44 protein-coding genes and 3 pseudogenes (2 of these 47 running past the window's edge) are annotated in these 57,671 nt (G+C 59.1%); 20 read left to right on the top strand and 27 right to left on the bottom strand.

All coding sequences use genetic code 11. The features are described 5' to 3' along the window. A protein-coding gene (locus K5K95_RS02865; RefSeq protein WP_222588308.1) for a Pr6Pr family membrane protein crosses the window boundary here: on the top strand, positions 1-86 show its final stretch. 586 nt of this gene lie to the left of the window's left edge; the window shows 86 of its 672 coding nt (coding positions 587-672); the start codon falls outside the window, past its left edge; its stop codon occupies positions 84-86. Positions 87-211: 125 nt separating this feature from the next. Here K5K95_RS02865 and K5K95_RS02860 read toward each other — a convergent pair whose 3' ends face one another. Together K5K95_RS02860 and K5K95_RS02855 are read right to left on the bottom strand one after the other, a co-directional pair. Next, positions 212-997 (bottom strand): siderophore-interacting protein, encoded by a 786-nt coding sequence (locus K5K95_RS02860; RefSeq protein ID WP_222588307.1) that lies wholly within the window; start codon positions 995-997, stop codon positions 212-214. Further along, entirely contained in the window at positions 994-1,572 is a 579-nt protein-coding gene (locus K5K95_RS02855) for a PadR family transcriptional regulator (protein ID WP_222588306.1), read from the bottom strand. Before K5K95_RS02855 ends, K5K95_RS02860 begins: the two co-directional genes overlap by 4 nt. A gap of 511 nt (positions 1,573-2,083) precedes the next feature. Here K5K95_RS02855 and K5K95_RS02850 point away from each other — a divergent pair. From K5K95_RS02850 to K5K95_RS02825, 6 genes are all read left to right on the top strand, one after another. Further along, complete coding sequence (locus K5K95_RS02850; protein ID WP_222588305.1) at positions 2,084-2,569, top strand: CS1 type fimbrial major subunit; 486 nt, start codon at positions 2,084-2,086, stop codon at positions 2,567-2,569. A gap of 108 nt (positions 2,570-2,677) precedes the next feature. Beyond that, on the top strand, positions 2,678-5,200 hold the full coding sequence (locus K5K95_RS02845; protein ID WP_222588304.1) for a CS1-pili formation C-terminal domain-containing protein: 2,523 nt from the start codon (positions 2,678-2,680) through the stop codon (positions 5,198-5,200). Positions 5,201-5,234: 34 nt separating this feature from the next. Continuing rightward, positions 5,235-6,500, top strand: a complete 1,266-nt coding sequence (locus K5K95_RS02840; RefSeq protein WP_222588303.1) for a hypothetical protein — start codon at positions 5,235-5,237, stop codon at positions 6,498-6,500. 43 nt (positions 6,501-6,543) lie between these two features. Beyond that, the gene (locus K5K95_RS02835; protein WP_222588302.1) at positions 6,544-7,284 is read left to right on the top strand and encodes a molecular chaperone; all 741 of its coding nucleotides are present in this window, start codon (positions 6,544-6,546) and stop codon (positions 7,282-7,284) included. Between the two features lie 15 nt (positions 7,285-7,299). Then, positions 7,300-7,800, top strand: coding sequence for a CS1 type fimbrial major subunit (locus K5K95_RS02830; protein WP_222588301.1), 501 nt, complete (start codon positions 7,300-7,302; stop codon positions 7,798-7,800). Positions 7,801-7,850: 50 nt separating this feature from the next. Then, the gene (locus tag K5K95_RS02825) at positions 7,851-9,068 is read left to right on the top strand and encodes a hypothetical protein (protein WP_222588300.1); all 1,218 of its coding nucleotides are present in this window, start codon (positions 7,851-7,853) and stop codon (positions 9,066-9,068) included. Positions 9,069-9,115: 47 nt separating this feature from the next. On the opposite strand, the gene K5K95_RS02820 is transcribed toward K5K95_RS02825, so the two are convergent. Then, complete coding sequence (locus tag K5K95_RS02820) at positions 9,116-14,140, bottom strand: NEL-type E3 ubiquitin ligase domain-containing protein (protein WP_315903123.1); 5,025 nt, start codon at positions 14,138-14,140, stop codon at positions 9,116-9,118. Between the two features lie 183 nt (positions 14,141-14,323). After that, on the bottom strand, positions 14,324-17,440 hold the full coding sequence (locus K5K95_RS02815) for a transglycosylase domain-containing protein (protein WP_222588299.1): 3,117 nt from the start codon (positions 17,438-17,440) through the stop codon (positions 14,324-14,326). A 619-nt stretch (positions 17,441-18,059) separates the two neighbouring features. On the opposite strand from K5K95_RS02815, the gene K5K95_RS02810 reads away from it, so the two are divergent. Beyond that, complete coding sequence (locus K5K95_RS02810) at positions 18,060-19,481, top strand: amino acid permease (RefSeq protein WP_222588298.1); 1,422 nt, start codon at positions 18,060-18,062, stop codon at positions 19,479-19,481. Between the two features lie 1,033 nt (positions 19,482-20,514). On the opposite strand, the gene K5K95_RS02805 is transcribed toward K5K95_RS02810, so the two are convergent. After that, positions 20,515-21,651 carry an OpgC family protein gene (locus tag K5K95_RS02805; RefSeq protein ID WP_222590277.1) on the bottom strand — a complete coding sequence of 379 codons (1,137 nt, stop codon included), beginning with the start codon at positions 21,649-21,651 and terminating at the stop codon, positions 20,515-20,517. Positions 21,652-21,900: 249 nt separating this feature from the next. On the opposite strand from K5K95_RS02805, the gene K5K95_RS02800 reads away from it, so the two are divergent. Next, on the top strand, positions 21,901-23,406 hold the full coding sequence (locus K5K95_RS02800; protein ID WP_222588297.1) for a glucosyltransferase domain-containing protein: 1,506 nt from the start codon (positions 21,901-21,903) through the stop codon (positions 23,404-23,406). Positions 23,407-23,532: 126 nt separating this feature from the next. After that, positions 23,533-23,904 carry a GtrA family protein gene (locus K5K95_RS02795; protein WP_222588296.1) on the top strand — a complete coding sequence of 124 codons (372 nt, stop codon included), beginning with the start codon at positions 23,533-23,535 and terminating at the stop codon, positions 23,902-23,904. 53 nt (positions 23,905-23,957) lie between these two features. On the opposite strand, the gene K5K95_RS02790 is transcribed toward K5K95_RS02795, so the two are convergent. Both K5K95_RS02790 and K5K95_RS02785 read right to left on the bottom strand, forming a co-directional pair. Beyond that, on the bottom strand, positions 23,958-25,577 hold the full coding sequence (locus K5K95_RS02790; RefSeq protein WP_222588295.1) for an FMN-binding glutamate synthase family protein: 1,620 nt from the start codon (positions 25,575-25,577) through the stop codon (positions 23,958-23,960). A 180-nt stretch (positions 25,578-25,757) separates the two neighbouring features. Next, positions 25,758-26,558 carry a helix-turn-helix transcriptional regulator gene (locus K5K95_RS02785; RefSeq protein ID WP_222588294.1) on the bottom strand — a complete coding sequence of 267 codons (801 nt, stop codon included), beginning with the start codon at positions 26,556-26,558 and terminating at the stop codon, positions 25,758-25,760. Positions 26,559-26,682: 124 nt separating this feature from the next. Here K5K95_RS02785 and K5K95_RS02780 point away from each other — a divergent pair, with 124 nt between their 5' ends. Both K5K95_RS02780 and K5K95_RS02775 read left to right on the top strand, forming a co-directional pair. After that, entirely contained in the window at positions 26,683-27,504 is an 822-nt protein-coding gene (locus tag K5K95_RS02780; RefSeq protein WP_222588293.1) for a carbon-nitrogen hydrolase family protein, read from the top strand. Positions 27,505-27,744: 240 nt separating this feature from the next. Next, on the top strand, positions 27,745-29,070 hold the full coding sequence (locus K5K95_RS02775) for an APC family permease (RefSeq protein ID WP_222588292.1): 1,326 nt from the start codon (positions 27,745-27,747) through the stop codon (positions 29,068-29,070). 125 nt (positions 29,071-29,195) lie between these two features. Here the strand turns inward: K5K95_RS02775 and K5K95_RS33485 are convergent. The 7 genes and pseudogenes from K5K95_RS33485 to K5K95_RS02750 form a co-directional block, all read right to left on the bottom strand. Further along, a pseudogene (locus K5K95_RS33485) lies at positions 29,196-29,474 on the bottom strand (sensor histidine kinase); the annotation flags it as partial. Positions 29,475-29,918: 444 nt separating this feature from the next. Further along, positions 29,919-30,005, bottom strand: a pseudogene (locus K5K95_RS33480) (hypothetical protein); the annotation flags it as partial. Positions 30,006-30,209: 204 nt separating this feature from the next. Continuing rightward, positions 30,210-30,485, bottom strand: a pseudogene (locus K5K95_RS33475) (response regulator transcription factor); the annotation flags it as partial. Between the two features lie 110 nt (positions 30,486-30,595). Then, a complete protein-coding gene (locus tag K5K95_RS02765) occupies positions 30,596-32,407 on the bottom strand; it encodes a DAHL domain-containing protein (RefSeq protein ID WP_222588290.1) in 1,812 nt (603 codons plus the stop codon). Next, positions 32,404-33,363 (bottom strand): cytochrome-c peroxidase, encoded by a 960-nt coding sequence (locus K5K95_RS02760; protein WP_222588289.1) that lies wholly within the window; start codon positions 33,361-33,363, stop codon positions 32,404-32,406. The genes K5K95_RS02765 and K5K95_RS02760 overlap by 4 nt, the downstream gene beginning before the upstream one ends. Before the next feature lie 44 nt (positions 33,364-33,407). Then, positions 33,408-35,282 carry an EAL domain-containing protein gene (locus K5K95_RS02755; RefSeq protein ID WP_222588288.1) on the bottom strand — a complete coding sequence of 625 codons (1,875 nt, stop codon included), beginning with the start codon at positions 35,280-35,282 and terminating at the stop codon, positions 33,408-33,410. Then, positions 35,279-37,576, bottom strand: coding sequence for an EAL domain-containing protein (locus K5K95_RS02750; protein WP_222588287.1), 2,298 nt, complete (start codon positions 37,574-37,576; stop codon positions 35,279-35,281). Before K5K95_RS02750 ends, K5K95_RS02755 begins: the two co-directional genes overlap by 4 nt. Before the next feature lie 264 nt (positions 37,577-37,840). Here K5K95_RS02750 and K5K95_RS02745 point away from each other — a divergent pair, with 264 nt between their 5' ends. From K5K95_RS02745 to K5K95_RS02730, 4 genes are all read left to right on the top strand, one after another. Continuing rightward, entirely contained in the window at positions 37,841-39,220 is a 1,380-nt protein-coding gene (locus K5K95_RS02745) for an HD domain-containing phosphohydrolase (RefSeq protein WP_222588286.1), read from the top strand. A gap of 188 nt (positions 39,221-39,408) precedes the next feature. After that, a complete protein-coding gene (locus K5K95_RS02740) occupies positions 39,409-39,843 on the top strand; it encodes an NUDIX hydrolase (protein WP_222588285.1) in 435 nt (144 codons plus the stop codon). A gap of 25 nt (positions 39,844-39,868) precedes the next feature. Next, the gene (locus K5K95_RS02735; protein WP_222588284.1) at positions 39,869-40,507 is read left to right on the top strand and encodes a LysE family translocator; all 639 of its coding nucleotides are present in this window, start codon (positions 39,869-39,871) and stop codon (positions 40,505-40,507) included. Positions 40,508-40,509: 2 nt separating this feature from the next. Continuing rightward, the gene (locus K5K95_RS02730; RefSeq protein WP_222588283.1) at positions 40,510-41,007 is read left to right on the top strand and encodes a GNAT family N-acetyltransferase; all 498 of its coding nucleotides are present in this window, start codon (positions 40,510-40,512) and stop codon (positions 41,005-41,007) included. Between the two features lie 131 nt (positions 41,008-41,138). Here K5K95_RS02730 and metR read toward each other — a convergent pair whose 3' ends face one another. Next, on the bottom strand, positions 41,139-42,056 hold the full coding sequence (gene metR, locus K5K95_RS02725; protein ID WP_008155262.1) for a transcriptional regulator MetR: 918 nt from the start codon (positions 42,054-42,056) through the stop codon (positions 41,139-41,141). 118 nt (positions 42,057-42,174) lie between these two features. On the opposite strand from metR, the gene metE reads away from it, so the two are divergent. Together metE and K5K95_RS02715 are read left to right on the top strand one after the other, a co-directional pair. Beyond that, a complete protein-coding gene (gene metE, locus K5K95_RS02720; protein WP_222588282.1) occupies positions 42,175-44,487 on the top strand; it encodes a 5-methyltetrahydropteroyltriglutamate--homocysteine S-methyltransferase in 2,313 nt (770 codons plus the stop codon). Between the two features lie 231 nt (positions 44,488-44,718). Beyond that, the gene (locus K5K95_RS02715) at positions 44,719-45,738 is read left to right on the top strand and encodes an alpha/beta fold hydrolase (RefSeq protein ID WP_222588281.1); all 1,020 of its coding nucleotides are present in this window, start codon (positions 44,719-44,721) and stop codon (positions 45,736-45,738) included. 132 nt (positions 45,739-45,870) lie between these two features. On the opposite strand, the gene K5K95_RS02710 is transcribed toward K5K95_RS02715, so the two are convergent. From K5K95_RS02710 to K5K95_RS02705, 3 genes are all read right to left on the bottom strand, one after another. Continuing rightward, positions 45,871-46,626 (bottom strand): IS3 family transposase, encoded by a 756-nt coding sequence (locus K5K95_RS02710; RefSeq protein WP_261398127.1) that lies wholly within the window; start codon positions 46,624-46,626, stop codon positions 45,871-45,873. 76 nt (positions 46,627-46,702) lie between these two features. Next, on the bottom strand, positions 46,703-47,008 hold the full coding sequence (locus K5K95_RS32970; protein ID WP_261398055.1) for a transposase: 306 nt from the start codon (positions 47,006-47,008) through the stop codon (positions 46,703-46,705). Positions 47,009-47,116: 108 nt separating this feature from the next. Beyond that, positions 47,117-47,485, bottom strand: coding sequence for a DUF6124 family protein (locus tag K5K95_RS02705; protein WP_222588280.1), 369 nt, complete (start codon positions 47,483-47,485; stop codon positions 47,117-47,119). Between the two features lie 577 nt (positions 47,486-48,062). Here K5K95_RS02705 and K5K95_RS02700 point away from each other — a divergent pair. Then, positions 48,063-48,728, top strand: coding sequence for a DsbA family oxidoreductase (locus tag K5K95_RS02700; protein WP_222590276.1), 666 nt, complete (start codon positions 48,063-48,065; stop codon positions 48,726-48,728). Positions 48,729-48,879: 151 nt separating this feature from the next. Here K5K95_RS02700 and K5K95_RS02695 read toward each other — a convergent pair whose 3' ends face one another. The 5 genes from K5K95_RS02695 to K5K95_RS02675 form a co-directional block, all read right to left on the bottom strand. Beyond that, entirely contained in the window at positions 48,880-50,268 is a 1,389-nt protein-coding gene (locus tag K5K95_RS02695; protein WP_222588279.1) for a sigma-54-dependent transcriptional regulator, read from the bottom strand. Further along, positions 50,258-52,030, bottom strand: a complete 1,773-nt coding sequence (locus K5K95_RS02690) for a sensor histidine kinase (RefSeq protein WP_222590275.1) — start codon at positions 52,028-52,030, stop codon at positions 50,258-50,260. Before K5K95_RS02690 ends, K5K95_RS02695 begins: the two co-directional genes overlap by 11 nt. A gap of 161 nt (positions 52,031-52,191) precedes the next feature. Next, positions 52,192-53,070, bottom strand: coding sequence for an alpha/beta hydrolase (locus tag K5K95_RS02685; RefSeq protein ID WP_222588278.1), 879 nt, complete (start codon positions 53,068-53,070; stop codon positions 52,192-52,194). Next, a complete protein-coding gene (locus tag K5K95_RS02680; RefSeq protein WP_222588277.1) occupies positions 53,067-54,461 on the bottom strand; it encodes an aspartate aminotransferase family protein in 1,395 nt (464 codons plus the stop codon). Before K5K95_RS02680 ends, K5K95_RS02685 begins: the two co-directional genes overlap by 4 nt. Continuing rightward, a complete protein-coding gene (locus K5K95_RS02675) occupies positions 54,454-55,176 on the bottom strand; it encodes an MtnX-like HAD-IB family phosphatase (protein ID WP_090180650.1) in 723 nt (240 codons plus the stop codon). The genes K5K95_RS02680 and K5K95_RS02675 overlap by 8 nt, the downstream gene beginning before the upstream one ends. Positions 55,177-55,393: 217 nt before the next feature. Here K5K95_RS02675 and K5K95_RS02670 point away from each other — a divergent pair, with 217 nt between their 5' ends. Then, positions 55,394-56,146 (top strand): MipA/OmpV family protein, encoded by a 753-nt coding sequence (locus K5K95_RS02670; RefSeq protein ID WP_222588276.1) that lies wholly within the window; start codon positions 55,394-55,396, stop codon positions 56,144-56,146. A 115-nt stretch (positions 56,147-56,261) separates the two neighbouring features. On the opposite strand, the gene K5K95_RS02665 is transcribed toward K5K95_RS02670, so the two are convergent. The 4 genes from K5K95_RS02665 to K5K95_RS02650 all read right to left on the bottom strand — a co-directional run. Then, positions 56,262-56,645: an EamA family transporter gene (locus K5K95_RS02665; protein ID WP_222588275.1), complete on the bottom strand. Its 384-nt coding sequence runs from the start codon at positions 56,643-56,645 to the stop codon at positions 56,262-56,264. Positions 56,646-56,676: 31 nt separating this feature from the next. After that, positions 56,677-57,051 (bottom strand): transporter, encoded by a 375-nt coding sequence (locus K5K95_RS02660; protein ID WP_090188490.1) that lies wholly within the window; start codon positions 57,049-57,051, stop codon positions 56,677-56,679. 248 nt (positions 57,052-57,299) lie between these two features. Continuing rightward, positions 57,300-57,638 carry a GlpM family protein gene (locus tag K5K95_RS02655; protein WP_222588274.1) on the bottom strand — a complete coding sequence of 113 codons (339 nt, stop codon included), beginning with the start codon at positions 57,636-57,638 and terminating at the stop codon, positions 57,300-57,302. After that, positions 57,638-57,671 carry the end of a sigma-54-dependent transcriptional regulator gene (locus tag K5K95_RS02650; protein WP_261398168.1) on the bottom strand. It continues 1,247 nt past the right edge of the window, so 34 of the gene's 1,281 nt are visible here — the last part of the coding sequence; its start codon lies off the right edge, out of view — the gene reads right to left on this strand; it ends in the stop codon at positions 57,638-57,640. Before K5K95_RS02650 ends, K5K95_RS02655 begins: the two co-directional genes overlap by 1 nt.

Raw genomic sequence — 57,671 nt, 5'->3', positions numbered from 1 at the left:
TGCTGGCGGGGTTTGTGCTGATTGCGCTTGGGTTGATCGGGTTGGATCGGTGGCTTGGGCATCGCGCTAAGGAGCAGGATTTTTAGTGGTTGAGCCATCGCCATCGCGAGCAGGCTCGCTCCCACAGGGGGGCTCGGTTGTTCACAAATCATTTGCTCACAATCGATCCAATGTGGGAGCGAGCTTGCTCGCGATGGCGCCCTGGAGTCGATCACTCCTCGTCGCTGTCATCCGCGCGCCAGTAGCCGACCGCCTTGACGAATTGCTCGTTCAGGCCGTGCTCATCGAGCAGCACCCGACGGATCTGCCGCGACACTTTGGTCTCGGTGGCCACCCACGCATACAGGTTGCCACCGGGGATTTGCAGTTGCTTCACGGTGGTCAACAGGTTGTTCCGACCGCCCTCGCGCAGGACCCAGATCACGTTGACCTGAGCCGGGCTCTCGAGTTTTTGCTGTTCGGCGCCGTTTTCCACTTCAATGACCACCAACGCCCGCCGATTGGCCGCCAGGCCTTCGAGACGCCGGGCGATAGCGGGCAGGGCGGTTTCATCGCCGATCAACAAGTAGCTGTCGAACATGTCCGGCACGATCATCGAGCCGCGCGGCCCGCCGATGTGCAGAAACTGGCCGGGCTCAGCTTGCTCGGCCCAGGTCGAGGCAGGGCCGTCACCGTGCAACACAAAGTCGATGTCCAGTTCCAGTGTGTCGAGGTCGTAACGACGCGGCGTGTAATCGCGCATCGCCGGCAGGGGGCCGTTGTCTTTGCCAGCACCGAGCACCAGGGTTTCCAGCGCCGCTTGTTCCGCCGCGTTTTGCGGGAACAGCAGTTTGACGTGGTCATCCGTGCCGAGGCTGACGAAGCCGGCCAGCTCCGGCCCGCCCAAGGTAATCCGGCGCATCCGCGGCGTCAGGTCCACCACCCGCAACACTTGCAGGCGACGGCGTTTGATTTCATGCATGACACGGTGAATGGATTGCACGATCACTTCAGTCATTCGGCTTTCTCCTGAACGGGTTGAACGGCAGGGCCGTCGACGATGGCTTTGGCAGTGTTGTTGAGCAGGTCGCGTACCCGCAGGATTTCTTCCGGGCTCCAGCGGCCGTGATGCATCTGCAAGGCGTGACGCAAGTTATGCACAGCTTCGTGGATCTCGGGGGGACGATCCTGGCCGCGCAGTGAGCGCTTGCTGACCTCGATGCGCATCCGCACGCCGTCCAGCGCAATGGCCTGGTCCGTCAACGACAGACGTCCGGCGTCGGTGATGCTGTAGCGCTTTTTGCCGCCCTCGGCATCGCCCAGGATCATTTCGCTCTCTTCAAGGAAGGTCAGGGTCGGGTAGATCACGCCGGGGCTGGGGCTGTAGGCGCCGTCGAACATGCTTTCGATCTGGCGGATCAGGTCATAGCCGTGGCAAGGCTGCTCGGCGATCAACGCCAGCAGCAGCAGTTTCAGGTCGCCGGGAGCAAATACGCGCGGGCCACGACCGCCGCGTTCGCGGCCGGGGCCAGGACGTTTTTCGAAGCCGTCGCGGCCGTCGCCGTGGTCTCGATGGGAATGATGGTCTCTCATTTTTGCGTCTTCTCTCGTTGTGTTTAGATACAACGTAAGATATATCTTATGGCTTGCGCAAGCGTTCAGGACCAACGGTCGCCCTTGGGCGGCGCGCAAAGATCCTGGGCAATGAATGATGAGCCGATTGCTTTTTTAGAGTAATTGAACTAATTGTAAGTGGATCTGCTTATCATTAATTGCGTAGCAGTAGTTAAGTAGTACCGGTCTTACAGAGGCGGGGTTAGTTTGTATCTGTGTGCTTTTTTAGTTGGAACTGTGTGTAGTATTTCTCTGAGGGTAAAGAAGTGCTGTTAGTGTTTTCTTGACTTTTTTCCTGCTACTTGAAAGTCGTTGTTACTACATGTTCTTAGGAAGTTACGTACTTACTTTCTCAACGGATTTGACGATCATTCTCCAGCGTCGAAAGTTAAGCGAAATCGCCATCTTCGTGTTGAGTGGTATTCGCGTTTAAAGACTTTTTTCGGCCCTTTGAAATAGCCAATCCTTTGAAATAGACAGGTACTTAATAATGTTCAAGAAGCTTGCAATCGCCGTTCCGATGACCCTTCTGGCACTGAGCTCTTCGATGGCATTCGCTGCGGGAGAAGCGCGCTCGTCCATCAACATCAGCGCTTATATCCCTACCGATGCATTCTATGCCCAACCGGTGAATCCTGACTTCGGTAAAGATGAAAAAATGGCCTGGAACGTGATAACCGAGAGCTTGGCCCCGCTGCGTGCGGCTTACGATATCCGCCACACTAACGGTTCGGTCCATGCGTATGTGGAAGGTGGTCCGCAACCCCTGTACAACGGAAACAGCACTATCGCGCTGACCTATGCCTTCAACGGCGTAACCTTGACCGGTATGCCTAAAGAAGTGGTCGGCGATACCGAATCCAACGGGGGTATGCGGGCTGATCTGGTGATCACCGCCGCCCTGCCAGGGAACAATCAGACAGGTCTTTACACGGCCAACCCAGTCGTGATCTTCGATGCCGTTCCGCGCATCTAAGTCAGCCATGACTTAAGGCTCAGCCTATTCGTTAGCACTTACCGGTCGATGGGTATTCACTGCCTGTCGATCGGGTTTCAACGCACTTATCTTCAGAGTATTTCGTTCATGTTCCCGATGACTCCCATCGCGACGGCGCTTGCCCTATGTTTTTGTGCAACCGCCCTGGCCGCGCCAGCGGATAACGGCCACACACCTCGAAGTTTGCTTGCGCAAGCCAAGGGTTTACCGAGCGACTTCGAAGAACACTTCTTTGATGTACCACTGGCAGTGCGCGTGGAACTTGATCAACAGTTTCTCGGTGAGGCGATGGTCGTGTTGACCCGCGATGATCGAATCACTTTAGTTGACTTCAATGATGTCAGCGACAGCACCATCAAGCCCAGCGAACGCGACATCTGGGCCAACTATCTGAAACAAGGCGTGGCGCTGGGTGCCTGCCAGGCAAACTGCCCCGAACAACTGTTGGCCGTGCACTACAGCCTCGAAAACTCGCTGGTGTCGATTCTCACGGAAAACGCCGAACGGGACGATCAGGTGCAGCAGTATTACAACCTGCCCGAAGGCGGCAGCACTGGCCTGATCGTGCGCAACCAATTGAACCTTAATGGCGGCCAGAACCAGGACCTCGGTGGTCGTTACGGTCTGGAAGCCAGCAGCAGCCTGGGCAACTGGACCCAAGCGGTCAATATGCAGCTGTCGCGCCTGGGCGGTGTCGACAACCAGACCTTTCACGCCGTGCATGAGCTGTTTACCCAGCGTGAATTGCACGGCAACTTTGTGCGCCTGGGCTATTTCACGCCCAACTCCGAAGGCCTGACCCGTCAGCCGCGTTCGTTTGGGGCGAGCCCCGATACCGCGTTGGGTGTCATGTATGGCAGTTCCGACAGCCTGGCCATCAACAATCCGAAACCGGCGGTTTATCCGATCTATGTCACGGCCAATCGACAGGGTTCTGTGGAGATATATCGCGACGGATTGCTGATCAACACTCAGGCCGTCCCGGCAGGGTTGCAGACCCTCGATACGCGTCCGCTGCCCGGCGGTATTTATGAAGTGGAAGTACGCCTGATCGAAGACGGCAAAATCACTTCCAGCACCCTGGAGCTGGTCTACAAACCGAACAATTGGCGCAATCATGACGAGCGCTGGCGCTACAACCTGTTCGCCGGTCGCGAATCCAAATTGCTCAGCAACTGGGAAGAGCAGGCCGACGGCGACATGACCGCCGGTGCCGCCTTCAACTTCCTGTGGCACCCGCGTGTGATCCTCGGCCTGACAGCGCGGCAGGTGCGCGAGTCGCTGCAATACGGCACGTCGGTTGACTGGGCAATCGTCAACAACGCCAGCCTTTTCGCCAACGTCTACAAAACCGAAGACTACGGCACCGGCCTCGATGTGCAGGGGCTTTATTCCTATGGAGGCGGCAGCCTCGTCGCCAGCCATAACCGCAGCTGGCTCGACACCACTCGGCTTTACGAAACCTTGCCCGACGGCACGCGGGTGCAGCAGCGCAACGTATTCATCGGGCAAACCAGTAACTCGTCGTTATCGGTAAACCACAGGCTTACCAGCAAAAGTTCGGCTAATGTCCGGGTGTCGCACAGCGAAGGCAACACCAACGGGACGGGTGTGGATCTGGGATGGACCCAACGTTCTCGATTGTTCGGCAGCGATGCCAATTGGCGCCTGTCGCTGTTCGATCGTCCGGGCAGCGTGAGCTCGGGAGACGACCGTAATCGGGGCATCGACTTAAGTGTGAACATTGCGTTGGGCGGCCCCGGTGAGCAGATCTCCGGCAGCATCGGCACGCGCACCGCCCGTGACGGTGGCCGCGATAACAATGCCTCGCTCACCTACCGCAAAGACTTGCAGGATCATCTGCTGCAAAACGTCTCGGCCACGGTCATCAGCGACACCTACGGCATCGGTTTGAACGCGATGGGGTCGATGCAATCGGACCTGGCGAACGGTGACGGGTTTATCCAGCGCTCGTCGTTCAACAACGACCTCACCGGCGGTTTGAATCTGGACAGCACCGTGGCCGTCGGTGGACAAAAAATGGTCGTGACCAGCCAATACCACCGCAATGGTGCCGGGATGATCATCGATGTTGAATCGGACATCGACGGTATCGCCTTGCGCGCCGACGATCTGAGCGGTGGCAGCGCGGTACTCAAACCCGGGCGCAACTTTGTGCCGATCACGGCTTACAAAAGCAGCTCGGTCAGTTTCGATTTCGAGGGCACCGACGTCCCCGCCGCGACCATTCAACCGTCCCGATCCAGCTATCACCTGAACAAGGGCGGCGTGGGTTATCGGCAGATTCGCGTGATGCAAACCCTCACCGTGCTCGGTCGCCTGATCGACCCTCAGGGCAATCCACTCAAGGGCCACCACATCATCAACCACGCCAGCCGTGGGGTGAGTGAGGTGGACGGGTTCTTCTCGATGGAAATGAACGCCGGTTCACCGACCCTGGAAGTGCGCCACGGCAATCAGTTGCTGTGTCAGTTCCGGCTGGACCCGAGCCGTGGGCGTACTGAAAACAATGTGTTGATGATCGGGGATTTGCGCTGCACGCCAGACACGTTGGCGGATGTTGGCGATGCCGCGCAGAGCGCCGGTTGATGTGTGTTGCTCATTCTCTGGAGACCATGACTCGATGAATGTTTCGACTGCTTTCCCATGGCGCACGGTAGTGGCTTTTTTCATAGGGGCCTGTCTGATTGCGTCAAGCTCCCAGGCCGTCGCAGTCGTGCTTCCGATTACGGCCACTTTCAACCCTGACCCGAGCAACCCGCAGAAAAACGAATTCAAGAACACCACGCCCAATGTTGGGTTTTGTTGGTCTTACCCCGCCATCTGCAAAAGTTACGGCATATTCAGTTTGCGCTCTCACGCGAATGTTGGAATCCAAGGCGCTATCCAGCCCAACCACGAAGACGTACGAAAAGGCGCGATGATCAAGACGCCCGCCGCCTGGCGAGCGTTGACGGTGTTGAACCGCGAGACGGGTGAACCCGCCACAGTCGAGGTGCGCATTGCCGGGATGGGCGGTGTTTACACGCTCAGCCACTCCGCGTTGGAGCTGACAGGGGAAACGTATCTGGTCAGTGCGCATACGGCATTGTGGGGAAGCGACTGGCGAACAGCGCCGGGGCCGTGCGTGGCCATAGGCCCTCCAAGTTATTACGGTTCGACCGGTTTTCAATTCTTCTGGCTGACCCCTGCAGAAGCGGTGTGTGGCAAGCAGGCCAAATTCCTCATTCCCGGGTTCGGTTACCGCTCTTTGGACTTTACCTACGAACTGCGCACGCCGGATCCGTTGAAGATGTCCACGGGTGTCTATCAGGGCACGCAGGTTTATTCGATCGGCCCGGGCGGCGACTTCGATCTGGGCGATGTTGTCGCGCCCTCGGACAACATCATTCAGCTCGACTTCACCCTGACCGTCGAACACACCCTCAAAGTCGAGATTCCCCCCGGTGGCAATCGGGTCGAGCTGGTGCCGCAAGGCGGCTGGCAAGCCTGGTTGCAGCACGGGCGCAAACCCACGCGCCTGTTCCGCGACCAGACCTTCAACATCTCGGCCAGTTCGCGCTTCAAGATGAATATGGAGTGTGAATACACCCAGGACGGCAAGACCTGCTCGTTACGCGAGCCGGTGTCCGGCCATTTCGTGCCCCTGAACGTCAGCGTCAGCCTGCCTCGTGGTTTGAGTGACGCCAATGGCCTCGCTGTCGAACGGCGCCCCCTGCTGCGTGACGGCAGCGGCACCGGATTATTTCAACCGGCTTTCTATGTGGAGCGAAAACCGGGAACGCTGCACTTCGAGATTCCTCCCGACGAAGTCGCGCAAATGATAAGGCCCGAGCGACAACGGCAGTACTCCGGGAATGTGACGGTGATCTGGGATTCAGACATCTAGCGGGCCGCCCTTTGCAGCATTCAATTCAACGAGGTTCAGTACGATGAAACACCTGTTGGCACTGTTTGGTTTTTATCTTTTCGCGCAACTGGCTCACGCGGCACCGAGCATCAATATCGGGACCGTTTACGACTATCTGGACGGCGACAAAAGCACCTATCTGAAACGTGTTTTCAATGGCGGCGACAGCACGGCCTTCGTCAAGGTCAACATCCTTGAAATCCTTTATGAAGCCGATGGCACCTCGCGCGAAGTGCCGCTCAAGACCCAGGCCGACGGCAATGCCCGGGATGGCTTGATGGCCAGTCCGGCGCGGCTGATCGTGCCGGCCAACGGCATGCAGGGCACACGGTTGCTGTACATGGGGGAGCGCGACCGAGAGCGGTATTTCCGGGTGCGTTTCGTGCCGGTCGTACCGGAGAAGGAAGACGAATTCGCCGTTTCCAGCGAAGAACGCGAAGACTACAAAAAGTCCTTGTCCGCCGGGGTCACTGTGCTGGCAGGTTACGGCGCGGTGTTTTTCGTGCGGCCCAAGGACATGCGTTTCGACAGCGCAATCGAGAACGAGTCGGGCAACTACCGGATCCGCAACAACGGCAACACGGTGGTGGTGATCGACGAGTTCAAGGATTGCTCGATCAAGAACGAGCAGGAGTGCCAGCCAACGACCAAGCATCACATTCTGGCCGGTCGCACGTTTCAGTTCGAGAAGCAGGCCGGCCGCGAGTACCGCTTCACCTTGGTCGAAGGTGAGAGCAGCAAAAAAATCGACGTGAAGGGCTGACCCCGGGTGGTGACCATGTTCAAGAAACTGACTGTCATGCCCGTGTTGGCTGCCGCCCTGCTGGCAAGCTCGTGGGCCTATGCGGCCAGAGAAGTGCGCACGTTCGATGTGTTCGTGACGATTCCGACCCTGGCGTTCTACGTGATCCCCTCAGACCCCGGGTGGATTCATCGTGAACAACGCCTGCCATGGAACCTCACGGCGTCGACACTGGGCAGTCTGCGCAAGTACTTCGATGTGAAAAACGAGGCCGGCTCGATTGAAGCAAGGCTTGATAGCCGGCCTTATCTGTCGAACGGCACTGATGCCCATGACATTGGCTTGCGAGTGCTGTTCAACGGCGTTCTGTTGAGTGAACTGGGTAACCGCGAAGTGTTGCCGATGAGCGAAGCGGCGTTGGGTAAACGGGTCCTGCTGGAGGTCTTGCCATTTCCACCGGTCGACGGCGTTTACAAGCCTGGAAATTACTTTGGCAGCGTCAATCTGATTTTCAATGCGGTGTTGCCGGGGGCGTGATGCGCACTCACCGGCTTTGCATGGAAACACCCAAAAGGACTGTATGAATCATGGACAAAATCAGAATAACGAGCCAGTTGAGTGCGCTGTTATTGACCGGGGGATTTACTGTGTCGGCGGGCGCGGTATCTGTGGATTTGACGGCAGTGTTTCGGCCGGATCCGGCAAAGCCCATGCACAACGAATTCAAGAACACGACCCCGCAAGGGGGGTATTGCAAGGATCATCCGGCTTATTGCGCCGATGGTATCTTCAGCATCGCGCTACCGATTCGATTCAGATCCATCGCGCCGATCCTGCCTGAGCATGCCGAACGTCAAGGCGCGATGTTCCGCACGCCCTCCTACTGGAAGGAAGTCACGGTCATCCATGACGGCACCGGAAAAGCCGAGACGTTAAAAATGCGCGTCAACGGCATCGGGGCGGCTTACACAATCAAGGATGCGCTTCCTGTAGGTGTTTGGGACGCCTCCTGGGTCAATGCGCCTGCACCGTGCAATTATGGCGGCGTGGGTTACGGGACCACCTATTACTACGCGTTTTTCTGGCGAGTGCCGGCCAATGCGGGGAGCTGTGCGAAACGGGCTTACCAACCGATTCCCGAGACGCTTGGGTTCGCCTATCAGGATGTCGGTTTTTCATATGAGCTGGTCACGCCCGATCCGCTGAAAATGTCGACAGGCACTTACCGGGGCGTCATGAACTACACCGTAGGGCCGCAGCAGGATTTTGATATGGGTGATGTCATGTTGCCCGACGACGATTTGATCAACCTCAACTTCACCCTGACGGTTGAACACACCTTGAAAGTGGATATACCTCCTGGCGGTGATCGTGTGGAGCTGGTCCCGGAAGGTGGCTGGCAGTCCTGGCTGGCTCAGGGGCGTAAACCGACCCGGTTGTTTCGCGATCAGACGTTCAACATCTCTTCATCGACCCGCTTCAAAATGCATCTGGAGTGCAACATTCCGGGATTGTTCGATTGCATGATTCGCGACCCCGTTTCGCAACGTGCTGCCGTGGTGCAACTCAGCGTCAGCTTGCCGAGCGGTTTGACGGATACCAACGGGCAACCGGTCAATCGTCGTCCGTTGCATGTCGGGCAAGTGAACGCGCAAACATTCAACCCGGGGTTTTACGTGGAGCGCGCGCCGGGCACCCTGCATTTCGAGATTGCACCTTATTACGTGAACTACATGTTGAAGCCGGGCGAGGCCTCCAAATATTCCGGAAACTTCACCGTGGTTTGGGATTCGGATATCGGATAAGCGCAGCATGCCCTGAAGGCGTTTGTTTGCCTTCAGGGCACTGGCGGTTACCCGGCGTTGAGCAGCGCCTGTCGGGTCAACCGTCTGCTCAGCTGTTTTTCCTCGTAGCCGATGTCATTCAGCAATGCGCCGTAGACCTCGTCGGTCATTTCTTCATCGGTGAGCACACGGTTTTCCTGAACGTTCAGTTGATGGGCAAGCTCCAGCAATCGCTTCTTGAGTGCCTGTCTTTGCGCGATCACCCGTCCTTTGGAATTCGCCCAGGAACGCTGGGCCTCACGCAATTCATCCAATTGATCGGTTCTGATTTCATACGTCCGGGCATTGCGCCTGAACTCCGCGGGATACGTGTCATGCAGGTATTTTTCCCAGAACGACTGCTCGATCATGTGATTGATCAAACCGTCACCGTCCTCCATCGACATCACGGTATCGAAGGCCGTATCGAGCGTTTTGGCACTCACGCCGGCTACGGGTCGATAGAGCATGCTCTGCGATTGCCAGGGTAAACCGAGACGCTGGGCAAGGCCGGTCTCGTAAGCGAGGAACACTTCGACTTCATCGGGATTGCCTTTTCGGCTGGCGAAATCCGCCCGGGCGATGTCATCCACCCGTTCGAGACGCGCAGCGCCTTTGGCCAGGGCTACCAGCTTGCCTTCCAGGATCGCGGCCGATGTCGACTGGGCATAGGCCTCGCTGACCAGGACTTTGATGCCCATGTTGTTGAATACCTGGGCACCCGCGTCAGCGCAGGTGGTCGGTGCGGTCGCCATCTCGAACAACTCTTTGCGCAAGGTCGTGTCGAGGTCGATGGCCTCGATCATTCGCCATACGCGATCACTCAATTGTTTGCGCCGCTCGCCACCGGCGCGGTAGTCCGCCGACTCGGTCTGCTTCTGGATCAAGTTGAAGAACCCCTGGGAGTCTGGCTCGGTCATCAGGTCGTGCCAGGCTTCCACCCTGAAGACTCCCAGGCCCGCAGACTTGTAGCTCCACCATTGGGAATCGTCGGACATAGGCCACTGATCGATCGCACGATCGGCGACTGCCGAGTACAGATGATCCGAGCTGATGCCGACTGACTTCCGGTAGTCCATATAGACAATCTGGTTGGTGTCCGAAAGATCGGTCGGAAACAGTCGCGTGCGTGCCACGAGGCGCGCGGCGTCCGAGCCGGGAACGACCGAGGGGATGTCGCGCAACGGGTTTTGCATCAGGTCCAGATAAAACCCTCGCGGGCGATGCCTTGCGAACAGGCCGTCAGGCCAGGCAGTTGCGCCGGTGTTGCTCAAACTCAGAATCCTCAGTTTCGGCATGCGCTCGACGTTCGGCAACAGACCCAACTGTGGGTTGTCATCGAGCCTGAGCGTTTCCATGTGCGTCAAATGGCGCAGTTGCTCGACGGCCGAGCGGGTTAGCCGGATCCGGTTGTTCATCAAGCGCAGCGTGCGAAGGAAATGCATTTTGCCAATCGTTACCGGGAGCTTTTCCAATCCAGAGCCTCGGGCACTCAGTTGCCGAAGATTAGGAAAATCCTTCAACAGCCCCGTGGCGCTGGTGGAAAAGTCGGTGCGGTCCAGATTCAGCGTACTGACCTGGTCGAGGTAATACTTGAGATCAGGCAGTTCGCGCCACCACAGTTCAAGATCAAGGGTGTTGAACTCCGTTGAAAGGTCCAGCACATAGCCGCCTTCGAGTGTGGCGCTGCGCTCGCCGAAAGCCGTCGATTTTCTTTGGAAACAGGCGATGAGCCGCTCGCAAATGTGCAACCCGCCACCGTTCATGAACCCGCTATGATTCGGGCCCCAGGCTTCTGGTTGGCGATACCGCCATTTGTTGAGTGTGACTTGAAGATCGTACAGTTCGCGGTCAAGTCGATCGAGGGTCTGGCGCGCCTGAGGCTCTTCACCCAGTGAGCGGATAAAGGTGCTGAGCTCGCGCTCGTTCAAGTGCGGATAAATGCCTTGCGCCCGTTCCGTCAGGGTGGCCCTTTGTATGGAAAAGCCCGGGCCACGCAACAGCAGCAAGGTGTCCGGGTCTCCGACCGGGCGAATCGGCGGCTCAGCCAGCGCGATCCGGCGCTCGGCGGGGGCTTCGGTTTTGACCAGCACCCATTGTCTGAACAAGGCGCCCTGGCCGGGTCGATACCCCAGTTGCCGGCGTTTGCCATCCGGCAGGGCGTTGAGTACCGATTCGTAAAAGTCGTCGGCGTCATGCAATTTGTGGTCGTCGGCGTCCCAGACTTCGTAGCGTGCCCCGGCGTCCTTGATCAATACCCGGATGACCGACGCGTCTTCTGCTCCGACGCTGCATCGCAGCGGCCCGATGTCGGTGCCCTGGCGAACGTCGATACGCAAATCGCCGAATGCATCGGTGTGAATCCTGAGTGCGTTGAGCACCAGTCGCTCGGTATCCGGCACCCAGCGCGCCTCATCGGTGAAACCTTCATAGGCGTGGTTGGCCCGGGTTTCGAAGGCCGCTTCACGCGCCTGGTTTTTCAGGTCCAGTGGCAGGCGTTTGTCCTGTGTCATGCGTTTGAGCTCGGTGCCGCTGGCATTGTTGAGCAGTACCGTTGCCGCTCGGGTCGGCAGCTCTGGAGCCACCTCGCGCAGCCGTTGGACCTGTGCATTGGCGCTCGCTTGTGCGGCTTGATAGCGCTGATTGAAGATGTCGGTTTGCAGGCGGTCTGCCTCGTCAGCCAGTTGATTGCGCAGTGCCTGGAGTTGTTCTTCCCTGGCGACACCCGGGCCGAGCACCGCTTGAAGATCTTCTTCGCTCAGGAACTCGACGAGCTGCTGTGGCAGGTCACCCTGCATGAGACGCGACAGACTGATGGCGAGCGTCTGTTCGTCGCTTGCCGAGTCATTACCATAGGTGCGAAAGCGGCCCCTCAGTTCAGCGTTTTCGTAGACCCTCAGGGCCTTGTCCGAGGGCCAGCCATCGAGGTAAGTCGCCAGCGGTTCGAACCAGTAAGAAGCGGGATCGATTGGCCTTCCGTAGCGAATGTCATCAATTGCCTGCACGGTTTGCTGCTGGATGTCTGCGCGATCAAGACCGTCGGTGAGCAACGGCGGCGGTGCGCTGTTGTCGACGTACATTTGGCGCAATGCCGCCGCCTCGGTGCCGCTGGCAATGCGAATCTGCTCCAGTTGCGCATCGTTGAAAGCGTCGACTCGATTACCGAGACGCCGCATCAGTGTCGGGTGGTCCCAGTCTCGCGGGTTTTCCGCTTCATGTGTCCAGGCACCCAGACCGTTGTGTTTCAGCTCGGGTAAATAGGCCTCGCCGCGATGGGGATGTCGGACACGGTAGGTGCCCGTTTTCGGGTCTTTTTGCACGGCGTAATGTTTGTTGTCCAGCGGCAGAATTTTCTGACTTCCATGGGTATGCAAACCCAATGCGTCAGGCACGGAGTCGGCTGGCAACTCGACGTTCGGCTGCTCGTAGGGCTTGAGGTCTGGATGCCACAGACGTTGCTGGCCACTGGGCAGTTCCACCGGTTTCATGCCTTCGATCAGCGGCGAGAGTTTGAGGCGGGCAATCTGACCGATCTGCGCTCCAGCGGCGAAGGCGGCCAACTGAATGACATCCGTCACAACCCCGACGATATGTTCGGTGGCTTCGATCCACAGGCCGAGCGTCAGGTCCACGACGGCTTCGATCACGTCGGTGGTGATCTGGTAGGCGGTGTACGCCATCATCAATTCACCCAGCCCCGGAACGAATGGCGTGAGGACCAGCAGCGCGACGTTGAAAATGTCCGAAACGACTTTCTTGAAGTTTTCCCACCAGGCCCATCGGGCATTGCGATCGGTATCGGCGGTGGACACGGCAATATTCCGCGCATCATTGAGGACCTTGTTCAGCTTCTGCTGATAGAGGTGCTCCCAGACGTCACCGCTGATCGGTTCGGCGCTGAACTGCAGATTGGGGCTGCTGACCGGCTCTTCACGCCAGCTTGGACGTGGGTCCAGCGGTTCTTTGGGATGCCATTTGACCTCGAACAGACGTTGCTGCAACCCGCCGAAAAAATGCCCGCGCGCGGATTGGTCGACGAACCGGCTGAAGTACTGTCGATAAGTCATGGCGGTCGACGAGATGACCTTGTTGTCACGCAGCTGGCGCGTCAGCTCATTCATGAACGCGACGGTTGACGGATATTCTTTGAGGGGGTGTTCGGGGTCTTGCGGGACGTAGGCAAAAATCGGCACGGCGTCGCGGGTTCGTTCCAGGTCCGGGGTGATCAACACGATCCCGGTCAGCAGGCTGTCCTGCATGAACAGTTGAGTGAATTGCATCACCCGGCCCTTGCGGGTGAGGTTGCGCTGACCCTCGAGCATTTTCAGGATCAGGTCGCAAGCGTCGGCGTCGATGTCATGGGTCATCACGGCCTGTTGCGCTGCCGCCTTGAACGCGGCTTTCTCGTGCTCGACGACGTTACGTTTTAAAAAAATCCGCGCCAGCCCGTCACTGGGCAGCAGCTGTTCATTGAGGTATCGGGAGTAGCGCGCGCCGATGTCCAGTTCGCGGCATAACGCCTGGAACTGTGCGATGGACATTTTCTGTTTGATGGGCTGAATGTCGAAGTGCCCGCGTGCATCGGGCTGGCTGATGAAGTCCGAATCGGCTTCGCAGGTTTCGTTCAGCGCGAAGTTGTGCAGCGCCGCGTCCAGCAGTGAAACCGTGCGGGTTACCGCACCGCCAGAAAGGTCAACCACATACCAAGGGCGCTCCTTGGGCAAGTAAAGGTGTAGATATGTGGTCTTGACGTCCACCTCGACGCCGTACTGTTTACTTAATGCGTCGGAGAGTAACGGCTCGGCGAACTTATAGATGTTTTGTAACTTATCGATAAAACGATCCACCCTGTTTTGAGTGGACCAGAGTTTGAGATTGGCTTCTTGTAACCGGTCATGATCAAAGTCGCTGGCGCTCTTTATCCATTGCCCGTTCGCCTTCTGAGTGAGGCTCAGCTCTCGGGCCCTTTGCAATGAAGCGCTGGTGAAAGTGGGGTGGATCAGGTTTTTTATGAAGGGGTAATGGCGGCCTTTGGTATCGTCGGCCCCCTGCATGGGGCCGTTGAATATACTTCCTTGTATTTCAGGCATCTTTTTAAACCTTGAGCATTGAAGAGAGGCATCAGCCTAACGTCCGAGGCTCAAAGTAAAAGTCTGAATTCCTGCTGTTGAATAAAGCTGGATACGTGTCGACGCATTGAGATTATCAATGCCGAAAATATTTAATTACCGCCCGTATTACCGCCGGGCAACTTCAACCGGCAGGCATCCTGTGTGACTCCCTGGCTGCAGATACGGCGTCAGGATCGGCGCCATGCCCTTGAGCACTTGCACCGGCAATGCCGAGGTGAATTTAAAGGCTTCGGCGGTACGCCCGGGAACAAAGGCTGTCAGGGTGCCGAAATGGTTGTCGCCGATGTAGAACACGAAGGTCGCCGTGCGGTTGATCGACTTCGAACTGAGAATTCGTCCGCCCGAACCAATGGCCTCAATGCGGTTGTCGCCGGTCCCGGTCTTGCCGCCCATGGCCAGTGGTTTGCCATCGGGGGTCACGAAACTGCCGGAAACACGCTTGGCGGTACCAGCGTCCACCACTTGCGACAAGGCTTCGCGCATCGCAGTCGCCACTTCGGAAGGCATCACCCGTTTGCCGACATCCGGGTCATTGATCAGCTTGGTTTCATACGGTGTGTTGGCGGCGAAGTGCAGGGTGTCGATACGCAGCGTCGGCATGCGCACGCCGTCGTTGAGGATGGTGCCGATCAACTCGCCCAGGGCTGCGGGACGGTCGCCGGAGCTGCCGATTGCGGTGGCCAGCGATGGCACCAGGTGATCGAACGGATAACCGACTTTCTGCCAGCGTTGATGAATATCGAGAAACGCCTCGATCTCCAGCATGGTGCGGATGCGGCTGTCGCGAGCGCCTTTGTGACGGCTCTTGAACAGCCAGCTATACACTTCCTGGCGTTCGAACTGGCTGGCTTTGACGATCTGGCTCCACTTGGCATCCGGGTTGTTCAACAGATAGCCCATCAGCCACAGGTCCAGCGGGTGGACCTTGGCGATAAAGCCCTGATCCGGCAGGTCATAGGCGCCGGGGCTGTAATTTTCGTAGAGGCGTTGCAGGCGCTCGTCGGTGAGTTTTTCAGTGAGCTTGGCGCCTTTGAGGTGCGAGCGCACGAAGGTGTTGAAGCTTTCCTGACTGGCCTGCGGCAGCAGATAACGGTGCACCGCCGCCATCCGAATCGGGGTCGGGCGCATGCTGTCGAGGAAGGTGTCGAGTCGTGCCTGGGTGTCCTTGTTTTTGTACTTCTTCCAGAACTTCAGCAGGAACGATGTGCCTTCGCGGTCGGCGAAATCGGCCAGGTATTCCTGACGCCGAGGGTCGCGGTCGTCCCCGAGCAATTCGGCGCTGTTGTTGGGCCCCGAGTAGGTGGCGTAGCGCACCAGGTCACGCATCAACCGAATGAACGGCAGGTTGATCGATTCGCGCAGGGCATCGCGCAGGGTCGGCATGCGGCCGTTGTCTTCCTTGCGGAAGTTATGGAACACGTGCAGCCCGCCACCGGTGAAAAACGCTTCGCCGGGGCTGGCCGAATATTTTCGATCCAGTGCGGCGCCGAGCATGGCCGGCAGGTTGCGATCCTTGTTCTGGATCAGGTAATCGACGGCCCAGCGGCTCAGGCGGTCCTGTTCCGGGACGTTGACTTTCTTCAATTCCGGAACCGTCATGCCGGCGTATTTGTCGTGCAGCTCGGCCATGATTTGCAGGTAGGTGGTGAGCACGCGCATTTTCGCGGTGGACCCCAGCTCCAGCTTGCTGCCTTCGTTGATATCGAACGGCTGATCGGTACTGTCGGTTTGCACCCGCACCCGGGCGCCGTCCGGTGTCAATTCGAACAGCGTGAAGCTGTAGCGCACCTGGGTGGTGCTGGTGGGGGTGAGCAAGCGTTCACCCATCAAGCCGATCTGCGTTGCAAACGCCGGGTCCGCCAGGTGCTTGAGGTATTCGGTGGCCTTCGATTGCAGGTCACCTTGCAGGGTGCTGGTGGCGGACAAGTCGAGGCGGTCGAGGTCGTACAGCGGACGGTTGAGCAACCCGCCCAGGCGGCTGCGTGCCACGCTGATGCCTTTGTTGGTTTCGATGGGCTGGATGGTGGGCTGGGTTTGCCAGTCCCGATACGTCACTTTACTGGCCAGCGCGGCGGCGGCGAACTGCGCATCGATCACGCCGTTCTGTGCCAGCAGACGAATGTGGCTGTCAGTGAGGTCAGCCAGTTCATCACGACCCTTGGTCAGGTAATGGGAAGGGCGACGCTGAGCGATCATCAACGACAGCATCTCGCGCAGTGCCAGGCCTTTTTCGGCCATGCTCTTGGGATCGGTGGCGGTGCTGTTCAGTCGTTCGTTGGCCGCGTTGAAATCGGCGCCGTACCAGACGCGCAAGCCTTCGGCCATGCCGTGCACTTCACCGTGGCCCGGTACCGCCGACAGCGGCACGCTGTTGAGGTAGTCGCGAACCACATTTTGCCGGGCTTGCAGGGTTTCCGGGCCAGCCTGATAAGCCCGCACGGTGGCGGAAATCATCTGCCGGATCTTTTCCGCGCCCGATACCGTCAGGCCATCGGGCGAGTGCCGGTATTTCTCAAGTTGCGTCGCCAGCGTACTGCCGCCCGCCGATTGCCCGGGCAGGTGGATCAGCTTGGCGATCTGCGACCAGATCGCCATGCCGAATCGCGGCCAGTCCACCGCCGGGTTGGCCAATGGCTGACGAGGGTCGAGCAAAAAGCGGTTTTCAATAAACAACAGGCTGCTGACCACCACGGGCGGGATGGCCTCAAAGCTCGAATACAGCTGTTGTGGGTATTTGTACTGGTAGAGCGGTTCCGCACGGCAATCGGTAATCGACAGACCTGCCTGTATTTTCTCCGCGTAGGGGACGAAAAAACCCCTGTCGGTGTAGTCCATCAGTTTTTGCGAGAAGCGGGTTTGTGACGCCACGACGTAGTTGCGTTTGATCAAGCGTGGCAGGAATTCACCCAGAGAGCTGTAGCCCAGACGCAGGTCGAAAGGACCCGCGCCGGGATAGTGAATGGCATTGCTCGGACCGGGTTGCAAGTCGTAGCTCAGGGACGCGGCAAATTTGCTGACCTCCCGGGATTGAAAACTGGACGTGCGCATTTCCTTGGCGGCGGCGAGGCCCAGCACCAACAGGATAATCAACAGCAGCAACCAGAACGCACCCCAGCCGTGTTTGATGCGACTGCGAGGCGGTTTTTCAGGTATAGGCGCTTCATCCACACGCTCAGTCGGGACCACAGTTTCACTCGTATCGGTTTGCCACAAAGCGCCCATAGTCGATTGATCCATTCACGCAGATTGATCGGACTTGTCTGAAGCTTAGACGGTGGTTGGCGATGGTGAAAAAATTGTGGGCCGCGATGGCGTGATTTTTTCTGGATCCAGCATGCATCCCGGTAGGTGCTGTCGAGTGAAACGAGGGCTGCGATCTTTTGACTTTGAATTTTACAAAACAAGATCAAAAGATCGCAGCCTCGTTTCACTCGACAGCTCCTACATGGCTCCTGCAGGTAAGGCGGGAGGAGTGTTCTTGCTCGAAAGGCTTGAGATAGAGCCATCCGGTAGCAAACATTGCTTGGGCGTTGGCATGACGATGCACCATTGTTGTGCAATACTCGACGCCGTTTCAGTCGCGAGCAAACGCGGAAAATCCAGGTAATGCCCCTCCGCAAACCACGCTTTTGCCGAGAGTTCTGGCTGAATGTTGTGGTTTATAGAGTGAAAACTCCTGCCTTAAGCTTTTTATACTGCACGCCCCGCTGATCCTGGAGGTTTTGTCCTACAGGACGGTTCTGCCCACGAAGCAGGCCCGGTTTTTCACAAGCACTGGCTTACCGGTCAGCGCTTCGACACTCGGTGGTCATATCCAATAACAAGACGAGGTTGTTCCCCTATGCCAGTTGGCAATCATCTGCCCCACGGCGAGACCGCTCAGGGCGGCCCGCTTAAACGCGAACTCGGTGAACGGCATATTCGCTTGATGGCGCTGGGCGCCTGTATCGGCGTCGGCCTGTTCCTCGGTTCGGCCAAGGCCATCGAAATGGCCGGTCCGGCCATCATGTTGTCCTACATCATTGGCGGTCTGGCGATCCTGGTGATCATGCGCGCCCTCGGCGAAATGGCTGTGCACAATCCGGTGGCGGGCTCCTTCAGCCGTTACGCTCAAGACTACCTCGGGCCGTTGGCCGGCTTTCTGACGGGCTGGAATTACTGGTTCCTGTGGCTGGTGACCTGCGTCGCGGAAATCACCGCGGTGGCGGTGTACATGGGCGTCTGGTTCCCCGATGTGCCGCGCTGGATCTGGGCACTGTCGGCGTTGGTCAGCATGGGCACCATCAACCTGATCGCGGTCAAGGCCTTCGGTGAGTTCGAGTTCTGGTTCGCCTTGATCAAGATCGTCACCATCATTGCGATGGTGATCGGCGGCATCGGCGTGATTGCTTTCGGCTTCGGTAACGATGGCGTGGCCTTGGGGATTTCCAATCTCTGGGCCCATGGCGGCTTCATGCCCAACGGCGTGCAAGGCGTGTTGATGTCCTTGCAAATGGTGATGTTCGCCTACCTCGGCGTCGAGATGATCGGCCTGACCGCCGGTGAAGCGAAGAACCCGCAGAAGACCATTCCCAATGCGATCGGCTCAGTGTTCTGGCGGATTCTGTTGTTCTACGTCGGCGCGTTGTTCGTGATTCTGTCGATCTATCCGTGGAACGAGATCGGCACTCAGGGCAGTCCGTTCGTGATGACTTTCGAACGTCTGGGCATCAAGACGGCCGCCGGTATCATCAACTTCGTGGTGATCACTGCGGCGCTGTCGTCTTGCAACGGTGGCATCTTCAGTACCGGGCGCATGCTCTACAGCCTGGCGCAGAACGGCCAGGCCCCGGCCGGTTTCGCCAAGACCTCGAGCAACGGCGTGCCGCGTCGTGCATTGCTGCTGTCGATGGGGGCGTTGTTGCTGGGTGTGCTGCTCAACTATCTGGTGCCTGAGAAGGTGTTTGTCTGGGTGACCGCGATTGCCACTTTCGGTGCGATCTGGACCTGGGTGATGATTTTGCTGGCCCAACTGAAGTTCCGCAAAGGGCTGAGTGCCAGTGAGCGTGCCGGTTTGAAATACCGTATGTGGTTGTACCCGGTCAGTTCGTATCTGGCGCTGGCATTTTTGGTGTTGGTGGTGGGGTTGATGGCGTACTTTCCGGATACCCGTGTGGCGTTGTATGTCGGGCCGGCGTTTTTGGTGCTGCTGACGGTGTTGTTCTATGTGTTCAAGTTGCAGCCTACGGGTGTTTCTCAAGAGGTGGTGGGGTCGGCTTCTTAATTTGTGGTGTTTGGTTTGCTTGCTTGCTTGCTTGCTGGTTGGGCGGGGGGGCATATCCGTTTCTTCGGTAACGGCTTCTATTGGTTCCGCCTTTACGGCGGGTTACTTGGAAAAGCGCCAAGTAACCAAGCGCTAGCGCCCCTGACGTACGGTGCCTCGCTGTGGCTCGGCATTCCCTCACTCCGGTCCTGCTCCGTGGGCCCGCCGCCATCGGCCATCCATGGCCGGGGGCGGCTAACCCGGCATCCATGCCGGGTTGCCCACTACGCAGAACCTGCGTTCGGCCTCCCGACGGGGCAGATCAAGATCAAGATCAAAGGCGCAAGGCGAGCTAACGCTCGGCCTGAAGAGTGGTGAGGAGCCACGGGTGTACGCCGTCAAATGTGGGAGCGAGCTTGCTCGCGATGAGGCCCTGTCAGTCGGCGGTGATGTTGCCTGTAATGCCGCCATCGCGAGCAAGCTCGCTCCCACAGGTATTGAGTACATCTGCCAAAGCCAGGCTGGCCGGAAGGTCACCTCGCGGTTTGATGCTGATCGTTCCCACGCTCCGCGTGGGAATGCCGCCGGGGACGCTCTGCGTTCCGCTGTCGACACCAAGCTTGAGTCTTGCGCAAGGGTGACGCGGAGCGTCACGGGATGCATTCCCACGCGGAGCGTGGGAACGATCAGGATCACGATCAGCACGCGCAAGCGTTGAAGAATCAGGTCGGCCCGTAGGCCGCCTCGCTTTGCTTTGGCACTGCACGCCCCCTCGTGAGGCCGAGCGCAGGTTCTGCGCAGTGGGCAACCCGGCATGGATGCCGGGTTAGCCGCCCCCGGCCATGGATGGCCGATGGCGGCGGGCCCACGGAGCAGGACCGGAGCGAGGGCATGCCGAGCCTTAGCGAGGCACCGAACGTCAGGGGCAAGAGCCCTTTGGTTACTTTGGGGCTTTTCCAAAGTGACCCGCCGTCAGGGCGGAACCAATAGCCGCCGTTACCGCAAAAACGGATATGCCCCCAATCCCAATCCCAATCCCCAAAGCCTTTCAGCTTCAAACCGCAACAACATACGGCACCCGATTCAACCGCTTATTGAACTCCAGCCAAACCCCCAACAACCCCATCAACCCCGCCCCCACCAACGCAGTGAAAACCTGTATGGCAAAGGCATCATCAGCCATGGCATTGACCATATCCGCCAATGGCGCCAGCAACACACCAAGGCAAAACACCTCCAGCGAATAACGCCCCATCCGACAACATTGCTGCGCCAGCCAGTTTCGCGTCCAGCCCCTGTCCGGCAACAGCTTCGCCGCCACATACGCCAACGCCAGAAAGTGCAAAAGCCGCACAGGCGACAGATCCGTCTTGCTGATCGGGTACAACAGATTACTCAGACTGGCCGGCATCAGCGCATCGTGAATGTGCGGCCAACGCCACAAGACAGTAATCACCCCCGTCACCACCACATACACCGCCGCGCTGACAAACAACGGCCGGCGCAGCAACGGACGAGTCTCGACCTGCCGTTGCCGTTGCCGTTGCCGCTGCCCGTGAATCGCCGCGGCACCGCCGAGCACAAACAGCAACTGCCACGTGACCGGATTGAAATACCACACACCATCCTTGATCGCCGCCAGGTTCCAGCCAAACGACGGCGCCAGCAGGTACACCGTCAATGACACCGCGACTACCGCCCAAGCCTTGCGCACCAGCATCGGCAGCACCAGCGGCAACCCGGCCAGCAGCACGATGTACAGCGGCAACGGGTCCATCAGGTTGGGTTTGAAGCGCAGCAGCAACTCATCCGTCAACGCTTGCTGCGGGTTGGTGATGAAGTGATGCAGCCCCATTTCCTCGACCAGATCACGGGTTTCCACATGGCTGTTGGCGAAGAACACAATGCCCATCAGCATCGCCAGCAGGAAAATATGCACCACATACAACACCCAGGCGCGGCGCAGGATTTTCACGCAGGCAATCAGAAAACCGTCACGCGCAAGGATCTTGCCGTAAGCCAGGACGGCCGCATAACCGGCGAGAAACACGAAGATTTCCGCGGCATCGCTGAAGCCGAAATTGCGCAGGGTGATTTGACCCAGCGGGTTGTGGGGCACGTGATCCCAGAAAATGAAGATCAGCGCCAGGCCCCGGAAAAAGTCGATTCGGTGATCGCGTTCAGTCGTCATGGCGGCGGGCTCTTGAACGGGTTTGAAGTAGAAACGCTCGGCGCTGAAAAAGGTGGCGCGCCGCACGTTGGCGGCGCGCAGGGTGCAGGGATTCGCCGGCAATTGCAAAGCGTGGATATTACGGGATGTCTCTGAATATCGGCGGGCAACAACCGCTTGTCTAAAAGACGTGCAAGCCTGCGATCTCTGACTAACGTCGGGGTTCAAAGCATTATCGATTGAAGGCGGAATTCCTCCAGAGGCGCCGGCATGAAGATCAGCGAATGGCTCGACAAAGAGCTCACCGGCCGTCAGGTCTGGCTGTTGTTTCTTTTTGCGACGCTGATTTACATCCTGCCGTTGATCCTCGCGGACTTTCCCTATATCGATGACAACTGGCGCGCCCTGGCGGCGGGCACAGGCTGGGCGGGCGAGGGACGTCTGTTCGCGCAATGGTTCTACAACTTCCTGACGTTCAGCAGTGCTGCGCCGAATATCTTCCCGCTGCCCCTGTTGATCGTCACGCTGGCCATGAGTGCGGCATTGACCCGCCTCACGTTCCACTACTTCCCCGAACCGACGTTTGCCCATTGCCTGGTGGTGTTGCCTCTTTGGTACAACCCGTTTTTTCTGCAGAACCTGTCGTATCAATACGACGGGCCGACGATGGCGCTGAGCGTTGTCGCGGTGATTTACGCGATCACCTATCGAAGCCCTTCCCCCGTCCGGCGTTGGGTCGTGCCGGCTGTGCTGATTGCGTTGGCCGCCGGTTTGTATCAGGTCAGTATCAATGTGTTTCTCGGGCTCTGTTGCCTGGAGTTGCTGCGCGGTGCCAACGACAAATTACCCTGGCCCGCGTGGCGCGCAATGATCGGCTGGAAAGTGGCGCAGACGGTGCTGGCCTGGTTGATCTACTACGCCACGGCCTATTCCTACATGACTCAGAACCGAACCGGTTTTTTGAACGGGGCGGCGGCACCGCTGCTGCAAATTGAAGAGAATGTGGGGCGGGTGCTGGAAAAAATCGTGCTGCTGTTTCATGGCGGGTTGGCCTGGGTGTTCGCTGGATTGTTGTTGTGCGCCTTTGCGGGTGCCGTGCGTGTGGGGCAGCACGTGATGGAACGCCCCGAGACTGGCCTGAAGAAAACCATGATCGGCCTGCTGTGTCTTTTGCTTCTGCCCATGCTGATGTTGCTGGTGCCGGGCGCAACCTTGTTCTTCCGCGACTTCAACGAAGGCGCCCGAACGTTGATGGGCTTTGCTGTGGTGCTGGTGCTGCTGTTTTACCTCAGTCATCTGGCGCTTGCGCCGGCACACGGAAAACTGCCGCTGTTGTTGCTGGTGCCCTTGCTGGCAATTCTGTCGCTGTCCTTCGCATACGGACGGGTACTGACGCAGCAAAAAACCTTCGCGACTCAGGCGCTGTTTGCCCTGAGTGCCGACATCGCCTCCCGCCCGGCATTGCGCCAAGCCAAGCGTATCTACCTGTCGGTGACGTACTCCGACCACTGGCTGGTGTCAGCCGCCGGGGCGTTCAAGCAGATGCCGGTGTTGCACTATTTGTTGAACAACGACTTCTACATGCTCGCCGAAAACCTGCCGAAAACCGGCATCACAAACGTGGTCCGGGAAAACGAACGACGCAATGCCACGCGGGTTGGCTACCTGGGTTATCCACCGCTGGTGGACACTCTGTTCTATCGCATTTATCTGCAGGGGGATTACGGCTTCATCGTCATGAAAGAACCGGTTCCGGTCAAAGCGCTCGTGTGGTGAATGAAAACTTCGGCATGACCGTTGGTCGGGAGGGGAGCGCTATCTGTTATTTCTGACAGTAGACGCGCACCGGCCCTGTCTTTAGGTTGAAACACCCCTGAGACAGAGACAGGCCAAGGAGTTGAAATGAAAGCGTTATGGAAAGCGTTTTCCACTGTTGCGGTAGTTGGCGTCGCCAATACGCTGATTCATTGGCAACTATTTTACGTGCTCGTCACCGCGGCCCAACTCAGTCAGGCGGCCAGTAACCTGGCGGCGTTTTGCGTGGCGGCGTTGTTCTCTTTTTACGTGCATGCGCTGTACACGTTTGAAGACGGGGCGTCGGTGCGTTGTTATCTGGTGTATGTGTGCTTTATGGGCGCCATGAGTTTCGTTGTTGGACATTTTGCCGATGTCTGGAAACTCCATGGGTGGGTAACTGTTGGATCGTTCTCGTTGTTGAGCCTGATCTGCGGGATGTTCTTTTCGAGGTTGATCCTGTTCAAGGAACAAGAATGAAGGGGTGTCGCTGATGCCAGCCCCACCCTTGAGGCTGGCATGCAGAACAAACGTTACGCAGCAACCAGCTCATTCGGCTCAAAACTATCCGCCCGCGCCATCTGCCACATCCGCGAGTAGAACTCGCCGTTCACTTCTCCGGTGAGCAATTCCCCCGGCTTCAAGAACACATGCAACTGCGAGAACAACTTGATCTCGGTCGCCGACATGCGGCGCACCAGATGCTTGGCCGACAACTGCGACGGGTGATCGAGCCCGGCCGCCGCGAGCATTTCCGCCAGGGCCTTGAGCGTGTTGCGGTGGAAGTTGAACACCCGCTGAGCCTTGTCCGGAACCACCAAAGCGCGCTGACGCAGGGTGTCCTGAGTGGCGACACCGGTCGGGCATTTGTTGGTGTGGCAGCTTTGTGACTGGATGCAGCCGATAGCGAACATGAAGCCGCGTGCCGAGTTGGCCCAGTCGGCGCCGATGGCCAGCACGCTGGCGATGTCGAAGGCGCTGACGATCTTGCCGCTGGCGCCGAGTTTGATTTTGTCCCGCAGGTTCAGGCCGACCAGGGTGTTGTGCACGAACAACAAGCCCTCGCGCATCGGTACGCCGATGTGGTCGGTAAATTCCACCGGGGCGGCGCCGGTGCCGCCTTCCTTGCCGTCGACCACGATGAAGTCCGGGAGGATGCCGGTTTCCAGCATGGCCTTGGCGATGCCCATGAATTCCCATGGGTGGCCGAGGCAGAACTTGAAGCCCACCGGTTTACCGCCGGACAGTTCACGCAATTGCTGGATGAAATGCATCAGTTCGATCGGCGTGGAAAACGCGCTGTGGCGCGACGGTGAGATGCAGTCTTCGCCCATCATGATGCCGCGGGTTTCGGCGATTTCCTTGGTGACCTTGTGCTTGGGCAAGATGCCGCCGTGACCGGGTTTGGCCCCTTGCGACATCTTGATTTCGATCATCCGCACTTGCGTCGTCTGCGCCTGGGCGGCGAAGCGCTCCGGGTCGAAGCGTCCGTCTGCGGTGCGGCAGCCGAAATAGCCGCTGCCCAATTCCCAGGTCAGGTCGCCACCGTTTTCCCGGTGATAGGCGCTGATGCTGCCTTCACCCGTGTCGTGGGCGAAGTTGCCGAGTTTGGCGCCCTGGTTCAACGCGCGAATGGCGTTGGCGCTGAGCGAGCCGAAGCTCATCGCCGAGATGTTGAACACCGACGCCGAGTACGGCTGCGTGCACTGCGGGCCGCCGACGATGACCCGGAAGCTGCTCGGGTCGCTCAACGGTGCCGGGCGCATGGAGTGGCCGATGAATTCGAAACCCGATTGATAGACATCGATCAGCGTGCCGAAAGGTTTGTCGGCGGTTTCATTTTTGGCTCGCGAATAGACCAACGAACGCTGGGACCGGGAGAAGGGCAGGGCGTCGCTGTCGGATTCGAGCAGGTACTGGCGGATTTCCGGGCGAATGCCCTCCACCAGATAGCGAATGTTGCCCAGGATCGGGTAGTTGCGGCGCACCGCGTGCGGGCTTTGCAGCAGGTCGAAAATGCCGATCAGGCTGAGCACGCCGGTGACGGCGGTGATCGGCCAGAGCCAGTCGTGTTGCAGAAAAGGCAGACTGGCGAGGGTAAAGATCACGCAAGCGGCAAAGAAGGCGTAGCGGCTCAGGAGTGACAGGCTCATACGGTTTCCTTGGGTTCGGACTCGGTCGTGTGCAGTGCAAGGTGTAGCGGATTCGAAGATCCCTGTGGGAGCGGGCTTGCCCGCGATTGCGCCGTGTCAGACAACAGATTTTTTTCTGAAAGGTCGCTATCGCGGGCAAGCCCGCTCCCACAGTAAAAGCGAAAGCACACCACTGCGCAGTCAGGCATTCTGCGCCTGGAGAAAAATCGAAAACAGCTCGGACTGGGATTTGATCCCCAGCTTGCTGTACATGTGTTTTTTATGGACTTTCACGGTTTCTACAGAGATTTCCAGCTTACGGGCGATTTCTTTACTGGAGCAACCGCTGAGCATCAAACGGCCGACATCCAGCTCCCGCGCCGTCAATTGCGCGCCTTTGAGTTGCTGCACCGAAGCCTCCAGTTGCACCCGCCAGTCACCCTGGACCGGTGCTGGCGCAAGCGCTACAACCTCGTTGATTTCGTACGGCAGGCGTTGGCGCAACAGGCCGAGCACCCAAGGCTGGATCAGCGACAACAAGGCAATCTGCTGACCACTGAAACGCTGCTGGCTGCCCAATGACAGGCACAGCGTGCGGTCGCCTTCGAGTTGGCAATTGAACTGGATTTCATCGGCCACCACATTCAGACGAAAGTAGCGCTGGTAATACTCGGTCAGCTCGAAGTGCTCTGGCGCCACTTCCGACAAACGATAGAGGCCGGTGCGCGATTGCTCGCGGCAGGCGATGTAGAACGGATCCAGCAAATACAGGCCGCGCAGGTAATCCTGGAAGAGCTGATCCGGGCTGCCGTCCAGACCGGGGCATTCGGCGAACACTTGCGGGTGCTGATCGGCGCTGAAAAGCAGGGCCACCCAGCTGTCGAAGGTCACGTACTGACCCAGCAGGCGCACCAGTTGCGTCCAGAAATTGGGCTTGTCCAGCGCGTCGATCAGTTGTCCGACCGAGCGGTGCCAAGCGATGTCGTCTAACGAAAGTGTCATGCCTCTACCCCTATCGGGTTACCCCAGCGGCGTGATTCCCCGGCCCGCTGCTTGCTGCGCATACTGGCGCACAGACACAGACCGGGCAATCTTTCTGCCGCCCGGCCCATTACAAGGACTCCCCATGAAAGTCGAACTCGCCCAGTTGGCGGGCCGTGACAACGGCACTGCGTACAACCTCGAACGCGCTTTGGCGGCGATTGCAGCCTGCGCTGGCGACACACAACTGATCGTCTTCCCGGAAACCCACCTGATGGGCTTTCCTACTGCCGCAACCGTGGCGCAGACCGCCGAACCGCTCGACGGGCCGACCGTCAGCGCCATTGTGGCGGCTGCCCGTGAGCGCAACATCGCGGTGGTGATCGGTATGGCCGAGAACGACAACGGCCGTTTCTACAACACCACGCTGCTGATTACCCCCGAAGGCATCGCGCTGAAATACCGCAAGACGCACCTGTGGGCTTCAGATCGCGGCGTGTTCGAGGCCGGTGACCGTTACGCCACCTGCCAGTGGAACGGCGTGCGGGTCGGCCTGCTGATTTGCTACGACATTGAATTCCCGGAAACCGCCCGCGCCCTGGCGCAGCTGGGCGCCGAACTGCTGATCGTCACCAACGGCAACATGGACCCTTACGGCCCGACTCACCGCACCGCGATCATGGCCCGGGCCCAGGAAAACCAGGCGTTCGCGCTGATGGTCAACCGTGTGAAAGACAGCGACGACGGACTGGTATTTGCTGGTGGTAGCGCGCTGGTGGATCCGCTGGGCACGTTGCTGTTCGAAGCCGGACGGGAAGAGGGGCAGTTTGCGGTTGAACTGGATTTCAGCCAGTTGGAAGCGGCACGCAAGGACTATCGGTACCTGGATGATCAACGGCTGAAGTTGCCGGGGGACGTTGTTGAGCAGGCTTCTGGTGTTCGGGAGTTGCTGATTCCTTCGCGCTGATCCGGATTCCGTGTCGTCAGGGCTGACGCTTTCGCGGGCAAGCCCGCTCCCACAGGATCTTCGGCAGACACAGGATGAGTGAACGACAGCAATCAAATGTGGGAGCGGGCTTGCCCGCGAAGAGGCCAGCCCAAACAACACACCTGTTTGACTTTGCACCCAATTACAACAACGAAACACCCGAAATTTAGCGCCGAACTCGGCTCTGCCATAAATCTAATAAATTCGGAGTAGTCGCTCATGGCTCGTTTGCAACGCACCCTGTCATTGGGTTCGGTGGTGCTGTTCGGCATTGCCTACATGACGCCGATCATTGTGCTCGGCACTTTTGGCATCCTCGCTCAATCCACCGCCGGCATGGTGCCGGCCGCTTACCTGGCGGCGCTGGTGGCGATGTTTTTCACGGCCATGAGCTATGGCCGAATGGCGTCGGCGTTCCCCGTCGCCGGTTCCGCCTACAGTTATGTGCGCAAAGCGATCAGCCCCAAACTCGGTTTTATCGCCGGGTGGGCGGTGCTGCTCGATTACCTGTTCCTGCCGATGGCGATCTGGCTGATCGGTGCGGCCTACCTCAACTCCGCGTTCCCGGCCGTGCCGCAATGGATCTGGGTGCTGGCGTTCATCGGCATCACCAGTGCGATCAATATCGTCGGCCTGAAACTGGCCAACGGCATCAACGCCTTGCTGATGCTGGTGCAGTTCCTGGTGCTGATCGCCTTCGTCGCGCTGTGCATCCACTACGTCGGTGGCGATGCGAGCACGCCGTTGTGGTCGATCAAGCCGTTCTTCAACGGCGACATGCAAATGCCGCTGATCATGAGCGGTGCGGCCATCGCCTGTTATTCATTCCTTGGATTTGACGCGGTCAGCACCCTGACCGAAGAGACCCGTGATCCGCGCCGCACCATCCCGCGGGCGATCATGCTGATTACCCTGATCGGCGGGCTGATCTTCGTCAGCGTCTCGTACTTCGTGCAGATCGCGCATCCCTCGTTCCAGTTCGACAACGTCGACTCGGCGGCTTATGAAATCGCCCGCAACATCGGTGGCGATCTGTTCGTGACAATCTTCCTGATTGGCCTGATCGTCGGCCAGTTCGCGTCGGGCCTGTCGGCTCAGGCCAGTGGTTCGCGTCTGTTGTTCGCCATGGGCCGTGACGGCGTGCTGCCCAAGTCGTTCTTCGGCACGTTGCACGAACGCTTCGGCACACCGGTCAACAGCATCCTGTTGTGCGCCGTGGTTGCATTGCTGGCATTGAAACTGGACGTCACCACCTCGACCTCGTTCATCAACTTTGGCGCGTTCCTGGCGTTCAGCCTGGTGAACCTGTCGGTGATCTTTCATTACTGGATCGGCGGTGAAAAGAAGGGGCTGCGTGAATTCGTGCTGTTCCTGTTGTTCCCGTTCATTGGCCTGGCCGCCGATTTGTGGCTGATGGTCAGCCTCGATCACCTGGCGATTTACCTGGGCTTGAGCTGGCTGGCGATTGGCGTGGTGTACCTGGCGGTGTTGACCAGCGGTTTCCGCCGCCAGCCTCCGGAGATGGATTTCCAGGAAGCCACCTGACCCCCGGACCCTGCATAACCCTGTGGGAGCGGGCTTGCTCGCGAAGAGGCCGTGTCATTCACTATCAATAGCGATTGACACACCGCATTCGCGAGCAAGCCCGCTCCCACATTTTAGAATTGTGTTCAGGCGGGTTTTGTCTGGTGCACGGGCAACTCGACCCGGAACGTGCTCCCTTCGCCCACCTCGCTACGCACCGTGATATCGCCCCGGTGTTTTTTGACGATGCCATAGGACAGGGACAAACCCAGCCCCGTCCCCTGGCCCACCGGTTTGGTGGTGAAGAAGGGGTCGAATATTTTTTGCAGGGTCTCCGGGGCAATACCCGCGCCGGTATCTGCCACCTCGATCCAGACCTTTTGCCCCTCAGCCCCGGTGCGCAGCGTAATGGTGCCCCGTTGCGGTCCCATTGCCTGAGACGCGTTGACGATCAGGTTCATGATCACCTGATTGATTTGCGACGGCAGGCACTCGATGTCGGGCAACACCTGATATTCCTTCAGCACATCGGCCTTGTACTTGAGTTCATTGGCGACGATGTTCAGGGTCGATTCGATGCCCTGTTGCAGATTGGTCCACTGCCATTCCTGGTTCGAGTCCACGCGGGAGAAGTCCTTCAGGTCCTTGACGATCTGCCCGACGCGGTTGATGCCGTCCTTGGATTCCTTGATCAGTAACGGAATGTCCTCGCGCAGGAACTCCAGCTCGACCTGTTCGCGTAACTGCCCAAGCCGTTCGAGCACTTCGCTTGAGGCAATCGCCTCTTCGGCATCGCGATAGGCATCGAGCATGGCCTGCAGTTGCTTGAAGTAACCCTCGAGGCTGCCGAGGTTGGAAGAAATAAAGCCGATGGGGTTGTTGATTTCATGGGCGACGCCGGCCGCCAACTGACCCAGGGAGGCGAGTTTTTCCGACTGCACCAATTGCGATTCAAGCTGTTTGCGCTCGTCGATTTCTCGCTGCAACGCCACGCTGGCCTCTTTGAACTCGGCCGTGCGCAGGTTAACCAGGTGCTCCAGGTGGCTCATCTGCACAGAGGCCCGTTCGGTCATTTCCCACTTGGTCAGCAGGGTGTTGGCCATCTGCTGGACTTCGATGTTGTCGAAGGGTTTTTTCAGGATCAGCAAGCGGTCATGTGCGTGTAGACGCTCCAGCAGTTCATCCCAGGAATAGTCGGAATAGGCGGTACACACCACCACTTGCAGGTGCGGGTCTTGCCGCCACAAATGTTCGATGGTCTGCGCGCCGTCCCAGCCTTCGGGCATGCGCATGTCGACGAAGGCGAGGGCGTATGGGCGATTTTGCTGCAAGGCCAGGTTGAGAAGTTCCAGGCCTTCCTGGCCGCCGTAAGCCGAGTCCAGTTCGAACAGGGTACCCGCGGCTTTGACTTCGATGCCAAACAGCGCGGCTTCCATTTCGTCCAGTTCGACTTGCTGCACCGCCACCGGCGTGAGGATCTTGCGAAAGTCCTCGTGAATGGACGGCGTGTCGTCGATCAGCAGAATGCGTCGGTTCGAAGGTTCGTTCATGCCTGCTCCGTAACGGTTTTCAGCGGGATCTGCAGGGTAAACAGTGCACCTTTTCCAGGCCCGTCGCTGTGCGCGCTGAGGTGGCCGTTCATCTCGATAGCCGCCAGGGCGCAACTGTGCAGACCGAAGCCGTGACCTTCCTTGCGGGTGGTAAAACCGTGAGCAAAGATTCGCGTCATGTTTTCCGGCGCGATGCCTTCGCCATCATCCTTGACGCTGATCTGCAGGGTGGCGTCTTCAACGATTTTCACCCCCAGGGTCATTTTTCGCGGGCGATTGCTGAGGTCCGACATGGCGTATTTTGCATTGCTGATCAGGTTGATCAGGATCAGCAGCAAACGGTGTTTATCCCCCATGACCTGCGGCACGTCGTTGTACTCCTTGATCACCGTCACGTGGTGCCGGGTCAGGGCGCCGGAATTCATGCGCAGGGCATCTTCGAGCAACTCGCTGATGTGCAGCGGTTCCGTCAGGTTGTTGGCTCCGGCGTAGGACTGCTGGGTCGCGACTATGTCCTTGATGTGATCGACGCTCTTGGTCAGTTGGGCGAGTTCGTCGGTCATGCTGTGTTGTTCGAGCGCAATGGCTTCGACCAGTTGGTTCAGGTAGCCGGGCAGTAATTTGCCTTTCTCGTCCTGGGTCAGGAACGCGCCAAGGTCGCCAGGATGGGCGTTGATCATCTGCATGGCCTTGCCCAGCCCTTGAGCCTTGCTGCTGCGCAGTTTGCGCGAGACCAGGTCAGCCGAAATGTTCACGCTGTTGAGCACGTTGCCGACGTTGTGCAACACATTGGTGGCGATTTCGGCCATGCCGGCCAGGCGTGCGGTATCGAGCAGCTCGCTCTGGGTATCCTTGAGCTCGCGGGTGCGTTCTTCAACCCGTTGTTCGAGGTCGTCATTGGCGGTTTGCAGGGCTTTGTTGACGCGGTTGATCACCGTGAAACTGCGCATCAAGTGAATCGCCAGGTACACCAGCAACAACACCAGCAGCACGGAAAACACCAGCATGTAGAAGTGGTAGCGCTGATCGATCGCATCGGCCTGCTGCTGATCCTTGTTCAGCAAGTCGGTGATATCGTCCAGCCGTTCGGCCACGGGAATGGCTTCGATGTTTTCCAGCAAGCGGTTGACCACTGGCTGTTCACGCAGGATCAACGCGATGTGATTGCTGAGGATATCGATCGGACGGTGGAACGCCTCCGGCAGGCGCAACTTGTTCACGCTCAGTTTGTTCAGGCCCACCAGAATGTCGGCGGCTTTGTCATCGGAAGTGACCTGGGCAAATTCAAGGCTGCTGAGCAGCAGGTCATAGGTGTCTGTGGCAATGTTTTGCAGCTGCAGTTTGTCGCCATCCAGCAACTGGGCAAGGGGTTGCTGAATGTCATCTTCGGCGGTCGGCAGGAACGCCAGGGAGTTGCGCAAGACGGCATTGTGCGATTTGAACTGTTCCACCAGCCGGGATTTTTCCTCGAAGGCGCCCAGATAGGCATCATGGCTGGCACGCCAGACGGGCGAATCATTACGGCCGTGACTGGATTCCATCGTGTCGAACCGTGCCCACAACTGAGTCATCTCGGTCAGCGGCGTGACCAGCGGATCGTAGTTGTGGTTGGTGTCTATCCGGGCCTTGAGGATTTCCGTTTCCCATTGCGCGTTCAGCTGTTTCATCCGGGAAATCAGATACCGGGATTCGGTGTAGGTCGACGTCTGGTTCGAGCTGGACTTGAGGTACAGAAACAAAAGCGTCGAGGCCAGTAACAGCGCCGCGATGCCGAGGAGTGCCAGGCTGCTGCGATGGGACATTTTCATAAGGGTTTGCCTTCCCATTCACCGGTCAAGGTCTTGAGAAACTGGATGATCAGGCCCTTGTCGTCTGCGGACGGGACGCGTCCCAGCTGAAAGGTGAACATCACGTCCACGGCGTCCTCGAGGGTTTTGGCCGAGCCGTCGTGAAAGTACGGCGCAGTGACGGCGACGTTACGCAGGCTTGGGACCTTGAACACGTTGCGGTCCTCTTCGTCCTTGGTCACCAGATAGCGCCCCAGGTCGGTTTCGGTCGGGTTGCCGCGCGTCTTGAAGTAATCACCCATCACGCCGAACTTCTGGAACATGTTGCCGCCGATGTTGACGCCTTGATGGCAGGTGATGCAGCCGTAATCCTTGAAGCGTTGGTAACCGTATTTTTCTTCGGTGGTGAGAATGTCGGTATTGCCTTTCAGGTATTGGTCGAAACGCGAGTTGGCGCTGAGCAGCGTGCGCTCGTAGGTGGCCAGGGCATTTTGCACATTGAGCTCGGTCACTCCGTCCGGGTAGGCGTTGGCGAATGCACGGTGATACGCCGGATCGGCCGACAGGGTCTGCACCACGTGCTCCCAGTTGCTGCCCATCTCACTGGAACTTTGCACCACGGTGTGGACCTGGGTTTCGAGGGTGTCGGCGCGACCGTTCCAGAACTGGCGGAAGTTCAGGCTGGCGTTGAATACGCTGGGGGTGTTGATGGTCACTGGCTGGCCGTTGAAGCCAATCGAAAATGCCTTGTCATCGGCGCCACCGATTTTCAGTTGATGACAGCTGGCGCAGGACAGGCTGTTGTTGACCGACAAGCGGGGCTCGTTGAACAACTGGCGACCCAGTTCGACACGCAGCGGGTTTTGTTCCGGAGCGGCCGGCAATGGTTTAAGCGGCTCATGCAGCGGTTCGCCGACCGCGCCCGCACTGAGCCCGAGCAAAGGCACCAGCAACAAACAGTAGAAGAATGGCGACATCTTTTGATTCCTTGGCAGATGGCCGAAGCGTCGCTTCATATCGGTCAGGTGGTTGCGAACGGGGGAGACTTCACCGATGTCATGTACTTCACAAAGGCCTCTGGCTCGACGGCTTTGCTGAAGTAATAACCCTGGCCTTCCTCGCACTGATGGGCCTTTAGAAAATCCAGCTGTTCGAGGGTTTCCACCCCTTCGGCGATGACGCTCAGCTTGAGGCTCTTGCCCAGGCTGATGATGGCGCTGACCAACGCCGCATCGCTGCTGTCGCGGGTCAGGCCGCGAATGAACGACTGGTCGATTTTCAGCACGTTGATAGGGAATCGTCGCAGGTAACTCAGGCTGGAATAACCGGTGCCGAAGTCGTCGATGGCCAGTCGCACACCCAATTCTTTTATGCGGTTCAGGGCAGAGACGGTGGCATCGACGTTCTGCATCAACACCCCTTCGGTGATTTCCAGTTCCAGCAATGACGGGTCCAGGCCTGTTTGTTCAAGGACCTGTTCAATGCCTTCGACGAAACCGCGCTGGCGAAAGTCGATGGGCGATACGTTCACCGACATGCACAGTTTGGGCAGACCGGCGGCCTGCCAGGCGCAGGCTTGCCGACAGGCCTGGGCCAGTACCCATTTGCTCAACGGCACGATCAGCCCGCTGTCTTCGGCGACACCGATGAAGTCGGACGGATAAACCAGGCCATGCCCGGGTTTGAGCCAGCGGATCAAGGCCTCCGCACCCACCACCTGACCTGTGCCCAGGTCGAGCTTGGGCTGGTAATGCAGGACAAATTCGTCGCGCTCCAGTGCCAGGCGAATCCCCGTTTCGATGCTTTGCTGATCCCGCGCGCGCTGATTCATTTCGTCGAGGAAGAAGCTGAAGTCGTTCGGGCCGATTTCCTTGATGTTGCGCATCGCGGTTTCGGCTTTCTTGATCAGCGCGATGGCATCGAAGCCGTCATCGGGATAAATGCTGATGCCCAGGCTGGCGGTCACGCTCAAGTCATGGCCGGCAATGTGCTGGGGAGCGCGAATGGCGCTCAGGACTTTTTCGGCGATGCCTTTGGTTTGTTGCGGATGGCGGATATCGGCCAGGATCACCACGAACTCGTCAGAGCCGTAACGAAACACCGAATCGGACTCGCGCACCGTGGACACCAGGTTCTGCCCGACCCGTTTGAGCATTTCGTCACCGGCCGGGTGCCCCAGTGCATTGTTGATGCGCTTGAAGCGGTCAAGACCCACAAACATCACCGCCAGTTGTTTGTCATGGCGGCGGGACAATGCCAGGGACTGGTTCAGCCGATCACCGAGCAGCGTGCTGTTGGGCAGCTCGGTCAACACGTCGTATTGCAGCAGGTGAGACACCTTGAGCAGTTCGTGGACGCGTGCCTCGATGGTTTGCTCCAGGCTTTGCACTTTCGTCTCGGCGTCCTGGGTCATCTGCCATTTCCAGGTCATGGCGCTGGCCATCTGGCGGATTTCCACACTGTCGAAGGGTTTTTTCAACACCAGCAACTGGTCGCCGTACTCGAGCCGCTCGGCCATTTCTTCCCAGCTGTAATCCGAAAAGGCCGTACACAAGGCGATTTGCAGATGCGGGTCGACCTTCCAGAGTTGTTCGACGGTTTCCAGGCCGTCCCAACCTGGCGGCATGCGCATGTCGGTGAAGGCCATTGCGTAGGGGCGACCTTCGGCCTGGGCGCGCTTGACCAGTTCGAGCGCTTCCTGGCCCTGATAGGCCGAGTCGAGCTGGAACGTCAGCCGGTCAGACTTGGGCGTACCGAACAGCGCTTCTTCAGTGCCGGCCAGGGACTGTTCGTCTTCGGTGTCGGGGCCGAGGATCTTGCGAAAGTCCTGATGGATCGAGGGCGTGTCATCAATGATCAGGATGCGCCGGTTGGTCTGCACGGACGACGTTTTCATCCCTTGTCCTCCGTGGAGGGCGGATTGTCCCGGATCGGTCCGGTTTGAAAGCTGGCGGGCATGATACTGCCGGCTTTGAGCAAGTGAGCGGCCTGTTGGCTGCTGACCGCTCTGCTGAAGAAGAAACCCTGTGCATTCATTGGCGAGCCTGTGGCCATTAGCGAACTACGCTGTTCCTGGGTTTCGACACCTTCGGCGATGATTCCGATCCCTACCTCACGTGCGAAATTGATGATGGCGCGCAATGTGTTGGCGCAAGCCGGGTCCCGGGCCGCGGTGTCGATGAACGCCTGGGCGAGTTTCAGGTGATTGACCTGGTAAGTCTTGAGGTAATCGAAGGAGGAATATTCGGTGCCGAAGTCATCGATGGCGATCTTCACCCCCAGCTCGCGCAGGCGCGGCAGTACATCGTTGTGGGTCCACTTGGTCTGGGCCAGGGTCGCTTCGGTGACATCGAAACGCAGGTCCCAGGGGCACAGTTCATAGCGCGCGGTGGTGCGTAGCACGTCATAGATCAGTTCGGGACCACTCTTGAGCTGGGCCAGTGACAGCTTTATGGCAATGACCGGCGGCGCCATGCCTTCATCGCGCCACTGGCGCATCTGTTGGCAGGCGTGATCCAGTACCCAATGACCGAGGGCGATAATGGCGCCGGTTTTTTCCGCCGCCGGCAAGAACGCCGGCCCTTCCAGCAAGCCACGTTCGGGGTGATTCCAGACGACCTGGGCTTCCATGCCGAGGATCTTGCCGCTGCTCAGTTCCACTTCGGGCCAGTATTTGAGATCGAGCTCTCCATGCTTGATGGCGTCTTTCAAGTCATTGGCGATGGTCATGCGTTCGACCACTTCCTGATTGATCTCCTCGGAATAGAAATGGTACTGGTTGCGGCCCTTCTCCTTGGAGCGATAGAGCGCCATGTCGGCCTGGCCTAGCAGACCGTCGGCACTGGTGATGAGCGGCGAGTAGCTGCTGATGCCTATGCTCACTGAAACGCGCACGTCATTGCTGGCGAGCAGGTAGGGCTGCACCAGCGCATCGCGGACCTTGGCGGCCAGCGCCGCGGAATGAGTCGGGTCGCTGACGTCCAGTTGCAGGATGGCGAACTCATCGCCGCCGAGGCGCGCGACCACATCGTTTTCCCGCACGCAGGCCTTGATCCGCCGGGACACCTCTTGCAGCAACAGGTCGCCCACCGGATGACCGAGGGTGTCGTTGATCCGTTTGAAGTGGTCCAGGTCCAGGTAGAACATCGCGAACGGTGTGGCCCCCCGACGCGCGGCGGCGAACGCCTGGTGCAGGCGCTCGATCAGGGTGGCCCGGTTGGCCAGCCCGGTCAGTCCGTCAGTGCGGGCCAGCAGGGCGATTTTCTCTTCAGCGACTTTGCGCTCGGTGACGTCGATGATGATGCCTTCGACTTCCAGCAAGCGTCCTTCATCGTCGCGCACCGGGATATAGCGGTTCTCCACCCAACGCCAGGCACCGTCGCTGGTGCGCATGCGGAACTCGATGGAGGCTCCCGCCGCGTGACGGTCCAGCACCCGGGCCATCGCCGTATCGACTTTCGGTTGATCGTCAGGATGAATCAGCTCCCGGGCCCAGTTGGCCGAGGCGACCAGGTTCGCCGCGACGTGACCATACTTGGTAATGTTGTGGGAGATGTACATCAGTGGAAACGACGGTTCGCCGCGCAGGCGATACAAAATGGTCGGGCTGTTCTGCACGATGATGTTGGCATCGGACAGCTCCCGGGTGCGCTCCTCGACGGCCTGCTCCAGCAGCGACATCTTCAGCGCCGCGTCTTCGGTCATCTGCCATTTGGCGGTCAGGGCGCTGGCCATCTGACGGATCTCTATGGCATCGAAGGGTTTTTTCAGAATCAGCAGGCGATCGCCCAGCTCCAGCCGTTCATCGATGTCTTCCCAGGAATAGTCGGAATAGGCGGTGCACAGGGCCACTTGCAGCTTGGGATCGACCTGCCACAGCCGTTCGATGGTTTCCAGACCGTCCCAGCCCGGCGGCATGCGCATGTCGATGAACGCCATCGCGTAGGGCAGGTCATTGGCCAGTGCGTGCTCGACCTTGCTCAGGGCTTCAAGGCCCTGAAACGCCGAATCGAGCACGAAGCTTTGCAGTACTGCCGTCGCTTGCGTCCCGAACAGGGCTTTTTCGGCGTTGGTCAGGTCTTCGTCATCGATTGAAGGCGGACTGAGGATCTTGATGAAGTCCGCATGGATCGAAGCGGTGTCGTCGACGATGAGAATCCGACGATTGGTTCGCGCCAGCAGCGTACTCATAAGCGTACGGCCGGAACGGATGCAGTGCGGTGTAATGTGCTCATAGGGGCATCCTTTCCCTGATCACGTGGCCATGCGTTACAGATAATGGATCCGAGTGAATGCAGCATAGTCCCCTGTGCGGCACTTCGCCTACCCGACTGAAACGAATCATTTCCAGAACAAGTGTGCAAAATCATCTAGCCTGTAGGTCAGGCTTGGCCAAAGGGGACTGTTTGGCTGCGACCTGACGCACGATGTACCCGTTTCGCTTGAGGTTATGCCATGGAAGAGCAACTCCCCCCCACGATCACCTATAGACCCAGGGTGTTACTGGTCGACGATGAGGAATCGATCCTCAACAGTCTGCGTCGACTTCTGCGCGGCCAGCCCTACGAGGTGTTATTGGCCACCAGCGGCGCCCAGGCGCTGGAAATCATGGCGCTGGAGCCCGTCGACCTGGTGATGAGTGATGCGCGCATGCCCAATATGGACGGTGCGACGCTGCTGGCGCACATTCACCAGCACTATCCCGATACGCTGCGCATTTTGCTGACCGGGTACGCCGATCTGACAACGATCGTCAAAGCGATCAACGAAGGCCAGATTGACCGTTACATCAGCAAACCCTGGCACGATGAGGAATTACTGCTGACGTTGCGACAGTCGCTGGCCTACCAGCACTCCGAGCGTGAACGGCTGCGTCTGGTGCGCGAGACGTGGCATCGCAACGAAGAATTGAAGGTCCTGAACGCGACCCTGGAAAAACACGTCGCCGCCCGCACTTCTGAACTGCAACAGACCGCCGACATGCTCGACCTGGCGTACGAAGAGCTCAAACACAGCTATGTCACCGGCACCGAGGTGTTCTCGTTGCTGGCCAACCTGCGCTTGCCGCCTGCCAAGCAGACGAACCGGCAGATCATTGAACTGGTGCGGGTGTACTGCAAACTCCATGGCGTGGACGAGGGCAGCACCCGCGACCTGACCATGGCTGCGGCGCTCTACAACATCGGCAAGCTGAGCTGGACCGACAGCATGATCAGTGCGCCTTCGGACCTGCTGCACCACACCGATCGCGAGCGCTATCGCGGTTACCCGAAGCAAAGCGAATCGTTGCTGATGACCCTCGATCCGATGAAGGATGCGGCGCGCCTGATCCTTCACCATCAGGAGCGCTGGGATGGCAGCGGGTTCCCCGACCGGCTCAAGGGCGAGGCGATTCCGCTCGGATCGCGCTGGCTGAAACTGGCGGTGGATTTCATCGAGTTGCAGCGCGGGCTGATCCTTGAGCGCCAGATGAACAGCGATGAAGCGCTGGTCTATATCCGCCAGTACGCCGGGCGGCTGTATGACCCGGATCTGGTCGAGGACTTCATTCAGGTCTGTGCTGCCTACCTGAGCGACGTCTCGCTGGCCGATCCGACGGTCAAAGTGCTGACCACCCGGGACCTGGCCGCCGGCATGCTGCTGGCACGCAACCTCAATGCCGATAACGGCATGTTGCTGCTCAACGCGGGCAAAGTGCTGAGTGGGCCGCTGATCGAGAAGCTGATCGCTTTCGAGGCGATGGAAGGGGCGAAATACAGCATTTTCGTGAAAGTGCCGGAAGAAGTGGAGGGCGCGATCCTCGGGGCGCTGGAGGTTGCTCAGCCGCAGCACTGATCCACTGTGGGAGCGAGCCTGCTCGCGATTCGGACGACGCATTTTTTCCGGTAGACCGCGTCATCGTTGATCGCAAGCAGGCTCGCTCCCACACAGTTTCCGGCAGTGCCTGGCGGCAGTTTTCCCCGTGACGACGTCCCGGCACTCATGTGATCCTTGCGGTTTTTACCTAAGGCCTGACCTCATCCATGACGCTTTCATCCGCCGCTTCCCCCCGCATCATCCGCATTGCCGCCGCCCTGTTGATCGGTCCCGACGGTCGCACCTTGCTCGTGCGCAAGCGCGGCACCGCAGCGTTCATGCAACCCGGCGGCAAGATCGAACCCCATGAACAACCGGTCCAGGCCCTGGCCCGTGAACTGGAAGAAGAGCTGGGCCTGCTCATCGACCCTGCACGCGCGCGGTATCTGGGACCTTTTTCGGCACCGGCCGCCAACGAGCCGGGCCATGTGGTCCAGGCCGAACTCTTTCAGCTGACCATCGACGCAGACGTCTCGCCTGCCGCGGAGATCGAAGAGGTGTGCTGGATTGACCCGGCCACCGATGGCAATCTCACGTTGGCGCCATTGACACGGGACCTGATCCTGCCGTTTTATCGAGCTTCGCTGACCGCGACCACCTGATCATTCACGGACTAGGATTGCCCCCATGATCCCGCTACAAGACTTGCTGATTTTCGCTGCCGCCGCGCTGTTGATGGTACTGACGCCGGGGCCGAACATGATCTACCTGATTTCCCGTTCGATCTGTCAGGGGCGCAAGGCCGGCGTCACCTCATTGCTTGGCGTGGTCGCGGGCTTTTTCGTGCATTTGTTCGCCGCCGCTGCCGGCTTGACCGCGGTGTTTCTGGCCGTGCCGATGGCTTATGAAGTGCTCAAGTGGGCGGGCGCGCTGTACTTGCTGTGGCTGGCCTGGCAGGCCATCAAACCCGGCGCGCGTTCGCCGTTCGAAGCGCAACAATTGCCGCCGGACTCATCGCGCAAACTGATCACCATGGGCTTTCTCACCAGTGCCTTGAACCCGAAGATCGCGGTGTTTTACCTGTCGGTGTTTCCGCAATTCATCACCCCTGAACACGGTTCGGTGTTCACCCAGAGCATCGTGCTGGGCCTGACCCAGATCAGCGTCAGTTTTAGCGTCAATCTGCTGATCGCAATCTTCGCGGCGGGCATCGCCTCCTGGTTCGTCAACAACCCGTCGTGGCTGGCGGTGCAGCGCTATTTCATGGGTTTTGTCCTGTCAGCGCTGGCGGTGCGCTTGATGCTTGAGCAGCGGCGGATGGCTTGACCATGTGGATCGAGCGCCTGGATGCCAGCCATGCCCTGGACTATCGCGCACTGATGCTTGAAGCCTACGACCTGCATCCGCAGGCGTTTACCTCAAGCGTGCGCGAGCGCGCCACGATGCCGCTGAGTTGGTGGGAGTCGCGGCTGACCAGCAAGCTGGAAGTGGTGTTCGGCGCGCTCGAAGAGGGCGCGCTGGTGGGCATCGTCGGCGTCGCCTTCGAACCGCGGCAAAAGGCCTGGCACAAGGCAACACTGTTTGGCATGTACGTGTCCGGGAAAGTCCGGCAGCGCGGGGTGGGTTATCGCCTGGTGCAGACGGCACTGGCCGAGGCACAGAACCATGAACGCCTGAGGCTGATCCAGCTGACCGTCACCGCCGGCAACGAAGCGGCCTTCAACCTGTACCAGCGCTGCGGCTTCATCCAGTTCGGCCTCGAACCGATGGCCGTGCGCGTCGGCGAAGACTACTTCGACAAAATCCATATGTGGCGTGAGCTCTGAACCCACCACAATGATCGTTCCCACGCTCCGCGTGGGAATGCATCCTCTGACGCTCTGCGTCAGTTCGTGAAGCGGAACGCGGAGCGTCCCTGGCGGTATTCCCACGCAGAGCGTGGGAACGATCGGTAGCGCTAGCGAACGGCGCTGACCCCGTCCAGGGTCGAGAACGACGTGTCCTTGGCCGTCAGCAAGAAATCGCGCATGTACGGCGCATCCAGCATGTCCGCGCGAATCCCGGCATACAGCGTCGCAAACAATCCCTTCTCGCCCAGCCGCTTGGCCTTCACATAGCCGCGTGAGCTGTATTCATGCAGCGCCCAATGCGGCATTCCGCACACGCCGCGCCCGCTGGCCACCAATTGCATCATCATCACCGTCAGTTCCGAGGTGCGGACCTGCGCCGGTTCGATGTCGGCGGGTTCCAGGAAGCGGGTGAAGATGTCCAGCCGATCGCGTTCCACCGGGTAGGTGATCAGCGTTTCCGTGAGCAGGTCTTCCGGAACGATGTAGGCCTTGCTCGCCAAGCGGTGCTGGTTGGCCACCGCAAGCATCGCTTCATAAGTGAACAACGGCACATAGGTGATCCCGGCCAGTTCCAGCGGATCGGAGGTCACCACCAGGTCCAGATCGCCCCGGGCCAGGGCCGGCAGCGGGGCAAAGGAGAAGCCCGAGGCCAGGTCCAGCTCGACTTCCGGCCAGGCATCGCGAAACTGGTCGATGGTCGGCATCAGCCACTGGAAGCAACTGTGGCACTCGATCGCCATGTGCAACCGGCCCGCCGTACCGCCCGCCAGCCGTGCGATATCACGTTCGGCGCCACGCAGCAGCGGCAAGGTCGCGTCGGCCAGTTGCAGCAGGCGCAAACCGGCACTGGTGAAACGCACCGGTTTGGTCTTGCGCACGAACAACGGCATGCCCATGCGCTCTTCCAGTTCCTTGAACTGGTGGGACAGGGCTGACTGCGTCAGGTGCAGCCGGTCGGCGGCGTCGACCAGGCTGTCGGCTTCGCGCAGGGCGTGCAAGGTCTTCAGGTGACGGATTTCAAGCACCGGATGGCTCCATGAGGAAAACTTGTGATCAACACGAAAAGGTTGAGTTTGTCTCATGTTGGGTTGGCTGTCGACAATAGCGCCATGTTTTACAGCCTCTTTATCGGAAGAACTCACCATGGCTCTGGCGCACACACTTGGTTTCCCCCGCATCGGCGCGGACCGCGAATTGAAAAAAGCCCTCGAATCCTACTGGAAGGGCGATCTGGATCAGGACGCACTGAACAGCGTCGGCCGCCAATTGCGCGCCAGCCACTGGCAATTGCAGAAAGACGCCGGCATCAACCTGCTGCCCGTCGGCGACTTCGCCTGGTACGACCAGGTCCTGACCCATTCCCTGACCTTCGGTGTAATTCCCGAGCGCTTCGACAGCAGCAGGGATGCCCAAGGGCTGCCGACCCTCGACACCCTGTTCGCCATGGCCCGTGGCGCCACGGCAGCCTGCTGCGGCAGCGAACACGGCACCGCGCAATACGCCCAGGAACTGACCAAGTGGTTCGACACCAACTACCACTACCTGGTCCCGGAATTCAGCGCTGACCAACAATTCAAGCTGAGCTGGGAACAGCTGTTCGACGAAGTCGACGAAGCCAAGGCGCTGGGCCATGAGGTCAAACCGGTGATCATCGGCCCGCTGACCTACCTGTGGCTGGGCAAAGCCAAAGGCAACGACTTCGACAAGCTTGAATTGCTCGAACGCCTGCTGCCGGTCTACAACGAAATCCTCGGTCGCCTCGCCGCGCAAGGCGTGGAATGGGTGCAGATCGACGAACCGATCCTGACCCTCGACCTGCCGCAAGCCTGGAAAAACGCCTTCGAACGCGCCTATCACATCCTCCAGTACTCGCCGCTGAAGAAACTCGTGGCGACCTACTTCAGTGGCCTGGAAGACAACCTCGGCCTGGCCGTCGGCCTGCCGGTGCAAGGCCTGCACATCGACGCCGTGCGTGCGCCGGATCAACTCGGCCAGGTGCTGGATCGTCTGCCGACCTACAAGATTCTTTCGGTCGGGCTGGTCAACGGGCGCAACGTCTGGCGCTGCGAACTGGAGCAAGCTCTCGCACAATTGCAGCCGGCCCAGGAGCGCTTTGGCGAGAACCTGTGGGTCAGCAGTTCCTGCTCGCTGCTGCACAGCCCGGTTGATCTGGAGCGCGAAGACAAACTCGACCCTGAACTGAAATCCTGGCTGGCCTTTGCCGTGCAAAAGTGCGGTGAAATCGCCGTGCTGCGCGATGCCCTCAACGACCCGCAATCGCCCAAGGTGCAAGCCGCACTTGCGCAAAGCCGTGCCATTGCGACCAGCCGCGTCGAGTCGCCGCGCATCCACAAAGCCGAAGTCCAGGCACGCCTCAATGCCATTGGCGCAGCGGACAGTCAGCGCCGGTCACCGTTTGCCAAACGCATCGCGCAGCAACAGGCGCGCTTGCAACTGCCGGCGTTCCCGACCACCACCATCGGCTCGTTCCCGCAAACCGGTTCGATTCGCCTGGCGCGTCAGGCCTTTAAGCAAGGCAAGCTCTCGGCCAACGATTACACCGACACCATGCACAGCGAAATCCGCCACGCCGTGCAAATCCAGGAGCGCCTGGGCCTGGACGTGCTGGTGCACGGTGAAGCCGAACGCAACGACATGGTCGAATACTTCGCCGAGCAACTGGACGGCTACCTGTTCACCCGTTTCGGCTGGGTCCAGAGCTACGGTTCGCGCTGCGTCAAACCGGCGATCATCTACGGCGACCTGAGTCGTCCGCACGCCATGACCGTCGACTGGATCACCTACGCGCAAAGCCTCACCGACAAGGTCATGAAAGGCATGCTCACCGGTCCTGTGACCATGCTGATGTGGTCGTTCCCGCGCGAAGACGTCTCGCGCAAGATCCAGGCGCAGCAGCTGGCGTTGGCCCTGCGTGACGAAGTGGTCGACCTGGAAGCCGCCGGCATCAAGATCGTGCAGATCGACGAAGCCGCCTTCCGCGAAGGCCTGCCGCTGCGCCGGGCACAATGGCAGGAATACCTCGATTGGGCCGTGGAAGCGTTCCGCCTGAGCGCCTCCGGTGTGCGCGATGAAACCCAGATCCACACCCACATGTGCTACAGCGAATTCAACGACGTGATCGAATCCATCGCGGCCATGGACGCCGACGTGATCACCATCGAAACGTCACGCTCGGACATGGAATTGCTGGAAGCCTTCGAAGCCTTCGACTACCCGAACGACATCGGCCCGGGCGTCTACGACATCCACTCGCCACGGGTGCCGGACACGGCCGAGATGGTCAAGTTGATGAGCAAAGCGGTGAAGCGGATTCCGGCAGAGCGGTTGTGGGTGAATCCGGATTGTGGACTCAAGACCCGAGCGTGGCCGGAAACTGAAGCGGCGTTGGTGAACATGGTGGCGGCGGCGCGGCAGTTGCGTAGTCGGTTGGCTTAAGGACGCCATCGCGAGCAAGCCCGCTCCCACATTGGATTTTCAGTGAATACAAATCATGTGTGCGCAGGAGATCAACTGTGGGAGCGAGCCTGCTCGCGATGAACGATAACGCGGTCCTGAAAACGACCGCTCGGCAATCTTCATCAAACTGTCACGTAACTGTGGCAGCGCGCTTGATCAAACTTCATCAGACTCGCGCTCTACTGGGGTTCTGCGTTTTGGTGTTTTTTCATGCGTGTATTTATTTTTCTGGCCGCTCTGTTGTTTGGCCTGCCGTCTTTGGCGGCGTCTCGTTGCGACGTCAATGTTCCAACCGAACATGCCGATCTGGCGCAGGTGAGCCTGGCGTACCAGAGCATCGGCCGTGCTTCCGACCCTGCGTTATTGCTGGTGATGGGTCTGGGCGGGCAGTTGATTCACTGGCCGGACGAGGTGGTGGTCGCGCTGTGTCAGCAGGGTTTCCGGGTGATTCGTTATGACAATCGCGATGTCGGCCTCTCCACGTGGCGGCAAACGCCTGCCGATGCCAACCTGACCTTCGAAGTGCTGCGCTACAAACTCGGGTTGCCGGTGTCGGCGCCGTACACCCTGACCGACATGGCGGACGACGCCTTTGGCCTGATGGACGCGTTGCACGTCGAGCAATTCCACGTGTTGGGCGCGAGCATGGGCGGGATGATTGCCCAGCACATGGCGGCGATGGCGCCGCAACGGGTCGAGAGTCTGACCCTGATCATGACCAGTTCCGGAGCCGAAGGCTTGCCGGCGCCGAGTGCGGCGCTGTTGCAATTGCTCGCCCGTCGTAGCGCGCCAAGTCGTGAAGTGGCGCTGGAGCAGCAGGCCGATTTGTTGGCGGCGCTGGGCAGCCCGTCAGTGAGTGATGATCGTCAGGTGTTGCTGCATCAGGCGGCGCTGTCTTATGACCGGGCGTTCAACCCCGAAGGCGTGAAGCGCCAGATCATGGCAATCCTCGCCGAGCGCAGCCGCGTGGCGCTGCTCAACCAACTGCGAGTGCCGACACTGGTGGTTCACGGCACGGCCGATCCGTTGTTGCCGGTGATGCATGGCGTGCACCTGGCGGCGCATATCCGTGGCAGTCAGTTGAAGCTGATTCCGGGGTTGGCGCATCGTTTCCAGGAAGCGTTCAAGGCGCCATTGCTGGCGGCGGTGTTGCCGTATTTGCAGGCGCACCGTGAAGACAGATCGCATTGGGCGCAGATCGATCCGGTGCCGAACCCCAATCTCCTGTAACCCCCAACCCAACACTGTGGGAGCGGGCTTGCTCGCGAAGGCGGTGTGTCAGTCAATATCTCCACCGACTGACACACCGCCTTCGCGAGCAAGCTGAACTGGTCAAGTAAATCCGGACACCGGTTACGGTGTTTATGCCGCTTTTTGCTCCATGGCTATTGGCGACAAGTATTTGTTGTAGCTGTGGAGCCTGGTGCGGTTGTAGTACATGAAAAAACGGACCATGTCGGTTTGTGCTTCTTCGCTCGTGCCATAGCCGCCACGCGGCACCCATTCTGACTTCAGAGTGCCGAAAAAGCGTTCTGTTGGAGCGTTGTCCCAGCACTGCCCGCGATGACTCATGCTTTGCAAGATGCCATGACGCGTCAGCTCCTCTTGAAACTTGCGGCTGGTGTACTGACAGCCTTGATCCGAATGGAACATCAGTCCAGGTATGCACACTCGAAGCTCTGTCGCCATCCGTAGCGCTTTGCTAACCAAGTTGGCGTCATTAACCAGGGAAAATGCCCAACCAATGACACGGCGCGCAAACAAGTCGATCACGATGGCCAGGTGAACCCAGCGCTTACCCACCATCAAACTGGTAACGTCGCCACACCAGACTTGGTTGACCGCGGCTGGCTTGAAATTGCGCTTAAGCAGATTGGGCGCGACAAATGCTTCAACTCCTTTGGATCTGAATGGGTGAGGCTGGCGCTGTTTACTGACAATGTTGGCCTCCCTCATCAGTGCTTTAGCCAGGCTTCTGCCTACAGCTATGTTTTGGGCCTGAAGATGCTTGCTGATCGCTCTGGACCCATGGCTTCCCGGCTTTCGCTGTGTAACTCGACGACTTTGCCTCTTAGTTCTTCGCGTCTGATCCTTGGCTTGGTGCACCGCTGAACCCATTCATAAAAACTACTGCGCTTAACGTCGAAAACGCGACACAAGATGGCGGTCGGGTATGACTCTCTTAGCTCCGCGATCATCGAAAACGATCGGGGTCCGACATCAAGAGAGCGGTAGCCTTTTTTAAGATCTCGGCCTCCATTTCCATGCGTTTGATTTTGGCTTTCAAATCCTGAATCTGGCGCTGATCTTCGGTAATGGCCTTGGTGCCTTGAACCGGTTGCCCCTTGTGTTCCTTGCGAACCTGATCCACCCAACGTCGTAAGGCTGTGGCACTAATGTCCAGCGACGCGCAGACTTCCTGTACCGAACAATTGTCATCAATCACCATGTTGGCCGCACGGTGTTTGAACTCGCGGGAAAAGACTCTTCTTTCTTTCATGGAACCTCCAAATTGGCGAAATCATATCGCCCTTAAGAAGTGTCCGGAATTATTAGGCCAGTTCAAGCCCGCTCCCACAGTTGGTTTTTGGTGTGAGTGAAATCTCAGTTAGACGGTGCAACCCGGTGGATCGAGATTATCCAGCAGGCGGTTCACCGCCAGTTCACCGAGCATGACCGATTGCTGAATGCCGAGCAGGGTGTTGCGGTGGGTGCCTTCGACCAGCCCGGCAAAATCACTCAGCATCACGCTCGCCGAGGCCAGCGACTCGCAGGCGTTGGCCAGCAGGGTTTCGTCGTCGATGTCGGGGGCGATCAGGAAAATGGTGCTGGGTTTGCGTGGGGTAGCTTGGGGGATGACCGGTTTTAGGTAGTAATCGAGGGCGCGGTCGGCGGCTTCGTTGAGCTTTTTGGGATCGGTGGATTCGTAGGGGGAAACGTCGTCGGTTTCTGGTGGGTTCGGCGTTGGCTTGAACATTGGGTTGGTACTCCTGTTAGTAGAGCTGCAACCTGTCTCGCTACTAAACGGAAGGGTGGCAGCTGTGCGCAAGTTAGTAGACCGGCCACCAACCCAATACCGGCGCGTCCGAGGACGCCATGCGCACAGCTACCATCGAGTGCAGGCGAATGCCTGACTAGATGACGCTTGTACGTCCGGGTTGGAAAGGCCGGGCTACTAAACCCGATCACTGGGAATCAGTGACACGAACCAAGTTACCGACGGCCCCAAAACCGCACAAGCCGGCGGATTCTGACGTGGTCGTAGGCAACGACGCAAGGCGCTGTAGCTTTCAGGAAGTAACCTTAAACGGAACTAAACACACCCTCCAAAACACTGAAAATCCCTTGTGGGAGCGGGCTTGCTCGCGAAAGCGGAGTATCAGATAAGCAGATGGCGACTGATGCGACGCCTTCGCGAGCAAGCCCGCTCCCACAGGATATGTGGAATGACTGGCACTGCTGTCCCACAGGGATTGGTAGAACGGCTGCCACCTCGGCCCTCTCAGGTGTATCGTTCGAACTTTCCGGCGCGATCCAAGCCTGCGAGGTGAATGATGAGTACCCCCCTGAAAATCGATTTCGTCAGCGACGTGTCCTGTCCGTGGTGTGTCGTCGGCCTCTACGGCCTGACCCGCGCGCTGGAGGTGTTGCGTGACGAGGTCCAGGCCGAGATCCATTTTCAGCCGTTCGAGCTCAACCCGAAGATGGGGCCTGAGGGGCAGAACATCACCGAACACATCAGCGAAAAGTACGGTTCGACCCCGGAGCAGTCGCAGAAAAACCGCGAGATGATCCGCGCCCGTGGCGCCGAGGTCGGGTTTGCCTTTCGCACCGACGGCAATAGCCGTATCTACAACACCTTTGATGCCCATCGGCTGCTGCATTGGGCGGGGCTGGAAGGGTTGCAGTTCAATTTGAAGGAAGCGCTGTTCAAGGCGTATTTCACCGATGGCGGCAATCCGTCTGATCATGGTCAGTTGGCGCGGATTGCTGAAAGCGTCGGGCTGGACCGGCAGCGGGCCGAGGCGATTCTCGCTTCGGACGAGTTCGCCAAAGAGGTTCGCGAAGAAGAGCAGTTGTGGCTGTCGCGCGGGGTGAGTTCGGTGCCGACGGTGGTGTTCAACGGGCAATACGCGGTCAGCGGCGGGCAGCCGGTGGAGACCTTTGTCGCGGCGATCCGACAGATCATGAGCGAAGCCAAAGGTGGCTCCGTGACCTGACCGAATGAGATCGTAAGAGATGAGATCGTTCCCACGCTTTGCGTGGGAATGCAGCCCGTGACGCTCCGCGTCACTGGACGCGGAGCGTCCCTTGAGGCATTCCCACGCGGACGGTTCGACGCCTCGACGTGGGAACGATCAACGCCGAGGACTAGCGGACGATTTTGTCGACGTGGATGCCCAGTTTCTTCAAGCGATACCAGAAGCTGCGCTCGGATATCCCGATCAACTGCGCCGCTGCGGCCTGCACGCCATTGCTCTGCGCCAGTGCCGCCAGAATGTAGGCTTTCTCGACCTCGGCCAGCGCCGCGTCCAGATCCGCCGGCACGTTGCCTTCAATGATTGGCGCGCCACTGCTGCCGGGGTTTGAGGCAAACAGATAAGCCGGCAGGTCGTGCTCCTCAATCACCACGCCACTGGCGACAATCGTTGCCCGTTCCACGCAATTTTGCAGTTCACGAATATTGCCCGGCCACGAATAACTGGCCATCGCCTGCAAGGCTTCGGCACTGAATCCGGTAAACCGCTTGCCCGCCGCAGCGCCCAGGGTGTGCGCAAAATGCCGGGCCAGCGGCGCGATGTCTTCCGCCCGCTCGCGCAGTGCCGGCAGCGGAATCGGGAACACGTTGAGGCGGTAATAGAGGTCTTCGCGAAATTCCTTGTTGGCCACCGCGTCCAGCAAGTTTTTGTTGGTCGCGGCAATCACCCGCACATCCACTTTGCGTTCGCGAGGATCGCCCACCGGTTCGATCACCCGTTCCTGCAGCGCGCGCAGGATTTTCGCCTGCAAGGCCAAGGGCATTTCGCCGATTTCATCGAGAAACAGCGTGCCCTGGTCGGCCTGCATGAAACGCCCGACGCGGTCCGCCACCGCGCCGGTAAAGGCGCCTTTGCGGTGACCGAACATTTCGCTTTCCAGCAACCCCTCCGGGATGGCCGCGCAGTTCACGGCCACGAACGGCTTGTCGGCACGATTGCCGTGTTTGTGGATTGCCCGTGCAACCATTTCTTTGCCGGTGCCGCTTTCGCCGGTCAGCAGTATCGTCGCGTTGCTGTCGCGCACCGAATCGATGGCTTGCAAGACCCGCCGGAACGTCGGGCTGTCACCGATCAAACTGTCGATCTGCTGATGCTCGTCGAGTTCGGCGCGCATGCGCTGGTTGTCTTTGAGGATGTCGCGAAATTGCAGGGCTTTGCTGACAGTGATGTCCAGTTCGTCGATGTCGAAAGGCTTGGCGATGTAGTCGAAGGCGCCGTTGCGCATCGACTGCACGGCGTTTTTCACCGTGCTGTAGGCCGTCATGACAATCACCGGCAGCTGTGGGAAACGGCTTTTGATTTCCGCCAGTAATTGCGGGCCGTCCATGCCGGGCATGCGCCAGTCGCTGATCACCAGGTCGATGTCTTCCGCTTCCAGCACCTTGAGCGCATGCAAGCCATTGCCCGCCGTGAACACCGTAACGCCGTTCTGACTCAAGGCCGATGCCAGCAGGTCGCAGAGCTTGGGTTCGTCGTCGACCACCAGTACGTTATGCGTCATCACTGCCCTCGTCGAAGTCTTTGCCATTGGCCGGAATGTACAGCGTGAAGGTGGTTCCGGCATCTTTTTCACTGACGCATTCGATGCGCCCGTCGTGGTTTTCCATGATCGAGAAGACCTTCGCCAGGCCCAGTCCGGTGCCGGAGGCTTTGGTAGTGACGAACGGTGTGAAAATCCGTTCGAGCATGTCCGGTTCAATGCCCGTGCCGGTGTCCGCCACGCTGATCACGGTGTAGTTGCCATCGCGGCGAATACCCAGGGTCAGTTGCCCGCCGTCGGGCATCGCGTCGATGGCATTGACGATCAGGTTCAGACCGGCCTGTTTGAGCTGGCGCGCATCGGCGTAAAGGGTTGCGCCGGGGGCCTGGTCGTCGATGTGCACGTCAATGTGATGGCTGGCCAGTTCCGGAGCGCAGAACCCGACCAGTTCATCGACGAACAGTCGAGCCGGTTCGGTCGAGCGCAGCGGCGCGCTGGGTTTGGCGAAGTCGAGGAAGTCGGTGATCAGGTCGTTGATCCGGCTGACTTCGCTGACCACGTATTCCAGGTGACGCTTATCGGTCTCGGGCAAATCGGCGCGGCGGTGCAGCAGTTGGGTCGCGGTTTTGATGATGCCCAGCGGGTTGCGGATTTCATGGGCCAGGCCCATGGCGACTTCGCCCAGGGCGTGCAGGCGGTCGCGGCGGCGCAGCTGCGATTCGAGGTTTTGCAACTCGCCGAGGCGTTCGCTCATGTGGTTGAAGGTGCTGCTCAGTTCCGCCAGTTCATCGCCACCGGTCACCGGCAAACGCTGGCGATAATCCCCGGCAATCACCGCTTGTACGCCTTTGGACAAACCGCGCAACGGTTGGGTCAGGCGTTGCGACACCAACCAGCCAACGCAGAGAGAGGCGGCCGAACTGAGCAGGAAAATCAGGATGAACAGGTTGCTCTGGTTCACCAGACCCACGAGGCTGGAGTGGCGCAACAGGCCGCTGAAAATCACGCCTTGAAGGTCGCCATTCTCGTTGAAGATCGGCCGATAGATGCCGCTGTAACTGCTGGTGAATTGCTCGGTCGGCTGTTTGGTGGTCCGCAGGATCTGCTCGATATTTTCCGGCACGGCTGCCGGGTGATTTTCGAAACGCTGACTGGAGAAGATCTCCGAGAAGTTGTCGCCCTTGGCCAGATACAGACGCAAGTCCAACGAGTGAACGTCGGAGACGCTGGTCAGGAAGCTGTTGTCGAGGTAGGTGGCAATCACCAGTTTGTAAGCGATGCCGTCCTGCTCGTTCTCGAAGGTCGAGACCACTGCGCCGGTGGCGACACCGCCGATTTGCAGGGTTTGCAACACGGCTTTGGGCGCGGTGCTGATTTGCCGGACGATGTCGTCGGCGGCGGTGCTGAACACCACGGCATGGTCGCTGTTGCGCACCAGGGCAACCACGTCGATGCCCATGGAGTCGGCGATGTCGGTGGTGATGCGGTTGCGGCGCGACGAAAACCCATCAACTTGTGGGTGGGTGTAACGCAGAAATAACTGCGCAACCCTGGCGTTGTCACGCAGGATTTCGCTGATTTCGTCTTCGACGATCTTGGTCGACTCTTTCAGCCAGATGCGCACGTTGCTGTCGAAGATCTGCGACAGGGTGGTGGCCGCGAGTTCGGCGGCGATCATGGTCGGGATCACGCTGACCAGCCAGAAGGCCAGGACCAGTTTGCGTTGCAGGCTCCAGCCGGAGAGGGCGAAGGGTCGGGCTTTGGCAGGTCGGTGTTTGGTCATCGGGTTTCGCTTGTCGAAAGCCATGGCGGTTCGGTTCGGTTCGGTTCGGTTCGAATCGATAAACAGATTCACTACAGGATATTGGGTATTACCTTGGTCAATACAGTAGCCGACATTGCCCCGCCAGTGGCGACCCGTCTACAACCGGGTTCGCCAGGCTGTCAGGCTAACTGCCGATACCCTTCTTGCAGGGGGGGCGGGGCGCAGCGTTGTTGCATGAAGCGTTGTGCGATGAAGTCTACGCTCAGTTCGATCACCCGACGGTATTGCAGGTCGACGGTGATCATGTGATAGCAGTCATCCAGCAACACTTTGACCACCGGCCCGCCGAGCTTGCGTTCGACGTAATCGGCGTTCCAGCGACTGGTGATGTCGTCTTCGATGGAGTGCACCACCAACGCAGGCGTGGTGATCGACGGCATGCGTTTTTTCACGACGGCGTTCAGACGATGCAATTCGCGCACTGTGACGCCTTCCATGGTCAGCAAACCGGCTTGGCTGCTTTCGCCTTCCTTCATCTGACGCTCGACGATCGCCCGCAGGCGTTCGTTCTTGATGCCGTAAGGGGGTTTTTCTTCGAAGCTGCACAGGTTCACGCCGAACGGGATTCTCATCAGCAACGGCGTGAGGAACGCCAGTTTGTGGATGCTCCAGCCGTCGTAGCGCAGGGTGGTCGAATACAGCATCAACCCTTCGATTTGCCCCGGATGCTCGGCGGCCATGTACATCGACAGGACTGCGCCCATGGACAAGCCACCGACGAATACCCGCTCGTGCTTGCGCCGTACACCGACGAACGTGTTGCGGGCGCTCTCATACCAGTCGCGCCAGCCAGTGGCTTGCAGGTCGGCGTTGCCACCGCAGTGCCCGGCCAGGGTGGGCACGTAGACCGTGTGCCCGGCTTTCGCCAGGCCCATGGCCACCCGACGGAGTTCCGTCGGGGTGCCGGTGAGGCCGTGGATCAACAGCACCGCGACCTCCCCTGTGCCGAGAACGAAACCGGCGTTGCCTTCGCCAAGATCGATCTCGTCGTGATTCATCGCTTCATGGCCCGGTGCAGCAGACGGTCGAGCAGGGCCAGGCCGAGGTCGATTTCCGGATAGCTGATTTCCAGCGACGGCGCCAAAGTGATCACGTTCTTGTAGTAACCGCCCACGTCGAGGATCAGGCCCAGGCGCTTGCCGTCGATTTCGATGTCGCCCTTCATGCCTTCGTCGACCATGAAGTCCAGGGTGGCCTTGTCCGGAGTGAAGCCATCCGGGCCACAGATTTCGCAGCGCAGCGCCAGGCCCAGGCCATCGACATCGCCGATGATCGGGTAGCGTTTTTGCAGTTCTTTCAGGCCTTCCAGGAAGTATTTGCCCTTGGCCATTACCATCGCGCCGTAATCGACTTCGCTGGTCATTTTGAACATTTCCAGGCCCACCGCGGTGCCCAACGGGTTGGACGCGAAGGTGGAGTGAGTCGAACCTGGCGGGAAGATTTTCGGGTTGATCAATTCTTCTTTAGCCCAGATGCCGCCCAGTGGGTTCAGGCCGTTGGTCAGCGCTTTACCGAAGACGATCACGTCAGGTTTGACGTCGAAGTGCTCGATCGACCACAGCTTGCCGGTACGCCAGAAGCCCATCTGGATTTCATCGACGACCATCAAGATGCCGTGCTGATCCAGCACGTGCTTGAGTTCGCTGTAGAAGTTCATCGGCGGAATTACGTAGCCGCCGGTGCCCTGAATCGGCTCGACGTAGAACGCGGCATATTCGCTCTGGCCGACTTTCGGGTCCCAGACGCCGTTGTATTCGGTCTCGAACAAGCGGGCGAATTGCTGCACGCAATGGCTGCCGTACTCTTCCTTGGTCATGCCTTTCGGGCCGCGGAAGTGGTAAGGGAACGGAATGAAATTGGCACGTTCGCCGAAGTGGCCGTAGCGGCGGCGATAGCGGTAGCTGGAGGTGATCGACGAGGCGCCGAGAGTCCGGCCGTGGTAACCGCCCTCGAAGGCGAACATCAGGCTTTTGCCGTTGCTGGCGTTGCGCACGACTTTCAGCGAGTCCTCGATGGACTGCGAACCGCCGACGTTGAAGTGCACGCGACCGTCGAGGCCGAATTTTTTCTTGGCGTCTACGGCGATCATTTCCGACAGTTCGATTTTGCCTTTGTGCAGGTATTGGCTGGCGATCTGCGGCAGGGTATCGATCTGCTGTTTCAGCGCGTTGTTCAGGCGCGGGTTGGCGTAACCGAAGTTGACTGCCGAGTACCACATTTGCAGGTCGAGGTAAGCCTGGTCTTCGGTGTCCCAGACGTAGGAGCCTTCGCAACGGCTGAAAATACGCGGCGGATCGATGTAGTGAACGGTGTCGCCGTAGGAGCAGTACTTGGCTTCTTTGTCCAGAAGCACCTGGTCTTCGGGAGTCGCAATTCGGATATCAGACATGATTGAAGAGTTCCTGATTGTTTGACGCGTAGTCAGAAGAGGTTTCAAGCGCGAAAGCGGTAGCGTTGGCTGCGCGGCCGGCCGGCAGTTGGGCCAGCAGGGCCGGAATCTCGGCGAAGCTGTCGAAGCGGGCGAAGGCAATGCCGTTACGCTCGCAGTGTTCGGCCAGGCGATCCTTGGCGAACACGAAGTCAGCGGAGGAGGCCACGCACATGTCGGACTGACCGTCGCCGATCACCAACACGCGTTTGGTCTTGGGCGTGGACTTGCACTTGCAGTTGCCGGAAGCGGCGCGGCAGGCGTCGCTGGAGTACGGAAAGTCGATGCGCCAGCTATCGTGATCGAGTTGACGCAAGCGGTTGGCGAGGATCGGCAACAGGGTCACGTAGTTGCGCGCGAGGATCCGCGCAATACCTTGTTCGATGCCGTCGCTGACCACTTCCAGGGACGCGCCGAGGCCGATCACGTGATCGACGAAGTCGGGGAAGTCCGGGTCGATTTCGATCGTGTCGAAAAAGGCGAGCAGTTCGGTCGGCGTGGCCTTGACCAGCGAGAGCTGGCGGCTGAGGCATTCACGAGAGCCAATGTCACCTTGCAGCCACTCATCTTCGATCGCTTCCCAACTGGGGTCGGCGAAACGCTGGAGGATGCTGTCGATCACGTCGGTGCGGGTGATGGTCCCGTCGAAATCACAAACGATATGCCAATCATTCATCTGCATTACCTATTGAGCAGTGCGCGCTGTTTGCGCTTGCCAAGCGGGTAGAGCAGGGACTGTGCCAACCCTGTTCGGCCCAGTATTCGCGGGGGTGTGGTAGGGAAATGTGTCGGGCAAGCTACAATTTTTGTAGCTTGCTACAAACAACATGAGTGATTGCGTATAACGGGCAAACCGAGGATTGATGCGCGCATGTTCAGATAAGGAATGCCTCATGTTGAGGATTACAGTTGTTCTATGCGCGGCGCTGACCAGCCTGTCGGCTCATGTGATGGCCGAAGGCATCACGGGGGAAGCGGGTTTGGGCCTGAGTTATCAGCCGCACGATCCGACCGGCAGCCGCTATGAAACCCGGCCGGTGCCGTATCTGGATCTGGATTGGGGTGATGTCAGCCTCAGCACTGATGACGGGTTGACCTGGAGTGCCTTGAAAACCAATGGCTTCAGCGCCGGGCCGTTACTGAATTACCTGCCGGGGCGCACCGCCAACGGCGATTTGCAGGGCTTGCACGACGTGCCGGACATGGGCGTCGTCGGTGGGTTCGTGCAGTACGCGCCGGCTGATTTCTGGCGGGTGTTTGCCACGTTGGGCGAGGCCATCGGCGGGCCGGAGGGCGTGGTCGGGCGCTTGGGTGGCGAGATTGGTTATCCGCTCGGTGGCGGTGTGATCGGCAGCACTAACCTGACCGCGCACTATGCCGATGCCCAGCAGAATCAGGCGTTTTACGGTGTCGGCGCCCACGCGTCGCGGGCCTCGGGCATTGCCCGTTATAACGCCAGTGGCGGTTTTCAGAATGTCGCGCTGACCCAGAGCTTCGAGTTTCCGTTGACCCCGCAGTGGTCACTGGTGACCAGCGCCAGCTGGATTCACCTGACCGGCTCGGCGGCGGACAGCAGCATCGTCAAAGCGGTCGGCGATACCAATCAGGGAGAGGTGCAGGCGGCGGTGGCTTACAAGTTCAAGTAGAAATTCGATGATCGTTCCCACGCTCTGCGTGGGAATGCCTATAGGGACGCTCCGCGTCCAGTGACGCAGAGCGTCACGGGCTGCATTCCCACGCGGAGCGTGGGAACGCTCCGGGTCAGGTTTCTTCACCCTCGGCCAACAACGCAATCCCGCCAATAATCACCGCCACGCCCACCCAGTGCAGCAGGCTGATGTGTTCGCCCAGCCCCAGCCACGAACCCAACAACACCCCGACAAATACCAATGAGCTGAGCGGAAACGCCAGGGACAGACTGCTGCGGCGCAAAATCAGCATCCACACAAAGAACGCACCGATGCCGCAACCCACCGCAAACAGTACGCCTGGGGCGACCACGACCGACTGCAACCATTGCAAGGTGAAGGTCATTTGGCCGATTTGATCGCCGCCCACCTTGGTCGCGATTTGCCCGGCACTTTCCAGAAGAATCAACAGCGCCCAAAGCACTACAGTGCCGAATCGCCCGTGCAGCCAATCCATCGAAAGGTTCCTTTTGCTGATCAATTGAGCGTCAGGCATGGCCGGCACACACGAGCATCACGCCCACCGTAATCACCAGGGTCGCGAGCCAGCGTCGGCGGCTGACGGTTTCACCGAGCACCACTTTGCCCGCCAGCACCACGCCGCAATAGGCCAAGGCGCCAGCGGGGAACAACAGGCTCAGAGGCGCTCGGGACAAGGCTTCGAGCCAGACAAAAAATTCCAGCGCATAGGCGCCGATACCGGCCCACAGCAGCGGAGCGTTGAACACTTGGCCCCAGAATGCGTTCAGCCGGAAACCGCCTTCCAGTTCTGGCAGTCGGTCCAGTCCGAGCTTGAAGCAGAGCTGGCCGATGACGTCCAGCACGATGGAAAAGGCGACCAGCAGAACGACGGTCAGCGTCAGGTCGGGATCAAAGAAGGTCACGGTCAGGATTCACCCTTTAGCGGGCGCTCTCAGACACCGGGTTCATCACCCATGAAGGCCGGCCGAGAGGGCTTTGAGGGTAAATGCAAGGGCCGGGCCAGCACCTGCTGCGCCGTCCCAGTGTGGGAGCGGGCTTGCTCGCGAAGAGGCCGGCACATTCAATATTGATGTCGACTGACACGACGCCTTCGCGAGCAAGCCCGCTCCCACAGGGGAATTGGCGTTGCTCAGGCGTGAAGGCGAACCCAAACCGAAACGAGCACGGTCGCGGCGATCAACCAACCTACGGCCGCTACCGCTAACGAAGCCTCCAGGCGCATGCGGTCGACCATCACGTACAGCGTCGCCAGATACACAAAGTATGGAATGATCGACCACATCCCGAACACGATGGTGGTCTTGAGGTCATCCAGCGAACGTCCCTTGCCGACGATGTAATGCGCGATCAGCGCAAAGGTCGGAAACAGCGGTACCAGGCCTGCGATGTAATAGTTTTTGGTCTTGGCCAGCGCCGCCAGAATGACCACGACCGCTGCACCCAGCGCGGCTTTGAGAAGCAGATCCATCAGTGGCTCAACCCGTATTTTTTGACTTTGTCG

This window comes from Pseudomonas sp. DR48, from assembly GCF_019823085.1.
In the GTDB taxonomy this organism is placed as follows: domain Bacteria; phylum Pseudomonadota; class Gammaproteobacteria; order Pseudomonadales; family Pseudomonadaceae; genus Aquipseudomonas.
The sequence above is the reverse complement of the archived record's forward strand: the minus strand, read 5'-3'. Positions and strand labels throughout refer to the sequence as shown.

What these genes read in the sequence shown, in the direction of transcription:
- metE (WP_222588282.1), top strand. Translation starts at nt 42,175, where the DNA reads ATGGCTCTGGCGCACACACTTGGTTTCCCCCGCATCGGCGCGGACCGC.
- K5K95_RS02820 (WP_315903123.1), bottom strand. Translation starts at nt 14,140, where the DNA reads ATGCAGGGGGCCGACGATACCAAAGGCCGCCATTACCCCTTCATAAAA.
- K5K95_RS02835 (WP_222588302.1), top strand. Translation starts at nt 6,544, where the DNA reads ATGAAACACCTGTTGGCACTGTTTGGTTTTTATCTTTTCGCGCAACTG.
- K5K95_RS02705 (WP_222588280.1), bottom strand. Translation starts at nt 47,485, where the DNA reads ATGTTCAAGCCAACGCCGAACCCACCAGAAACCGACGACGTTTCCCCC.
- K5K95_RS02810 (WP_222588298.1), top strand. Translation starts at nt 18,060, where the DNA reads ATGCCAGTTGGCAATCATCTGCCCCACGGCGAGACCGCTCAGGGCGGC.
- K5K95_RS02665 (WP_222588275.1), bottom strand. Translation starts at nt 56,645, where the DNA reads ATGGATTGGCTGCACGGGCGATTCGGCACTGTAGTGCTTTGGGCGCTG.
- K5K95_RS02715 (WP_222588281.1), top strand. Translation starts at nt 44,719, where the DNA reads ATGCGTGTATTTATTTTTCTGGCCGCTCTGTTGTTTGGCCTGCCGTCT.
- K5K95_RS02780 (WP_222588293.1), top strand. Translation starts at nt 26,683, where the DNA reads ATGAAAGTCGAACTCGCCCAGTTGGCGGGCCGTGACAACGGCACTGCG.
- K5K95_RS02690 (WP_222590275.1), bottom strand. Translation starts at nt 52,030, where the DNA reads ATGACCAAACACCGACCTGCCAAAGCCCGACCCTTCGCCCTCTCCGGC.
- K5K95_RS02830 (WP_222588301.1), top strand. Translation starts at nt 7,300, where the DNA reads ATGTTCAAGAAACTGACTGTCATGCCCGTGTTGGCTGCCGCCCTGCTG.
- K5K95_RS02825 (WP_222588300.1), top strand. Translation starts at nt 7,851, where the DNA reads ATGGACAAAATCAGAATAACGAGCCAGTTGAGTGCGCTGTTATTGACC.
- K5K95_RS02855 (WP_222588306.1), bottom strand. Translation starts at nt 1,572, where the DNA reads ATGAGAGACCATCATTCCCATCGAGACCACGGCGACGGCCGCGACGGC.
- K5K95_RS02845 (WP_222588304.1), top strand. Translation starts at nt 2,678, where the DNA reads ATGTTCCCGATGACTCCCATCGCGACGGCGCTTGCCCTATGTTTTTGT.
- K5K95_RS02730 (WP_222588283.1), top strand. Translation starts at nt 40,510, where the DNA reads ATGTGGATCGAGCGCCTGGATGCCAGCCATGCCCTGGACTATCGCGCA.
- K5K95_RS02670 (WP_222588276.1), top strand. Translation starts at nt 55,394, where the DNA reads ATGTTGAGGATTACAGTTGTTCTATGCGCGGCGCTGACCAGCCTGTCG.
- K5K95_RS02745 (WP_222588286.1), top strand. Translation starts at nt 37,841, where the DNA reads ATGGAAGAGCAACTCCCCCCCACGATCACCTATAGACCCAGGGTGTTA.
- K5K95_RS02710 (WP_261398127.1), bottom strand. Translation starts at nt 46,626, where the DNA reads ATGGGTTCAGCGGTGCACCAAGCCAAGGATCAGACGCGAAGAACTAAG.
- K5K95_RS02760 (WP_222588289.1), bottom strand. Translation starts at nt 33,363, where the DNA reads ATGTCGCCATTCTTCTACTGTTTGTTGCTGGTGCCTTTGCTCGGGCTC.
- K5K95_RS02795 (WP_222588296.1), top strand. Translation starts at nt 23,533, where the DNA reads ATGAAAGCGTTATGGAAAGCGTTTTCCACTGTTGCGGTAGTTGGCGTC.
- K5K95_RS02785 (WP_222588294.1), bottom strand. Translation starts at nt 26,558, where the DNA reads ATGACACTTTCGTTAGACGACATCGCTTGGCACCGCTCGGTCGGACAA.
- K5K95_RS02800 (WP_222588297.1), top strand. Translation starts at nt 21,901, where the DNA reads ATGAAGATCAGCGAATGGCTCGACAAAGAGCTCACCGGCCGTCAGGTC.
- K5K95_RS02655 (WP_222588274.1), bottom strand. Translation starts at nt 57,638, where the DNA reads ATGGATCTGCTTCTCAAAGCCGCGCTGGGTGCAGCGGTCGTGGTCATT.
- K5K95_RS02750 (WP_222588287.1), bottom strand. Translation starts at nt 37,576, where the DNA reads ATGAGTACGCTGCTGGCGCGAACCAATCGTCGGATTCTCATCGTCGAC.
- K5K95_RS32970 (WP_261398055.1), bottom strand. Translation starts at nt 47,008, where the DNA reads ATGAAAGAAAGAAGAGTCTTTTCCCGCGAGTTCAAACACCGTGCGGCC.
- K5K95_RS02700 (WP_222590276.1), top strand. Translation starts at nt 48,063, where the DNA reads ATGAGTACCCCCCTGAAAATCGATTTCGTCAGCGACGTGTCCTGTCCG.
- K5K95_RS02755 (WP_222588288.1), bottom strand. Translation starts at nt 35,282, where the DNA reads ATGAAAACGTCGTCCGTGCAGACCAACCGGCGCATCCTGATCATTGAT.
- K5K95_RS02680 (WP_222588277.1), bottom strand. Translation starts at nt 54,461, where the DNA reads ATGTCTGATATCCGAATTGCGACTCCCGAAGACCAGGTGCTTCTGGAC.
- K5K95_RS02775 (WP_222588292.1), top strand. Translation starts at nt 27,745, where the DNA reads ATGGCTCGTTTGCAACGCACCCTGTCATTGGGTTCGGTGGTGCTGTTC.
- K5K95_RS02860 (WP_222588307.1), bottom strand. Translation starts at nt 997, where the DNA reads ATGACTGAAGTGATCGTGCAATCCATTCACCGTGTCATGCATGAAATC.
- K5K95_RS02815 (WP_222588299.1), bottom strand. Translation starts at nt 17,440, where the DNA reads ATGGGCGCTTTGTGGCAAACCGATACGAGTGAAACTGTGGTCCCGACT.
- K5K95_RS02735 (WP_222588284.1), top strand. Translation starts at nt 39,869, where the DNA reads ATGATCCCGCTACAAGACTTGCTGATTTTCGCTGCCGCCGCGCTGTTG.
- K5K95_RS02805 (WP_222590277.1), bottom strand. Translation starts at nt 21,651, where the DNA reads ATGACGACTGAACGCGATCACCGAATCGACTTTTTCCGGGGCCTGGCG.
- K5K95_RS02840 (WP_222588303.1), top strand. Translation starts at nt 5,235, where the DNA reads ATGAATGTTTCGACTGCTTTCCCATGGCGCACGGTAGTGGCTTTTTTC.
- K5K95_RS02685 (WP_222588278.1), bottom strand. Translation starts at nt 53,070, where the DNA reads ATGAATCACGACGAGATCGATCTTGGCGAAGGCAACGCCGGTTTCGTT.
- K5K95_RS02695 (WP_222588279.1), bottom strand. Translation starts at nt 50,268, where the DNA reads ATGACGCATAACGTACTGGTGGTCGACGACGAACCCAAGCTCTGCGAC.
- K5K95_RS02790 (WP_222588295.1), bottom strand. Translation starts at nt 25,577, where the DNA reads ATGAGCCTGTCACTCCTGAGCCGCTACGCCTTCTTTGCCGCTTGCGTG.
- K5K95_RS02740 (WP_222588285.1), top strand. Translation starts at nt 39,409, where the DNA reads ATGACGCTTTCATCCGCCGCTTCCCCCCGCATCATCCGCATTGCCGCC.
- K5K95_RS02765 (WP_222588290.1), bottom strand. Translation starts at nt 32,407, where the DNA reads ATGAAAATGTCCCATCGCAGCAGCCTGGCACTCCTCGGCATCGCGGCG.
- K5K95_RS02850 (WP_222588305.1), top strand. Translation starts at nt 2,084, where the DNA reads ATGTTCAAGAAGCTTGCAATCGCCGTTCCGATGACCCTTCTGGCACTG.
- K5K95_RS02675 (WP_090180650.1), bottom strand. Translation starts at nt 55,176, where the DNA reads ATGAATGATTGGCATATCGTTTGTGATTTCGACGGGACCATCACCCGC.